General features: G+C 59.5%; 61 protein-coding genes and 1 pseudogene (2 of these 62 only partly in view). 45 read left to right on the forward strand and 17 right to left on the reverse strand.

Annotation, left to right across the window (positions count from 1 at the left end):
* Positions 1–716, reverse strand: the 5' portion of a protein-coding gene (locus GVK32_RS18050; protein WP_159871343.1) for a GNAT family N-acetyltransferase. 121 nt of this gene lie to the left of the window's left edge; the window shows 716 of its 837 coding nt (coding positions 1–716); its start codon is at positions 714–716; its stop codon lies off the left edge, out of view.
* Between the two features lie 32 nt (positions 717–748).
* On the opposite strand from GVK32_RS18050, the gene GVK32_RS18055 reads away from it, so the two are divergent.
* Together GVK32_RS18055 and GVK32_RS18060 are read left to right on the forward strand one after the other, a co-directional pair.
* The gene (locus tag GVK32_RS18055; RefSeq protein WP_159871495.1) at positions 749–1282 is read left to right on the forward strand and encodes a GNAT family N-acetyltransferase; all 534 of its coding nucleotides are present in this window, start codon (positions 749–751) and stop codon (positions 1280–1282) included.
* Between the two features lie 70 nt (positions 1283–1352).
* Entirely contained in the window at positions 1353–2216 is an 864-nt protein-coding gene (locus GVK32_RS18060; protein ID WP_159871346.1) for a MurR/RpiR family transcriptional regulator, read from the forward strand.
* Here GVK32_RS18060 and GVK32_RS18065 read toward each other — a convergent pair.
* The 5 genes from GVK32_RS18065 to GVK32_RS18085 form a co-directional block, all read right to left on the reverse strand.
* The gene (locus tag GVK32_RS18065; RefSeq protein WP_159871349.1) at positions 2213–2812 is read right to left on the reverse strand and encodes a 2-dehydro-3-deoxy-6-phosphogalactonate aldolase; all 600 of its coding nucleotides are present in this window, start codon (positions 2810–2812) and stop codon (positions 2213–2215) included. The genes GVK32_RS18060 and GVK32_RS18065 overlap by 4 nt on opposite strands.
* Positions 2799–3671, reverse strand: a complete 873-nt coding sequence (locus GVK32_RS18070) for a 2-dehydro-3-deoxygalactonokinase (RefSeq protein WP_159871352.1) — start codon at positions 3669–3671, stop codon at positions 2799–2801. The genes GVK32_RS18065 and GVK32_RS18070 overlap by 14 nt, the downstream gene beginning before the upstream one ends.
* Complete coding sequence (locus tag GVK32_RS18075; RefSeq protein WP_159871355.1) at positions 3668–5155, reverse strand: sodium:solute symporter family protein; 1488 nt, start codon at positions 5153–5155, stop codon at positions 3668–3670. The genes GVK32_RS18070 and GVK32_RS18075 overlap by 4 nt, the downstream gene beginning before the upstream one ends.
* Before the next feature lie 103 nt (positions 5156–5258).
* Positions 5259–5651 (reverse strand): RidA family protein, encoded by a 393-nt coding sequence (locus tag GVK32_RS18080; protein WP_112215111.1) that lies wholly within the window; start codon positions 5649–5651, stop codon positions 5259–5261.
* Between the two features lie 10 nt (positions 5652–5661).
* Positions 5662–7101 (reverse strand): amidohydrolase family protein, encoded by a 1440-nt coding sequence (locus GVK32_RS18085; RefSeq protein WP_159871358.1) that lies wholly within the window; start codon positions 7099–7101, stop codon positions 5662–5664.
* A gap of 201 nt (positions 7102–7302) precedes the next feature.
* Here GVK32_RS18085 and GVK32_RS18090 point away from each other — a divergent pair, with 201 nt between their 5' ends.
* Positions 7303–8517, forward strand: coding sequence for an amino acid deaminase (locus GVK32_RS18090; protein WP_159871360.1), 1215 nt, complete (start codon positions 7303–7305; stop codon positions 8515–8517).
* Between the two features lie 133 nt (positions 8518–8650).
* On the opposite strand, the gene hpaR is transcribed toward GVK32_RS18090, so the two are convergent.
* Positions 8651–9091, reverse strand: a complete 441-nt coding sequence (gene hpaR, locus GVK32_RS18095) for a homoprotocatechuate degradation operon regulator HpaR (protein WP_159871362.1) — start codon at positions 9089–9091, stop codon at positions 8651–8653.
* A gap of 289 nt (positions 9092–9380) precedes the next feature.
* Between hpaR and GVK32_RS18100 the strand changes: the two genes are divergently transcribed.
* The 15 genes from GVK32_RS18100 to GVK32_RS18170 all read left to right on the forward strand — a co-directional run bounded on the left by GVK32_RS18100 (position 9381) and on the right by GVK32_RS18170 (position 24716).
* A complete protein-coding gene (locus GVK32_RS18100) occupies positions 9381–10013 on the forward strand; it encodes a fumarylacetoacetate hydrolase family protein (RefSeq protein ID WP_159871364.1) in 633 nt (210 codons plus the stop codon).
* Positions 10010–10774: a fumarylacetoacetate hydrolase family protein gene (locus GVK32_RS18105; protein ID WP_159871366.1), complete on the forward strand. Its 765-nt coding sequence runs from the start codon at positions 10010–10012 to the stop codon at positions 10772–10774. The genes GVK32_RS18100 and GVK32_RS18105 overlap by 4 nt, the downstream gene beginning before the upstream one ends.
* Complete coding sequence (gene hpaE / locus GVK32_RS18110) at positions 10771–12237, forward strand: 5-carboxymethyl-2-hydroxymuconate semialdehyde dehydrogenase (RefSeq protein ID WP_045860158.1); 1467 nt, start codon at positions 10771–10773, stop codon at positions 12235–12237. Before GVK32_RS18105 ends, hpaE begins: the two co-directional genes overlap by 4 nt.
* Positions 12238–12247: 10 nt before the next feature.
* Positions 12248–13105 (forward strand): 3,4-dihydroxyphenylacetate 2,3-dioxygenase, encoded by an 858-nt coding sequence (gene hpaD, locus GVK32_RS18115; protein WP_041143912.1) that lies wholly within the window; start codon positions 12248–12250, stop codon positions 13103–13105.
* A 10-nt stretch (positions 13106–13115) separates the two neighbouring features.
* Complete coding sequence (locus GVK32_RS18120) at positions 13116–13496, forward strand: 5-carboxymethyl-2-hydroxymuconate Delta-isomerase (RefSeq protein ID WP_133600757.1); 381 nt, start codon at positions 13116–13118, stop codon at positions 13494–13496.
* Between the two features lie 92 nt (positions 13497–13588).
* Positions 13589–14392 carry a 2-oxo-hept-4-ene-1,7-dioate hydratase gene (gene hpaH / locus GVK32_RS18125; protein ID WP_159871368.1) on the forward strand — a complete coding sequence of 268 codons (804 nt, stop codon included), beginning with the start codon at positions 13589–13591 and terminating at the stop codon, positions 14390–14392.
* Between the two features lie 10 nt (positions 14393–14402).
* Positions 14403–15191 carry a 4-hydroxy-2-oxoheptanedioate aldolase gene (hpaI, locus tag GVK32_RS18130; RefSeq protein WP_159871370.1) on the forward strand — a complete coding sequence of 263 codons (789 nt, stop codon included), beginning with the start codon at positions 14403–14405 and terminating at the stop codon, positions 15189–15191.
* 47 nt (positions 15192–15238) lie between these two features.
* On the forward strand, positions 15239–16615 hold the full coding sequence (gene hpaX, locus GVK32_RS18135) for a 4-hydroxyphenylacetate permease (protein WP_159871372.1): 1377 nt from the start codon (positions 15239–15241) through the stop codon (positions 16613–16615).
* Positions 16616–16624: 9 nt separating this feature from the next.
* The gene (gene hpaA, locus GVK32_RS18140; RefSeq protein WP_045860170.1) at positions 16625–17515 is read left to right on the forward strand and encodes a 4-hydroxyphenylacetate catabolism regulatory protein HpaA; all 891 of its coding nucleotides are present in this window, start codon (positions 16625–16627) and stop codon (positions 17513–17515) included.
* Positions 17516–17837: 322 nt separating this feature from the next.
* Positions 17838–19400, forward strand: a complete 1563-nt coding sequence (gene hpaB / locus GVK32_RS18145) for a 4-hydroxyphenylacetate 3-monooxygenase, oxygenase component (protein WP_123552785.1) — start codon at positions 17838–17840, stop codon at positions 19398–19400.
* Between the two features lie 19 nt (positions 19401–19419).
* Positions 19420–19932 carry a 4-hydroxyphenylacetate 3-monooxygenase reductase subunit gene (locus GVK32_RS18150; RefSeq protein ID WP_041143905.1) on the forward strand — a complete coding sequence of 171 codons (513 nt, stop codon included), beginning with the start codon at positions 19420–19422 and terminating at the stop codon, positions 19930–19932.
* Positions 19933–20195: 263 nt separating this feature from the next.
* Positions 20196–22346, forward strand: a complete 2151-nt coding sequence (locus GVK32_RS18155) for a carbon starvation CstA family protein (protein ID WP_159871374.1) — start codon at positions 20196–20198, stop codon at positions 22344–22346.
* Positions 22347–22518: 172 nt separating this feature from the next.
* Entirely contained in the window at positions 22519–22722 is a 204-nt protein-coding gene (locus GVK32_RS18160) for a YbdD/YjiX family protein (RefSeq protein WP_076946472.1), read from the forward strand.
* Between the two features lie 11 nt (positions 22723–22733).
* On the forward strand, positions 22734–23690 hold the full coding sequence (gene yjiA / locus GVK32_RS18165; RefSeq protein WP_159871376.1) for a GTPase: 957 nt from the start codon (positions 22734–22736) through the stop codon (positions 23688–23690).
* Positions 23691–24170: 480 nt separating this feature from the next.
* Positions 24171–24716 carry a YfaZ family outer membrane protein gene (locus GVK32_RS18170; RefSeq protein ID WP_159871379.1) on the forward strand — a complete coding sequence of 182 codons (546 nt, stop codon included), beginning with the start codon at positions 24171–24173 and terminating at the stop codon, positions 24714–24716.
* Positions 24717–24778: 62 nt separating this feature from the next.
* Here the strand turns inward: GVK32_RS18170 and GVK32_RS18175 are convergent, their stop codons facing one another.
* Together GVK32_RS18175 and GVK32_RS18180 are read right to left on the reverse strand one after the other, a co-directional pair.
* Complete coding sequence (locus tag GVK32_RS18175) at positions 24779–26149, reverse strand: NAD-dependent succinate-semialdehyde dehydrogenase (RefSeq protein ID WP_159871382.1); 1371 nt, start codon at positions 26147–26149, stop codon at positions 24779–24781.
* A gap of 210 nt (positions 26150–26359) precedes the next feature.
* On the reverse strand, positions 26360–27289 hold the full coding sequence (locus GVK32_RS18180; RefSeq protein ID WP_159871385.1) for an Rpn family recombination-promoting nuclease/putative transposase: 930 nt from the start codon (positions 27287–27289) through the stop codon (positions 26360–26362).
* 217 nt (positions 27290–27506) lie between these two features.
* Here GVK32_RS18180 and GVK32_RS18185 point away from each other — a divergent pair, with 217 nt between their 5' ends.
* The 8 genes and pseudogenes from GVK32_RS18185 (at position 27507) to GVK32_RS18220 (ending at position 33085) form a co-directional block, all read left to right on the forward strand.
* Positions 27507–28322, forward strand: a complete 816-nt coding sequence (locus GVK32_RS18185) for a helix-turn-helix domain-containing protein (RefSeq protein ID WP_159871388.1) — start codon at positions 27507–27509, stop codon at positions 28320–28322.
* 46 nt (positions 28323–28368) lie between these two features.
* Positions 28369–29031, forward strand: a complete 663-nt coding sequence (locus tag GVK32_RS18190; RefSeq protein ID WP_159871391.1) for a LysE family translocator — start codon at positions 28369–28371, stop codon at positions 29029–29031.
* Complete coding sequence (locus GVK32_RS18195; protein ID WP_159871394.1) at positions 29024–30307, forward strand: DUF445 domain-containing protein; 1284 nt, start codon at positions 29024–29026, stop codon at positions 30305–30307. The genes GVK32_RS18190 and GVK32_RS18195 overlap by 8 nt, the downstream gene beginning before the upstream one ends.
* Positions 30308–30386: 79 nt before the next feature.
* Positions 30387–30524, forward strand: a pseudogene (locus GVK32_RS29230) (LysR family transcriptional regulator); the annotation flags it as partial.
* Between the two features lie 38 nt (positions 30525–30562).
* Complete coding sequence (locus tag GVK32_RS18205) at positions 30563–30802, forward strand: DUF2164 domain-containing protein (protein ID WP_159871398.1); 240 nt, start codon at positions 30563–30565, stop codon at positions 30800–30802.
* Between the two features lie 109 nt (positions 30803–30911).
* Positions 30912–32063, forward strand: a complete 1152-nt coding sequence (locus tag GVK32_RS18210) for a double-cubane-cluster-containing anaerobic reductase (RefSeq protein ID WP_159871401.1) — start codon at positions 30912–30914, stop codon at positions 32061–32063.
* Between the two features lie 9 nt (positions 32064–32072).
* Complete coding sequence (gene yjiL / locus GVK32_RS18215) at positions 32073–32840, forward strand: putative 2-hydroxyacyl-CoA dehydratase activator YjiL (protein ID WP_159871404.1); 768 nt, start codon at positions 32073–32075, stop codon at positions 32838–32840.
* Positions 32837–33085, forward strand: coding sequence for a DUF3343 domain-containing protein (locus GVK32_RS18220; RefSeq protein WP_045860207.1), 249 nt, complete (start codon positions 32837–32839; stop codon positions 33083–33085). The genes yjiL and GVK32_RS18220 overlap by 4 nt, the downstream gene beginning before the upstream one ends.
* Positions 33086–33087: 2 nt before the next feature.
* Here GVK32_RS18220 and GVK32_RS18225 read toward each other — a convergent pair whose 3' ends face one another.
* From GVK32_RS18225 to GVK32_RS18240, 4 genes are all read right to left on the reverse strand, one after another.
* Positions 33088–34152, reverse strand: a complete 1065-nt coding sequence (locus tag GVK32_RS18225) for a DUF2955 domain-containing protein (RefSeq protein WP_159871407.1) — start codon at positions 34150–34152, stop codon at positions 33088–33090.
* The gene (locus GVK32_RS18230) at positions 34142–35209 is read right to left on the reverse strand and encodes an HlyD family secretion protein (RefSeq protein WP_159871410.1); all 1068 of its coding nucleotides are present in this window, start codon (positions 35207–35209) and stop codon (positions 34142–34144) included. The genes GVK32_RS18225 and GVK32_RS18230 overlap by 11 nt, the downstream gene beginning before the upstream one ends.
* 6 nt (positions 35210–35215) lie before the next feature.
* The gene (locus GVK32_RS18235; RefSeq protein ID WP_159871412.1) at positions 35216–35680 is read right to left on the reverse strand and encodes a MarR family winged helix-turn-helix transcriptional regulator; all 465 of its coding nucleotides are present in this window, start codon (positions 35678–35680) and stop codon (positions 35216–35218) included.
* Between the two features lie 419 nt (positions 35681–36099).
* Complete coding sequence (locus tag GVK32_RS18240; protein WP_159871415.1) at positions 36100–36264, reverse strand: DUF1127 domain-containing protein; 165 nt, start codon at positions 36262–36264, stop codon at positions 36100–36102.
* Positions 36265–36441: 177 nt separating this feature from the next.
* Between GVK32_RS18240 and GVK32_RS18245 the strand changes: the two genes are divergently transcribed.
* Positions 36442–37854 carry a PLP-dependent aminotransferase family protein gene (locus GVK32_RS18245; RefSeq protein WP_159871418.1) on the forward strand — a complete coding sequence of 471 codons (1413 nt, stop codon included), beginning with the start codon at positions 36442–36444 and terminating at the stop codon, positions 37852–37854.
* A gap of 156 nt (positions 37855–38010) precedes the next feature.
* On the opposite strand, the gene GVK32_RS18250 is transcribed toward GVK32_RS18245, so the two are convergent.
* The 4 genes from GVK32_RS18250 to GVK32_RS18265 form a co-directional block, all read right to left on the reverse strand.
* Positions 38011–38316 (reverse strand): BrnA antitoxin family protein, encoded by a 306-nt coding sequence (locus GVK32_RS18250; protein ID WP_159871421.1) that lies wholly within the window; start codon positions 38314–38316, stop codon positions 38011–38013.
* Positions 38303–38590 carry a BrnT family toxin gene (locus tag GVK32_RS18255; protein WP_159871424.1) on the reverse strand — a complete coding sequence of 96 codons (288 nt, stop codon included), beginning with the start codon at positions 38588–38590 and terminating at the stop codon, positions 38303–38305. Before GVK32_RS18255 ends, GVK32_RS18250 begins: the two co-directional genes overlap by 14 nt.
* Before the next feature lie 117 nt (positions 38591–38707).
* Positions 38708–39127 (reverse strand): FosA family fosfomycin resistance glutathione transferase, encoded by a 420-nt coding sequence (locus GVK32_RS18260; RefSeq protein WP_159871427.1) that lies wholly within the window; start codon positions 39125–39127, stop codon positions 38708–38710.
* Positions 39128–39130: 3 nt separating this feature from the next.
* Positions 39131–40030, reverse strand: coding sequence for a LysR family transcriptional regulator (locus GVK32_RS18265; RefSeq protein WP_159871430.1), 900 nt, complete (start codon positions 40028–40030; stop codon positions 39131–39133).
* 87 nt (positions 40031–40117) lie between these two features.
* Between GVK32_RS18265 and GVK32_RS18270 the strand changes: the two genes are divergently transcribed.
* The 18 genes from GVK32_RS18270 to trpS all read left to right on the forward strand — a co-directional run.
* Positions 40118–40900, forward strand: a complete 783-nt coding sequence (locus GVK32_RS18270) for an NAD(P)H-dependent oxidoreductase (protein WP_159871433.1) — start codon at positions 40118–40120, stop codon at positions 40898–40900.
* Between the two features lie 146 nt (positions 40901–41046).
* Complete coding sequence (locus GVK32_RS18275; protein ID WP_123710246.1) at positions 41047–41631, forward strand: TetR/AcrR family transcriptional regulator; 585 nt, start codon at positions 41047–41049, stop codon at positions 41629–41631.
* Between the two features lie 44 nt (positions 41632–41675).
* A complete protein-coding gene (locus GVK32_RS18280; protein WP_159871436.1) occupies positions 41676–42470 on the forward strand; it encodes a winged helix-turn-helix domain-containing protein in 795 nt (264 codons plus the stop codon).
* The gene (locus GVK32_RS18285) at positions 42467–42985 is read left to right on the forward strand and encodes a FidL-like protein (RefSeq protein ID WP_159871439.1); all 519 of its coding nucleotides are present in this window, start codon (positions 42467–42469) and stop codon (positions 42983–42985) included. Before GVK32_RS18280 ends, GVK32_RS18285 begins: the two co-directional genes overlap by 4 nt.
* Before the next feature lie 424 nt (positions 42986–43409).
* Entirely contained in the window at positions 43410–43688 is a 279-nt protein-coding gene (locus GVK32_RS18290; protein WP_010634659.1) for a BMC domain-containing protein, read from the forward strand.
* A 16-nt stretch (positions 43689–43704) separates the two neighbouring features.
* Positions 43705–43989, forward strand: coding sequence for a BMC domain-containing protein (locus tag GVK32_RS18295; protein ID WP_041143877.1), 285 nt, complete (start codon positions 43705–43707; stop codon positions 43987–43989).
* 14 nt (positions 43990–44003) lie between these two features.
* Positions 44004–44282 carry a BMC domain-containing protein gene (locus GVK32_RS18300; protein WP_015585230.1) on the forward strand — a complete coding sequence of 93 codons (279 nt, stop codon included), beginning with the start codon at positions 44004–44006 and terminating at the stop codon, positions 44280–44282.
* 53 nt (positions 44283–44335) lie between these two features.
* A complete protein-coding gene (locus tag GVK32_RS18305) occupies positions 44336–45931 on the forward strand; it encodes an acetaldehyde dehydrogenase (acetylating) (protein ID WP_159871442.1) in 1596 nt (531 codons plus the stop codon).
* Positions 45932–45957: 26 nt separating this feature from the next.
* Complete coding sequence (locus GVK32_RS18310; protein WP_159871445.1) at positions 45958–46215, forward strand: EutN/CcmL family microcompartment protein; 258 nt, start codon at positions 45958–45960, stop codon at positions 46213–46215.
* A 15-nt stretch (positions 46216–46230) separates the two neighbouring features.
* Positions 46231–47385, forward strand: a complete 1155-nt coding sequence (locus GVK32_RS18315; protein WP_159871448.1) for a 1-propanol dehydrogenase PduQ — start codon at positions 46231–46233, stop codon at positions 47383–47385.
* 25 nt (positions 47386–47410) lie between these two features.
* The gene (gene cutC / locus GVK32_RS18320; protein ID WP_159871451.1) at positions 47411–50797 is read left to right on the forward strand and encodes a choline trimethylamine-lyase; all 3387 of its coding nucleotides are present in this window, start codon (positions 47411–47413) and stop codon (positions 50795–50797) included.
* A gap of 114 nt (positions 50798–50911) precedes the next feature.
* A complete protein-coding gene (gene cutD, locus GVK32_RS18325; RefSeq protein ID WP_159871454.1) occupies positions 50912–51859 on the forward strand; it encodes a choline TMA-lyase-activating enzyme in 948 nt (315 codons plus the stop codon).
* Positions 51860–51871: 12 nt separating this feature from the next.
* A complete protein-coding gene (locus GVK32_RS18330) occupies positions 51872–52303 on the forward strand; it encodes a BMC domain-containing protein (RefSeq protein ID WP_159871457.1) in 432 nt (143 codons plus the stop codon).
* Positions 52300–52926, forward strand: coding sequence for a phosphate propanoyltransferase (locus GVK32_RS18335; protein ID WP_159871460.1), 627 nt, complete (start codon positions 52300–52302; stop codon positions 52924–52926). The genes GVK32_RS18330 and GVK32_RS18335 overlap by 4 nt, the downstream gene beginning before the upstream one ends.
* 12 nt (positions 52927–52938) lie before the next feature.
* Complete coding sequence (locus tag GVK32_RS18340) at positions 52939–53625, forward strand: hypothetical protein (RefSeq protein ID WP_159871463.1); 687 nt, start codon at positions 52939–52941, stop codon at positions 53623–53625.
* 14 nt (positions 53626–53639) lie between these two features.
* Complete coding sequence (locus GVK32_RS18345) at positions 53640–54050, forward strand: multidrug efflux SMR transporter (RefSeq protein ID WP_159871466.1); 411 nt, start codon at positions 53640–53642, stop codon at positions 54048–54050.
* A 16-nt stretch (positions 54051–54066) separates the two neighbouring features.
* Entirely contained in the window at positions 54067–54396 is a 330-nt protein-coding gene (locus GVK32_RS18350) for a multidrug efflux SMR transporter (protein WP_041143869.1), read from the forward strand.
* Between the two features lie 206 nt (positions 54397–54602).
* Positions 54603–55122 carry the 5' portion of a tryptophan--tRNA ligase gene (trpS, locus tag GVK32_RS18355; protein WP_159871469.1) on the forward strand. It continues 488 nt past the right edge of the window, so only the first 520 of its 1008 coding nucleotides appear in the window; the start codon lies at positions 54603–54605; its stop codon lies beyond the right edge, outside the window.

The following is a 55122-nucleotide window of genomic DNA, read 5'->3' on the forward strand; positions in this document are numbered from 1 at the left end:
GTGCCGAGCCCCGGAAACTGGCGGGCAAGAGCAATCAGCATTTCCCGTCCTAGCCCGCGCCCACGGGCGGCGGGTTCAACCCACAAAAACTGGATCTGCGGCCTGCTGGTTAACGTCGCCAGCACGGCAAAGGCCTGCTGATTGAGGGTGAACGCCCGGCATGGCAGGGTGCTGAAGGTGAGCGGGTCCATCAGCCACGGCAGCCGACCGTTGATTTCCGCCCCCGCCCTGCGCGTCAGGGCCAGCACATCACAATCTTGCAATACGGGTGGATCATCACTTCCGACCAGTGAACTTAAATAGCCGCACAGTCCGTGCCGCACCTCGAAGCCCAAAGATTGATACAGCGCCATCGCAGCGTGATTTTCGCGGATCACCTCCAGCCACATCCGCCGCACGCCCCGGGCCTGTAATGAGGCCATCAGCGACGTCATCAGCGCGCGGCCGGCTCCTTTTCCCCGCCAGGCCGGCCGCACGGCAAAGGCCGCTAACCGGGCTTCATCGCCACGTCGGGCGACAACGGCCATCGCTGCGGGTACATCGCCATCCATCCAGACGCGGGAATCCAGCAAGCTCAGCCCTTCGGCACTGAAGCGCTGGACAAAAACCTCCACCGACAGCGTGACGGGAACCAGGTAATCCTCAAAACAGTCGCTAAGGATAGTCGCCAGCAGCTCAATGCTGAACTGGGTAGCCGGAACGGCGGTAAGCTCCATGTATTTCTCCCACAGGCTGCTATTCTGTGATGATGAAAAATAACACTATAACCGCCGCCGTCGCATTAAGCCTGACTCAGGAGAGCGATATCCCTCTCCTGCCCACTATTGAGCGCTCTGCCGCCCAGGCTTTTCGCCAAATCCCGGCGCTGGCCTGGCTGGCGCAAAGCGAGGTGATAAGCGCCGATCGCCACCGGCTGTTTCTTGAAACCGAACACAGCCTGTTGGCCGTTGCCGATGAACAACCGATAGGCTTTCTACTCACCGAACCACTGGATGATGCGCTGTTTATCGTCGAGATTGCCGTCCATCAGGCGTGGCAAGGGCGAGGCATTGGCCGCATGATGCTGGAGCAGGTGATTGAGAATGCCCGAAGAGCGGAATATCCAGCGGTCACGCTCACCACTTTTCGCGAAGTGCCGTGGAACGCGCCGTTTTATACGCGCCTGGGCTTTTCGATGCTGGACGAGCTGACGCTGCCGTCAGGACTGGCGGCAAAAAGAGAGCTGGAAACGGAACATGGACTGGCACCAGAAACGCGCTGCACCATGCGGCTGGCGCTGTGACCTCCGGCGCTGCTTTCATCGCCTGAATATGGTACAAAGTATCATTCAAAACTTACCCGCTGATACCCGTATGTCCTGGTCAATCGATATCATTTCCTGCATTACCGATCGCTTTGTTGAACTGACGGCGACCGAAAAGCGCATCGCGCAGTTTATTCTCGATGATGTCGCGGCGGCGGCGGAACTGCCCATCGCCGAGATGGCGCGGCTGACCAACACCAGCCAGGCCTCGGTCACCCGCTTCGCGCGGGCGCTAGGCTGCAAAGATGTTCGCGAGCTGAAGATGAAGCTGGCGCAATCTCTGGCGGTCGGGCAGCGCTTTATTCTTGATGTCCCGGACCTCGAAGGCGTGCAGGGGATCTATGAGTCAATCATCGGCGTACTGGAGACCAATCGTCGGGCGCTGGATATCGAGGCGCTGAAGCGCGCGGTCAGCTTGCTGAGCGATGCGCGACAGATTCTGGCGCTCGGGATGGGCGGCGGCTCGACCATCTGCGCGCAGGAGATCCAGTATCGCCTGTTTCGCCTCGGCCTGCCGGTCGTCAGCCAGAACGACGGCCTGCTGGTGCGCATGATGAGCTCGGCGGTGACGCCAAAGGATGTGGTTATCGTGCTGTCATTAGGCGGTTATACCAAGGAAATCATTGAAAGCGCGGCGATTGCCAGCCAGTACGGTGCGAAGGTGATCGCGATTACCCCCGCCGGGACGCCGCTGGCGGAGCAGGCCGATCTGGTGCTGCCGCTGCTGGTGCGCGAAAACGACTATATCTTCAAGCCCAGCACTTCGCGCTATGCGATGCTGGCGATGGTTGATGTGCTGGCCACCGAACTGGCGATGGCCAACAAAACCCAGGCCAAAGGCCGGCTGCGCCGTATTAAGCTGGCGCTAGACAGCCATCGCGGCGGCGTCGACCGCCAGCCGCTGGGTGACTAAACCGCGCTAGCGGCGATAAACCTCTCCGCCTGCTGGCGGGTGCGCTCCACCGCCTGCCCGGCGCGATAAAGATCGCTCCCCAACCCGGCTCCGGCACACCCGGCCTGCACCCAGGTCGTCAGATTCTCCGGCGTCACACCGCCTACCGCCAGCACCGGTACTTCCGGCGGCAGCACCGCTTTCAGCGCGCGAATATAGTCCGGGCCAAAAGCGGAAGAGGGAAAAATCTTCAGCCACTGCGCCCCGGCATCCAGCGCACTAAACGCCTCCGTCGCCGTTGCGCACCCGGCGCAGACCAGCATCCCGCGCGCCACCGCCTGGCGGATAACCGCAGGCTGGGTATTCGGCGTGACGATAAGCTTCGCCCCGGCATCGGCCAGAAAATCGACCTGCTCAACCTTCAGTACCGTCCCTGCGCCAATCACCGCCTGCTCGCCAAACTGAGCCACCATCTGCGCAATACTCTGCTGCCAGTCCGGTGAATTGAGCGGAATTTCAATATAGCGAAACCCTGCGCCAATCAGCATATCAATATGCTCTGCCGCTTCTGCGGGGCGAATGCCGCGCAAAATCGCCACCAGTTTAAGCTTGTTCATTCATTATCCTCGCCATGCCGCTCAGCAATGCCTCATCGCCGCTACAGCTGTTGACCGTCATCCCGCACGCCATCATCGCTCGACGATAGCGGGCATTCAGCGCCGGGTCCCCCACCAGGGTGACGGTTGATGTACGATAACGCTGACCCAGAGTTGCGACTTCAGCGCCAATCAGCAGCCCGGAGAGATAGTCGCTGACCGATGTCGCCGCCAGCGCTCCCAAAACCCGCGCCGCTCTGGCGACAAACAGTTCGCTAATTAACGATGGTTGCGCCAGCCCCTTGTCCAGCCCCAGTTCAAAAGCGGCGTCGTCCGGCAACTGGGCCGTAAGCCCCTTGCCGAGCAGCGATTGCGTCATCAGCAGATGATGCAGCTCGCCGGTCATCGCGGTAGCAAAGTGGCGCACCACGCCGCGCTCCACCTGCACCCATTTACAGTGGGTGCCCGGCATCACGTAGCACTCCGCCGGGGCCAGTTGCCACGCGCCCAGCAGCTGCGTCTCCTCCCCGCGCATCACGTTGTACTCCCCGGCCTGTTCAACCTTGAGGCCGGGAATAATCCACACGCCTTCGGCAACGGCAAACAGCTGTTGCCCAGGGGCATCAATCGCCGCCGGACAAGGCAAGTACGGCACCGATTGCCAGCCCGCGTCGCTGCCAATCATCCCGGCCATCAGCACCGGAAGCTTCTCCGCGCCGCGCCAGGGAGTCAGGTATTGCTGGAATACATCGGCGGGCGCTTGCCCGCTCAGGCGGGTGATGCCCAGCGGCAGCTGCTTCGTCTCGACGCACTGGCCGTTGCGAATCAACCAGCCGCGCAGCTGGGTGGAGCCCCAGTCGACGGCAATGTAGTCATTCATTGCACCTCTCCTGAAGTCTGAACCACAGCCGTCTTCGCCGGAATCGCCTGGCCTTCCCGCTCCTGGGTAATTATTTCCAGCGCTTGCTGACGGCTAATTTTGCTCGCTGGCGTCATTAAGGTCACAAATACCGAAGAGATAAGGCTACCGAGAACCGAGGGAATGCACGGATTTCCCCAATACGCCAGCCAGTCAGCCTTAACCAGAATGACTATCGAGACCAGCATGCCGCTGAGCAGCGCCGTTAGCGCCCCCTGCCAGTTAAACCGCAGCCAGAAGTGACCAAGAATCGAGCAGACGAATAGGCCGGACATCAGCATTGAGATCATTTTGGTGATATAGCTGATGATATCGTTGGACGTCAGGGCAAAGATCATCGCCAGGCCAATAACGAACGCCAGCATCCAGCGCGACAGCGTAATGGCTTTATCTGCTGGGGGCATTTTCCCGGTCACCAGGGTATACACATCGCGCATCATGATAGCGACGGCGGCTATCGCATCGGAACTCGCCGACGACATGGTGGCGGAAAGACCCGCAATCAGCACCACCAGCCCCAGAATCGCCGGTAAAAAACTGGTGGCGAACAGGAAGGCGTAGTTACTGTTTGCCAGATTCGGGTTCATCGTCCATGCTGCCATACCGATAATCGCCGGTAGAATCGAAAAAAACAGGTACAGGACGCCGGTATAAATAAAAGAACGGCGCACCGAAGAGACATCTTTACCCGAGTAGATTCGTTGACGATAAGATGGCGTCGCCAGCACGCCGACGCAAATCACCATCGCCAGCGATAGGGCCGGAACAGCGCCCAGTTTGTCAATCGCAAACAAGCTCATAGCCTTCGGATCCATGGCCTGGACGATCGCATCCCAACCGCCCACGTGTACCACGGCCAGAATCGCCATCAGGATAAAACCGAAAAACAGAATTAACGCCTGAATGGTATCCGTCCATACCACTGCGGAATAACCGCCGATGATCACATAAATCGCGAAAGCTAATGAAATAATCACTTTTGCCAGCGTCAGGTTTATCCCCGCGGCCCAAGCTAAATACATACTGCCGCCAAGAATATGTGCGCCAAGCCAACCAATGGAGGCAATAAATATCATTATCCCGACGACATTTTTAATTAAATGGCTGCCCCCGGTATAATAAGAAAGCTCCTCGCTCATAGTCATAAAGCGGAGTTTACGTACCGGCGCAAACAGCCAGGCTACCAGTAAAATACCGATTGCCCCACCTACGCCATACAGCATCCCGGCCCAGCCGTTGCTATAGCCGAAACCTACCGCGCCCATGCTCGACCCCGTCCCTACCATGGTCGCTACGGTCGATCCCAAGGTCAGAAACAGCGGTAAGGAACGACCGCCCAGTAAAAAATCATCGCCGCTTTTTTGATTACGCGAAACGTACCAGCCAAGCCAAATCATCGCCAACGCGTAAATAATAAAGCCGACTAAAAAGATATGACTATTCATCGTTCACATCCTGCCAGTTAGGGTTATAAAAGGTAAGAGGTTACGGAGCGCTGAATTATTTCAGCGCTCAAAAATCCTGTTTATATTTCTGATTAATACAAATTTATACGCGAGCCGCGTTATAACAGGTCACATCTACTTCGACTTTGCAATCCACCACCAGATCCGCCACACAGCAGATACGGGCTGGCGGGTTATCGCCAAAGAACTCGCGGAACACTTTGTTGAAGGACTGGAAATAGCGCGAATCGGTGAGGATCACTTTGACGTGTACGACGTCGGCGAGGGTATAGCCCGCTTCGGTCATGATATCCACACAGTTTTGAATCGCCAGGCGCGACTGGTCGACAATCCCCCCTTCCACCACTTCGCCATCTTTCATCGGCGTCTGACCGGAAACGTACAGCCAGCCGCCCGCCTCCACCGCGCGGGCGAACGGGAGATGCTGCCCGCCGGTGCCGGTTCCGCCTTCCACGCCATAACGTTTAATACTCATCTTTCGCTCCTTAGTTCATTCGGCGGCGCAGGAAACGTCCCGCGCGCCCGGTAATCTTTTTATCGCTGCCGTAGCTCATCACGCCGTTGACCATCACCGCCTCTATGCCGTCCGCCGGTTGTTTCGGGTCGGAGAAGCTGGCGACATCGCGCACCGTTTGCGGGTCAAACAGCACCAGATCGGCGAAGTAGCCCACTTTCACCAGCCCACGTTCCGCAAGCTGAAAGCGTACCGCCGAGAGGCCGGTCATTTTGTGAATGGCGGTAGTCAGCGGAAACAGCTGTTCATCGCGACTGTAGTGGCCCAGTACCCGAGGGAAAGCCCCCCACAGCCGTGGATGTGGCATCGGGTCGTTCGGCAGGCCATCGGAGCCGATCATGGTGACCGGATAACGCAGCACCCGCCGCACGTCCTGCTCGTCCATGTTGTAGTAGATTGCGCCCGCAGGCATCAGCCGCGCCGCCGCATCATGGAGGCTCACCTGCCAGCCATCGGCAATTTGCTTGAGGGTTTTACCGGCCTGCTCTGGCTGCGCTTCCGACCAGGTGATAACGATGTCGAACTCATCGGTGACCTGCTTCATATCCAGCGTCGACGAACTGGCGGAATAGGGGTAGCAGTCACAGGCAATCTCCTGCCGCTGGCGCATCTCATCGAAGAAAGCCAGCGTCTCCTTCGTGCGACCCCAGTTTTTCGCCCCGGCGCACTTGTGATGCGAGACCACCACCGGCACGTTGCCGTGGCGACCAATGCGAAACGCTTCGTCGAGCGCTTCCAGAATGGGTTCAAACTCCGAGCGCAGGTGGGTGGTGTAAATTCCCTTCTCCGCCGCCAGCTCTTCCGCCAGCGCCATCACCTCTTCAGTGGTGGACCGGAATGCGCTGGCGTAGGCCAGACCGGTACTCAGCCCCAGCGCCCCCTGACGCAGTGCATCGCGCAGTTGAACACGCATCCCGGCGATTTCGCTTTCCGTCGCCGGGCGGAACAAATCATCCATATGATTGTTGCGCAGCGCGGTATGGCCAATCAGCGTGCCGACGTTCAGTGACGGCTTCGCCGCCTCCACCGCGTGGGCGTAAGCCTCAACGGTGGGATAAATAAACTGCTCCTGCTCGCCCAGCAGGTTCATCGGGTCGGGCACGCCGTCGCGCATGGTTGCCGTCGCCGCGCTGATCCCGCAGTTGCCGACAATCACCGTCGTCACCCCCTGGCTCAGCTTGGGCAAATACTCCGGCATACGGATGACGTTGATATCGTCATGGGTATGCACATCGATAAACCCGGGGGCCAGCACGCGCCCCAGCCCCTCAACCACCTGCTCCGCCGCCAGATTCAACGCCGGGGCCATATCCACAATCCGATCGCCCTTCACCGCTACGTCACCACGAAACTGCGGCCCGCCGCTGCCGTCGATGACGGTGACGTTTTTGAAAAGCCAGTTAACTCTCATCGCAATTACTCCCTTTCAACTCTGCCGACAAGTTAACCATTTACAAGGCGGAAAAACAGTGGAAAACTACGCAAAAACCAGATCAATTTATGATACTTTTATTCATAAAACATAACGATCAAATATTAAATTTATATTTATCAATAAATTAAAATTGATACCCGACTTTTATCCGAGCATAAACCCTTAAAGGATAGTGTTATGAAATACCATTCCGATACGCTTGTCCCGCACAAAGCCGCCGTGATGTCCGCCCCGGCAAATCTGCTGGCAGAGGATATCTGCCTCCCCGCCGCGCTGCTGAAAAAAACGGCGCTGGAAAATAACATCGCCTGGATGCAGCGCTACGCCGATGCGCGCGGCGTCTCGCTGGCGCCGCACGGCAAAACGACGATGACGCCGTGGATTTTTCAGGCCCAACAGCGGGCCGGCGCCTGGGGTATCGGGGTCGGCAGCGCCTGGCAAGCCAGCGCGGCGATGGCCAGCGGCATCCAGCGCGTGTTGATGGTTAATCAGCTGGTCGGCAAGGCCAACATGCAGGCCGTTTCGCAGCTGAAAACCCACTACCGCAGCGTTGACTTCATCTGCTGCATCGATAGCCTCGCTAACGCCCGCACGCTGTCGTCCTTTTTTGCCGAACGCCGGCAAACCCTGGACGTGCTGATTGAGCTTGGGGTGCCCGGCGGACGCTGCGGCTGCCGCAGCGTAGAAGATGCGCTGGCGCTGGCGCAGGCCGCGGCGGAGCTACCGGGCCTGACGCTGCGCGGGCTGGAGCTGTATGAAGGGGTGCTGCACGGGGACGATCCGCAGCCGCAGGTGGAAGCGCTGCTGCGCCAGGCCGCCGACCTCGCCTGCCGAATGGCGCCTCTGGTTGAAGGCGAGTTTGTGCTGACCGGCGCCGGCACCGTTTGGTACGACGTGGTGTGTAACATCTGGCTGGCGGCGGAGAAACCGGCGAACTGCCGGATCGTTATCCGCCCCGGCTGCTATATCACCCACGACCGGGGGATCTACGATATCGCGCAGCAGGAGCTGGTGGCGCGGGATCCGATCGCCTGCGATCTGGCCGGCGATCTGACCTCAGCCCTCGAGCTGATGGCGATGGTGCAATCGGTTCCGGAATCGGATCGCGCGGTGGCTAACTTCGGCAAGCGCGACTGCGCTTTCGATGCCGGACTGCCGCAGCCCATCGCCCTCTATCGTCACGGTGCGCAGCTATCCGCCGAGGGGATCGCGAGCGTGGGGATCATGGATCAGCACTGCATGCTGCGCCTGACGCCGGGTAGCGACGTGCAGGTTGGCGATATCCTGGTCTTCGGCACCTCGCATCCGTGCCTGACCTTCGACAAATGGAAGGCGCTGCTGCTGGTCGACGACGACTACAACCTGCTGGAAGAGCTGGATACGCTGTTCTAAATAGTGCCTTTCCCGGAGGCGGCGCGCTGCGCCTGTCCGGGCTACCAGTCCGTAGACGGCTGTGAACGTAGCCCGGACAGGTGCGCCAGCACCGCCTCCGGGGATTTTCACGTTTTCACGGCTCCGGGCCATCTTACGACTCCTCTTCCTCTCCTCTTACCCCGTTACCCAGCGCAATAAACTCCTCCAGCAGCGCGGTCAGTTGCTGCATTTTCTCTGCGGTAAACTCAGATTCAATCAGGCGATAAGCCTCTTCTACCTGGGTCTGCGCGCTGTCATATAGCTTCAATCCCGCTGGCGTCAGCGAAACGTACAGCTTGCGCTGATCGCTGACCGGCTTTAAGCGCAGCACCAGGCCGTCGCGCTCCATGCGGGTCAAAATGCCGGTCAGGCTCGGGCGCAGAATGCAGGCGCGGAAGGCGAGGTCGTGGAAATCCATCGACGGGCTTTCGGCAAGGATGCGCACAATACGCCACTGCTGCTCGGTGAGATTATGCCGTTTGACGATTGGCCGGAAATGGCCCATCGCCGCTTCCCGCGCCTGCAACAGCGCAATGGTTAACGAATCATGCATCACATACCCTCTACATCACATTTCAGAATCTATTAACAAGTTAATAATTAGCGCTTATTTGCCGATGACGCAACCGGTTTCTGCTGCTGAAAAGTACCAGCCCTTTTATAATTTAAAACTAACAATATGATTATAAACAATTAAATTTAATTAGTGTAAATTTATTGTTAATCAGATCACAAAACATTCACTTCTGTTTGCCAAAGCCTTCAGCAAGGAATAAAAGATAATCATTAACATATTAATGAAATCCCTTAAGCTTCAGAAATCAGTACCAGAGGAGTGGTGAATGAAAGGTACCATCTTCGCCGTTGCGCTTAACCACGGCAGCCAGCTCGACGCCTGGCACGAAGCGTTCCAACAGGCCCCGTACAAAACGCCGCCGAAAACCGCGGTCTGGTTTATCAAACCGCGCAATACCGCGATCGGCAGCGGCGACGCAATCCCTCACCCGCAGGGGGAAACCGTGCAGAGCGGCGCCACCGTGGCGCTGATCGTCGGTAAAACCGCCCGCGGCGTCTCCGTCGAAGAGGCCGCCTCCTGCATCGCCGGCTACGCGCTGGCCAACGACGTCAGCCTGCCGGAAGAGAGCTTTTACCGCCCGGCGATCAAGGCTAAATGCCGCGACGGTTTCTGCCCGCTGGGCGCCCTCGTCCCGCTACAGAGCGTCGATAACCTGACCATCATCACCGAAATCAACGGTCGCGAAGCGGATAGCTGGAACACCGCCGACCTGCAGCGCGGCGCCGCCGAGCTGCTGAGCGCCCTGAGCGAGTTCGCCACCCTCAGCCCCGGCGACGCCATTCTGATCGGCACTCCGCACGCCCGCGTCACGCTGCGCCCCGGCGATCGCGTACGCATTCTCGCCGAGGGTTTCCCGGCGCTGGAAAACCCGGTCGTCGCAGAAGGAGAGCTGGTATGAAACAGGCACGTATTGAGTGGCAGGGTCAGGTACGCAGCGCGCAGGTCGACGATCGCGAGCAGGTTATTCTCGATGACGGCACCCGGCTGCAGGAGGGGGAGTTCCGCTGGCTACCGCCCGCCGACGGCACCCTGTTCGCGCTGGGGCTGAACTACGCCGACCACGCCAGCGAGCTGGAATTCAAGCCACCGGAAGAGCCGCTGGTGTTTATCAAAGCGCCGAACACCTTCCTCGGCCACCGCCAGGAGTCGGTGCGTCCGGATAACGTCGAATATATGCACTACGAAGCCGAGCTGGTGGTGGTGATTGGCAAAACCGCGCGCAGGGTCAGCGAGGCCGACGCCCTGGACTACGTCGCCGGCTATACCGTTTGCAACGACTACGCCATTCGCGACTATCTCGAGAACTACTACCGGCCGAATCTGCGGGTAAAAAGCCGCGACACCCTGACGCCGATCGGCCCATGGATCGTCGCGAAAGAGTCGATCCCGAATCCACATAACCTGGCGCTGCGCACCTGGGTCAACGGCGAGCTGCGCCAGCAGGGCACTACCGCCGATCTGATCTTCAGCATCCCGTTCCTGATCGCGTATTTGAGCGAGTTTATGACCCTGCAGCCCGGCGACATGATCGCCACCGGCACGCCTAAGGGGCTGTCTGACGTGGTGCCGGGTGACGAAGTGATCGTCGAAGTCGAGGGCGTGGGCCGCCTGGTCAACCACATCATCAGCCAGCAGGCGTATGAGGAGAAGCTGTCATGAAAAAAATTAACCACTGGATCAACGGCGAAAGCGTGGCAAGTGCGGAGTACTTCCACACCACCAATCCGGCCACCGGCGAAGTGCTGGCAGAAGTCGCCTCCGGCGGTGAAGCCGAGGTGAATCAGGCGGTTGCTGCGGCCAAAGCAGCGTTCCCGAAATGGGCCAACCTGCCGATGAAGGAGCGCGCGCGCCTGATGCGTCGGCTGGGGGATCTGATCGACCAGAACGTTCCGCAGATCGCAGCGATGGAGACCGCCGATACCGGCCTGCCGATCCACCAGACCAAAAACGTGCTGATCCCACGCGCCTCGCACAACTTCGAGTTTTTCGCCGAAGTGTGCCAGCAGATGAACGGCAAGACCTATCCGGTTGACGATAAGATGCTCAACTACACCCTCGTGCAGCCGGTCGGCGTCTGCGCGCTGGTGTCGCCGTGGAACGTGCCGTTTATGACCGCCACCTGGAAGGTGGCGCCGTGCCTGGCGCTGGGCAACACCGCGGTGCTGAAAATGTCCGAGCTGTCGCCACTCACCGCCGACCGCCTCGGCGAGCTGGCGCTGGAAGCCGGTATTCCGCCAGGGGTGCTGAACGTGGTGCAGGGCTACGGCGCGAACGCCGGCGACGCGCTGGTGCGCCATCATGACGTGCGCGCGGTGTCGTTTACCGGCGGCACCGCCACCGGGCGCAACATCATGAAAAATGCCGGACTGAAAAAGTACTCGATGGAGCTCGGCGGCAAATCGCCGGTGCTGATTTTTGAAGATGCCGATATCGAGCGCGCGCTGGATGCCGCCCTGTTCACCATCTTCTCAATCAACGGCGAACGCTGCACCGCCGGCTCGCGCATCTTCATTCAGCAGAGCATTTACCCGGAATTCGTCAAGCGCTTCGCCGAACGCGCCAGCCGCCTGCGCGTCGGCGACCCGACCGATCCTAACACCCAGGTCGGGGCGCTGATAAGCCAGCAGCACTGGGAAAAAGTCTCCGGCTATATCCGCCTCGGCATCGAGGAAGGCGCCACGCTGCTGGCTGGCGGCCCGGATAAGCCCGCCGACCTGCCCGCGCATCTTCGCGGCGGCAACTTCCTGCGCCCGACGGTGCTGGCGGATGTCGATAACCGCATGCGGGTTGCCCAGGAAGAGATTTTTGGCCCGGTGGCCTGCCTGCTGCCGTTTAAAGACGAAGCCGAAGGCCTGCGCCTCGCCAACGATATCGAATACGGCCTGGCCTCCTATATCTGGACCCAGGACGTCAGCAAGGTCCTGCGCCTCGCGCGCGGGATTGAAGCCGGGATGGTCTTCGTCAATACCCAGAACGTCCGCGACCTGCGCCAGCCGTTCGGCGGCGTGAAGGCCTCCGGCACCGGCCGCGAAGGCGGTGAGTACAGCTTCGAGGTGTTCGCCGAAATGAAAAACGTCTGTATTTCCATGGGTGACCATCCGATCCCGAAATGGGGCTTATAAGGAGCACAAAATGGGCAAATTAGCGTTAGCCGCCAAGATTACTCACGTACCTTCCATGTATCTCTCCGAGCTGCCGGGGAAAAATCACGGCTGCCGCCAGTCGGCGATCGACGGTCATAAGGAGATCGGTAAACGGTGCCGGGAGATGGGCGTCGATACGATTATCGTCTTTGATACCCACTGGCTGGTCAACAGCGCCTACCACATTAACTGCGCCGACCATTTTAAAGGGGTCTATACCAGCAACGAGCTGCCGCACTTTATTCGCGACATGACCTACGACTACGACGGGAATCCGGAGCTGGGTCACCTGATTGCCGACGAAGCGGTCAAGCTCGGCGTGCGCGCCAAGGCGCACAACATTCCGAGCCTCAAGCTGGAGTACGGCACCCTGGTGCCGATGCGCTATATGAACAGCGATAAGCATTTCAAAGTGGTGTCGATCTCCGCTTTTTGCACCGTTCACGACTTCGCCGACAGCCGCAGGCTGGGGGAAGCCATCGTCAAGGCCATTGAGAAATATGACGGTACCGTGGCGGTCTTCGCCAGCGGCTCCCTGTCGCACCGCTTTATCGACGACCAGCGCGCCGAAGAGGGGATGAACAGCTACACCCGCGAGTTTGACCATCAGATGGATGAGCGGGTGGTGAAGCTGTGGCGCGAAGGCAAATTCAAAGAGTTCTGCACCATGCTGCCGGAGTACGCCGACTACTGCTACGGCGAAGGCAATATGCACGACACGGTGATGCTGCTCGGGGTGCTCGGCTGGGATAAATACGACGGCAAGGTCGAGTTTATCACCGACCTGTTCGCCAGCTCCGGCACCGGCCAGGTTAACGCCGTCTTCCCGCTGCCGGCTCAGGCGTAAGGAGTCCGCGATGCCACATTTTATCGCCGAATGTACCAGCAACATCCGCGAGCAGGCCGACCTGCCGGGCCTGTTCGCCGAGGTGAATCAGGCGCTGGCCGCCACCGGTATTTTCCCGATCGGCGGCATCCGCAGCCGCGCCATCTGGCTGGATACCTGGCAGATGGCCGACGGCAGGCACGATTATGCCTTCGTGCATATGACGCTGAAAATCGGCAGCGGGCGCAGCCTCGAAAGCCGCCAGCAAACGGGAGAGATGCTCTTTGCCCTGATCAAAGCGCACTTCGCCGCGCTGATGGAGAGCCGCTACCTCGCGCTGTCGTTCGAGATTGAGGAGCTGCACCCGACTCTGAATTACAAACAGAACAACGTCCACGCGCTGTTTAAATAATTGACGTCATCCGGACGCGGGCTCCCCGACCTCGGCGCTCTCGTCCGGGCAACCCGATGGTACCAATTGCAGGCAATGTCACAGGAATCCCTATGCTCGATAAACAGACCCGCACCCTGATCGCCCGGCGGCTGAACCAGGCCGAAAAGCAGCGTGAACAGATCCGCGCCATCTCGCTCGATTATCCCTCGATCACCATTGAGGATGCCTACGCCGTCCAGCGCGAGTGGGTTGAGCTGAAAATTGCCGAAGGCCGGGTGCTGAAGGGCCATAAAATTGGCCTGACCTCAAAGGCGATGCAGGCCAGCTCGCAGATTAGCGAGCCGGACTACGGCGCGCTGCTCGACGATATGTTTTTCCACGACGGCAGCGATATTCCCACCGACCGCTTTATCGTTCCGCGCATCGAGGTCGAGCTGGCCTTCGTGCTGGCCAAACCGCTGCGCGGCCCGAACTGTACGCTGTTCGATGTCTATAACGCCACCGATTACGTGATCCCGGCGCTGGAGCTGATCGACGCCCGCTGCCACAACGTCGACCCTGAAACCCAGCGCCCGCGTAAGGTATTCGACACCATCTCCGATAACGCTGCCAACGCCGGGGTGATCCTCGGCGGCCGGCCGGTTAAGCCCGATGAGCTGGATCTGCGCTGGATCTCCGCGCTGATGTATCGCAACGGAGTCATCGAAGAGACCGGTGTTGCCGCCGGCGTGCTGAATCACCCGGCCAATGGCGTTGCCTGGCTGGCGAACAAGCTGGCGGCGCACGACGTGCAGCTGGAGGCCGGGCAAATTATCCTCGGCGGCTCGTTTACCCGTCCGGTACCGGCGCGCAAAGGCGATACCTTCCACGTCGATTACGGCAACATGGGCGCGATTAGCTGCCGCTTTGTGTAGGGGAAAGAAGATGAATAATGCGTTTAAAGATGCGCTGCAGGCCGGGCGCCCGCAAATCGGCCTGTGGCTGGGACTCTGCAGCAGCTACAGCGCCGAGCTGCTGGCCGGCGCCGGATTCGACTGGCTGCTGATTGACGGCGAACACGCGCCAAACAACGTGCAGACGGTGCTGACCCAGCTACAGGCGGTGGCACCCTACGCCAGCCAGCCGGTGGTTCGCCCTTCGTGGAATGACCCGGTGCAGATTAAGCAGCTGCTGGACGTCGGGGCGCAAACTCTGCTGGTACCGATGGTACAAAATGCCGACGAAGCGCGGCTGGCGGTGAAAGCCACGCGCTATCCGCCAGCCGGTATTCGCGGCGTGGGCAGCGCCCTGGCGCGGGCTTCCCGCTGGAACCGTGTCCCGAACTATCTTCATCAGGCCAACGATGCTATGTGCGTGCTGGTACAGATTGAGACCCGCGAGGCGTTGAAAAATCTGCCGCAGATCCTCGACGTCGAAGGGGTGGACGGCGTGTTTATCGGCCCGGCGGATCTCAGTGCCGATATGGGCTTCGGCGGCAACCCGCAGCACCCGGAAGTGCAGGCGGCCATTGAAAGCGCCATCGTTCAGATTCGCCAGGCAGGCAAAGCCCCGGGCATTCTGATGGCAAACGAGCAGCTGGCAAAACGCTATCTCGAACTCGGCGCGCTGTTTGTCGCCGTCGGCGTCGACACCACCTTGCTCGCCCGCGCCGCCGAAGCCTTAGCCGAGCGCTTCGGCGCCAGCGGAACGGCAGCCCAGTCCGGCGTCTATTAAGAACGCCACATCGCGACCCTACAAAAATTCCCATTAGAGGAAAGACCATGAGCGACACATCATCAGCCATTCCGGAGACGCGCGATCCCGCCAATCAGCACAAGCAGCTGACGGCGCAGCAGCAGTCGGTTATCAATAAGCTGTTTCGCCGCCTGATCGTATTTTTGTTCGTGCTGTTTATCTTTTCATTTCTCGACCGCATCAATATCGGCTTTGCCGGGCTGACGATGGGCCAGGATCTGGGGCTCAACGCCACCATGTTCGGCCTGGCCACCACGCTGTTCTACGCCACCTACGTCATCTTCGGTATTCCGAGCAATATCATGCTCAGCATCGTCGGCGCCCGCCGCTGGATAGCCACCATCATGGTGCTGTGGGGGATCGCCTCGACCGCCACGATGTTCGCCACCGGTCCCCATAGCCTGTACGTGCTGCGCATGCTGGTGGGGATCACCGAGGCCGGCTTTCTGCCCGGCATCCTGCTCTATTTAACCTACTGGTTTCCGGCATTTTTCCGCGCCCGCGCCAACGCCCTGTTTATGATTGCCATGCCGGTGACCACCGCCATCGGTTCGATTGTTTCCGGCTATATTCTGTCGCTGGACGGCCTGTTCAACCTGCACGGCTGGCAGTGGCTATTTTTGCTCGAAGGGTTCCCGTCGATGCTGCTGGGCATCATGGTCTGGTACTGGCTGGATGACTCCCCGGCAAAAGCCAAATGGCTGACCGCGGAGGACAAAAAGTGCCTGCAGGAGATGATGGATAACGACCGGCTGACGCTGGTACAGCCGGAAGGCGCCATCAGCCACCACGCGATGCAGCAGCGCAGCCTGTGGCGTGAAGTCTTAACACCGATCGTGCTGATGTACACCCTGGCCTATTTTTTCCTGACCAATACGCTCAGCGCGATCAGCATCTGGACGCCGCAGATCCTCAAAAGCTTTAACGAGGGAAGCAGCAATATCACTATCGGCCTGCTGGCGGCGATCCCGCAGATCTGTACCATTCTGGGGATGATTTACTGGAGCCGACACTCGGATAAATGCCAGGAGCGCAAGCACCATACCGCCCTGCCGTTCCTGTTTGCCGCCGCCGGCTGGCTGCTGGCCTCGGCGACCGATCACAACCTGATCCAGATGCTGGGGATCGTCATGGCCTCGACCGGATCGTTCAGCGCGATGGCCATTTTCTGGACCACACCGGACCAGTCGATCAGCCTGCGCGCGCGGGCCATCGGGATCGCCGTGATCAACGCCACCGGTAATATTGGATCGGCGCTCAGTCCGTTTATGATCGGCTGGCTGAAGGATCTAACCGGCAGCTTTAACAGCGGCCTGTGGTTCGTCGCCAGCCTGCTGGTGATGGGCGCCGTGATTATCTGGGCCATTCCGATGAAAGCCTCGCGCCCGCGCGCCACGCCTTAAGGAGCGGCTATGCCCCAGCGTTCGATCGCCAATATCGATATCAATAAAGAGTACGATGAAAGCCTGGGCACGGAAGACGTGCACTACCAGTCGTTTGCCCGCATGGCGGCCTTTTTTGGCCGCGACATGCAGGCCCATCGCCACGACCAGTATTTTCAGATGCACTTTCTCGATACCGGGCAGATTGAGCTGCAGCTCGACGACCACCGCTACTCGGTGCAGGCGCCGCTGTTCGTCCTGACGCCGCCGTCGGTGCCGCATGCGTTTATCACCGGCTCCGAGAGCGATGGTCACGTGCTAACCGTGCGGGAGGATCTGATCTGGCCGCTGCTGGAGGTGCTCTATCCCGGCACCCGGGAGGCCTTTGGCCTTCCGGGGATGTGCCTGTCGCTGGCCGATAAGCCGGACGAGCTCGCGGCGCTGGCCCACTACTGGCGGCTGATTGAGCGCGAATCGACCGCACAGCTGGCGGGGCGCGAGCATACGCTGGTGCTGCTGGCGCAGGCGGTGTTCACGCTGCTGTTGCGTAACGCCAGGCTCGACGACCACGCTGCCAGCGGCATCCGCGGCGAGCTCAAGCTGTTCCAGCGCTTCAACCAGACCATCGACGGCCACTACCACCAGCACTGGACGGTGCCGGATTACGCCAATGAGCTGCATATTACCGAATCAAGGCTGACCGACATCTGCCGGCGCTTTGCCAACCGGCCGCCGAAGCGCCTTATCTTCGACCGGCAGCTGCGCGAGGCCAAGCGGCTGCTGCTGTTTTCCGATAGCGCGGTCAATGAAATCGCCTGGCAGCTGGGGTTTAAAGACCCGGCCTATTTTGCCCGCTTTTTTCATCGCCTGGTCGGCTGCTCGCCCAGCGCCTTCAGAACGCAAAAAGTACCGGTCTCCTGAGCGTTCCCTGCCAGCGGCGCCCGGGCGATAAGCTCCAGGCCCCGGCAGGCGCGGCACGGCCGGAGAAGTCGGCTGCCGCCATCCCCGGCGCGCAGCGGCAAAACAGCGAAAAACCAACCCGGATCACAGAACGCCATCCCGCCTGAAAAGTACCTGCCGTTGACCTAAAAGTCTCTTCACGAAACCCACGTAAACCGCTTCAATTAAACAACAAAAAGAAAACATAAATTTAACCTTTGTACCCTGAATGCTTCGAGTCTCAGCCGAAAAGGCGCCGCCCGAAGCATGACGGGATATGCCGCTTAATACTGAAGAGGTCCCGATGAAACCTGAAGATTTCCGCGCAGACGCTAAACGCCCGTTAACCGGGGAAGAGTACCTGAAGAGCCTGCAGGACGGCCGCGAAATTTATATCTACGGTGAGCGCGTCAAGGACGTCACCACTCACCCGGCGTTCCGCAACGCCGCCGCCTCCGTCGGCCAGCTGTACGATGCGCTGCACAAACCGGCGCTGCAGGACTCCCTGTGCTGGAACACCGATACCGGCAGCGGCGGCTATACGCATAAGTTCTTCCGCGTGGCGAAGAGCGCCGACGATCTGCGCCAGCAGCGCGACGCCATCGCCGAGTGGTCGCGCCTGAGCTACGGCTGGATGGGCCGCACTCCGGACTACAAGGCCGCCTTCGGCTGCGCGCTGGGCGCCAACCCGGCGTTTTACGGCCAGTTCGAACAGAACGCCCGCAACTGGTACACCCGCATTCAGGAAACCGGCCTGTACTTTAACCACGCCATCGTCAACCCGCCGATCGACCGCCATAAGCCGGCCGATGAGGTGAAAGATGTCTACATCAAGCTGGAAAAAGAGACCGATGCCGGGATCGTGGTCAGCGGGGCGAAAGTCGTCGCCACCAACTCGGCGCTGACCCACTACAACATGATTGGCTTCGGCTCCGCGCAGGTGATGGGGGAAAACCCGGACTTCGCGCTGATGTTCGTCGCCCCGATGGATGCCGAAGGAGTGAAGCTTATCTCCCGCGCCTCCTACGAAATGGTCGCCGGCGTCACCGGATCGCCTTATGACTACCCGCTCTCCAGCCGCTTCGATGAGAACGACGCGATCCTGGTGATGGATAAGGTGCTGATCCCGTGGGAGAACGTGCTGATCTATCGCGATTTCGATCGCTGCCGCCGCTGGACGATGGAGGGCGGCTTCGCCCGCATGTACCCGCTGCAGGCCTGCGTACGCCTGGCGGTTAAGCTCGACTTTATCACCGCCCTTCTCAAGCGCTCGCTGGAGTGTACCGGCACCATGGAGTTCCGCGGCGTGCAGGCGGATCTCGGCGAAGTGGTGGCCTGGCGCAACATGTTCTGGGCGCTGAGCGATTCGATGTGCTCCGAGGCGACGCCGTGGGTTAACGGCGCGTACCTGCCGGACCACGCCGCGCTGCAAACCTACCGCGTGATGGCACCGATGGCCTACGCCAAGATCAAAAATATCATCGAGCGTAACGTCACCAGCGGCCTGATCTACCTGCCGTCCAGCGCGCGCGACCTCAATAATCCGCAGATCGACCAGTATCTGGCGAAATACGTGCGCGGATCCAACGGTATGGATCACGTCGAACGCATCAAGATCCTCAAGCTGATGTGGGACGCGATCGGCAGCGAGTTCGGCGGCCGCCACGAACTGTATGAGATCAACTACTCCGGTAGCCAGGATGAGATTCGCCTGCAGTGCCTGCGCCAGGCGCAGACCTCCGGCAACATGGACAAAATGATGGCGATGGTCGATCGCTGCCTTTCCGAGTATGACCAGCACGGCTGGACGGTGCCGCACCTGCACAATAACTCTGATATCAATATCCTGGATAAGCTGCTGAAGTAATTCACAGCGGGAGGTCACAATGCAATTAGATGAACAACGCCTGCGCTTTCGCGATGCCATGTCCAGCCTGTCGGCGGCGGTGAACGTGATCACCACCGAAGGCGATGCCGGCCGCTGCGGCATCACCGCCACCGCGGTGTGCTCGGTAACCGATACCCCGCCGTCGGTGATGGTGTGTATCAACGCCAACAGCGCAATGAACCCGGTATTCCAGGGCAACGGCAGGCTGTGCATTAACGTCCTGAACCATGAGCAGGAGGTGATGGCGCGCCACTTTGCCGGAATGACCGGGGTGACGATGGAGGAGCGCTTCAGCCTCTCGTGCTGGCAGAAGGGCGTGCTCGGGCAGCCGGTGCTGAAGGATTCGCTGGCCAGTCTCGAAGGCGATATCAGCCAGGTGCAGACCATCGGCAGCCACCTGGTGTATCTGGTCGAGATCAAGAACATCACCCTAAGCCAGGAAGGCCACGGGCTGATTTACTTCAAGCGTCGTTTCCATCCGGTGATGATGGAGATGGCGGCCGCCGTCTAGCCAGGCCCGCTCTCCCCCCTGCTGCCAGGGGGGAGAAATTCTTGTGATCTCAATCACATATTATCCCACTGTTCATTTCCTGCCCAACCGCTTACTCCCGCAAGTGACCGCTTAATCCGCCATACAACCACTCGTTGATTTACCCAACTTTACGCGCGCAAAGTTCTGGCAAGATCGTCCCCAGCATAGTGACTCAATACCTCCTCAAAATTACGTTCAGACGGCTTCGGCCAATTATTCAACTCATAACGCCAGGTTTTACTATGGATACTAAAAAACTATTCAAGCACATACCCTGGGTGATTCTTGGAATCATCGGGGCATTTTGCCTTTCGGTCGTCGCCCTGCGTCGCGGGGAGCACGTTAGCGCCCTGTGGATTGTCGTCGCATCGGTATCGGTCTATCTGGTGGCCTACCGCTACTACAGCCTGTACATCGCCCAAAAGGTGATGAAGCTCGACCCAACCCGCGCAACGCCGGCGGTTATTAACAACGATGGCCTGAACTACGTGCCGACCAACCGCTACGTGCTGTTCGGCCACCACTTTGCCGCTATTGCCGGCGCGGGCCCGCTGGTCGGCCCGGTACTGGCCGCGCAGATGGGCTACCTGCCCGGTACGCTGTGGCTGCTGGCCGGCGTGGTTCTGGCGGGGGCGGTGCAGGACTTTATGGTGCTGTTTATCTCCTCGCGCCGTAACGGTTCGTCGCTGGGTGAAATGATCAAAGAAGAGATGGGACCGATTCCGGGGTCGATTGCCCTGTTCGGCTGCTTCCTGATTATGATAATCATCCTTGCGGTGCTGGCGCTGATCGTCGTGAAGGCGCTGGCAGAAAGCCCGTGGGGCGTCTTTACCGTCTGCTCAACCGTACCGATCGCGCTGTTTATGGGGATCTACATGCGCTTCCTGCGCCCGGGACGCGTGGGCGAAATTTCGGTTATCGGTATCGTGCTGCTGGTGGCTTCTATTTACTTCGGCGGCGTGATTGCCCACGACCCGTACTGGGGCCCGGCGCTGACCTTTAAAGACACCACCATCACCTTCACCCTGATCGGCTACGCGTTTATCTCCGCGCTGCTGCCGGTATGGCTGATTCTGGCGCCGCGCGACTACCTGGCGACGTTCCTGAAAATCGGCGTTATCGTCGGCCTGGCGCTGGGCATCGTTATCCTTAACCCGGACCTGAAAATGCCGGCGGTCACCCAGTACATCGACGGTACCGGCCCGCTGTGGAAAGGTGCCCTGTTCCCGTTCCTGTTTATCACCATCGCCTGCGGCGCGGTCTCCGGCTTCCATGCGCTGATCGCTTCCGGTACCACGCCGAAGCTGCTGGCAAACGAAACCGACGCGCGCTTTATCGGCTATGGCGCAATGCTGATGGAGTCCTTCGTGGCGGTCATGGCGCTGGTTGCAGCGTCTATCATCGAACCGGGCCTCTATTTTGCGATGAACACCCCGCCGGCCGGCCTCGGTATCGTGATGCCGAACCTGCATGAGATGGGCGGCGAAAACGCCGCGATGATTGCCGCGCAGCTGAAAGAAGTCACCGTTCATGCGGCGGCTACCGTCAGCTCCTGGGGCTTTGTGATTTCGCCTGAGCAGATCCTGCAAACGGCGAAAGACATCGGTGAACCCTCGGTGCTGAACCGCGCGGGCGGCGCCCCGACCCTGGCCGTCGGTATCGCCCACGTGTTCCACAAAATCATCCCGATGGCGGATATGGGCTTCTGGTACCACTTCGGTATTCTGTTTGAAGCGCTGTTTATCCTTACCGCCCTCGATGCCGGTACCCGTGCAGGCCGCTTTATGCTCCAGGATCTGCTGGGCAACTTCGTGCCGTTCCTGAAAAAAACCGATTCGCTGGTTGCCGGTATCGTGGGGACCGCGGGCTGCGTAGGCCTGTGGGGTTATCTGCTGTATCAGGGCGTGGTCGACCCGCTGGGCGGCGTGAAGAGCCTGTGGCCGCTGTTCGGCATCTCTAACCAGATGCTGGCCGCCGTGGCGCTGGTTCTTGGCACCGTGGTGCTGGTCAAAATGCAGCGTACCAAATACATCTGGGTCACCGTCGTTCCGGCCGCATGGCTGCTGCTGTGCACCACCTGGGCACTGGGTCTGAAACTGTTCAGCACCAACCCGCAGATGGAAGGCTTCTTCTTTATGGCCCAGCAGTACAAAGAGAAGATTGCCGCCGGCGGCGAGCTTAGCGCGCAGCAGATTGCCAATATGAACCATATCGTGGTCAACAACTACACCAACGCCGGTTTAAGCATCCTGTTCCTGGTGGTGGTCTACAGCATCATCTTCTACGGCATCAAAACGTGGATCAACGTGCGTAACAATAAGGTACGTACCGACAAAGAGACCCCGTACGTGCCGGTGCCGGAAGGCGGCGTGAAGACCTCTTCACACCACTAATCCAGCCCCGTTCAGCCCCGCTTCGGCGGGGCTTTTCAGTGAGCAACGCGGGCATTGTTGGCACCCTTCGGAACGGACGCGCGGTACCTGAGGACGGCGGGCGCTGCCCGGATGCAAAATGGCAGGTCACATCGCCTGCATCAGCGAACTTTATGCCTGTAAGGATAATTTGATGTTTGGTAACTTAGGCGAAGCAAAGAAGTACCTCGGTCAGGCGGCGAAGATGCTGATTGGCATTCCGGACTACGACAACTACGTTGAGCATATGAAAGCCAACCATCCGGATAAGCCGTATATGACCTACAACGAATTCTTCCGCGAGCGCCAGGAAGCGCGCTACGGCGGGAGTGGCGAAGGCGGCGTACGCTGCTGTTAATGGAGGCACGCATGACACCGATTGCAGTCACCCTGCTGACCGGATTTCTTGGCGCAGGCAAAACCACCCTGCTGCGGCATATTCTCAATGCACAGCACGGCTTTAAAATCGCGGTGATCGAAAACGAATTTGGTGAAGTCTCCGTTGATGATCAGCTGATTGGCGATCGCGCCACACAAATCAAAACCCTGACCAACGGCTGCATCTGCTGCACCCGTTCCAACGAGCTGGAAGATGCCCTGCTCGACCTGCTCGACAGCCGCGATCGCGGTGAGATTGCCTTCGACCGGCTGGTGATTGAGTGCACCGGCATGGCCGATCCCGGTCCGATTATTCAGACCTTTTTCTCCCATGAGATCCTCTGTGAACGCTACCTGCTGGATGGGGTGATTGCGCTGGTTGATGCGGTCCACGCCGACCAGCAGATGAACCAGTTCACCATCGCCCAGTCGCAGGTGGGCTACGCCGACCGTATTCTGCTGACCAAAACCGACGTCGCGGGCAGCAGCGAGACGCTGCGCGAACGGCTGGCGCGCATCAACGCCCGGGCGCCGATTTATGCGGTAACCCACGGCGATATCGATCTGAGCCAGCTGTTTAATACCGGCGGCTTTATGCTGGAAGAGCGGGTAGTGAGCGCTAAGCCGCGCTTCCACTTTATTGCCGACCAGCAAAACGACGTGTCGTCGATCGTGGTGGAGCTGGACTACCCGGTGGATATCAGCGAGGTGTCGCGGGTCATGGAAAACCTGCTGCTCTCATTCGCCGAGCAGCTGATGCGCTATAAGGGGATGCTGTGGATTGACGGCGAGCCTAACCGCCTGCTGTTCCAGGGCGTCCAGCGCCTGTACAGCGCCGACTGGGACCGCCCGTGGGGCGAAGACCAGCCGCACAGCACGCTGGTGTTTATCGGCATTAACCTGCCGGAAGAGGAGATTCGGGCGGCGTTTGCCGGATTGCGGAAGTAGCGGTTCGCACGGGCCCTCTTCCCGTGGAAGAGGGCTAGCGTGAAGGCATCAGGAAGCGCAGAACTCATTCCAGGTAGCACGATAGATAACGTTTCCTTCGGTGTACTTGCAGGTTACGGCCTCATCGCGCAGCTCGAGCGTTTTGCTTAAGGTATTAGAGTCATTTTTAATCACGAAAATGTAAATTTAAGTGTTTAATTATTACTATAGAAACATTTTCGGAAATTATTAGAAAGCGAACTAGTTCAGCGCCAATCAATATCTCCCGCCTCGTTCAACGGATGTTTAGGAAAAAAATTAAACTGAATCTAAACGCCAAAACGTTAATCATTGACGCTGCGATAAATCAACTAATCAACAACATCAATAGAGGGTTTTAATAACAACCTCAGCATAAAACCTCGACAGCCATCACATTTGCAGTCGTAAACGTCGCTTGTTAGGGTGTCCTCAGATGAATTTAATGACGAGGCATAAACCATGAAAAAGCTCAATATCCTTATCCTTTCTGCTCTGACCGCCGTTTCCGGCTCAGCAATGGCGATGGGCTTTACCGTCGAACAGGGGAAAAATTTTACCAACCTCAATATGGAACTGGGTAAATCCTCCTCCGGCGTTTATGCCGAAAGCAACTGGCTCAAAAACACCGACGACGGCACCCAGACCGGCGGCGTTGGCGCGGGTTATAACCTGGAAGTTGGTCCGGTGATGTTCAATGCCGGCGCAAAAGCTATCTACCTTGGGCCGAAAAAAGGCGATAACGGCGTGGCGTTCCCAATCGGTGGCGGCGTTAACGTTGCGCTGACCGACAGTATCCACGTATTCGGTGAAGGTTATGCCGCGCCCGAAGGCCTGAACAATAGCGTGAAAAACTACGTTGAAGCCAACGGCGGCGTGAGCTGGACGCCGATTACTCCGGTCACGCTGAAAGTAGGTTACCGTCACGTGAGCGTCGACGGGAAAGACGGTCGTCCGAACCACACCCTGATTGACGGCGCCTATATTGGTGGTGGGGTCACCTTCTGACAACGTCGATAACAGTAAAAAAACCTGCCGGACGGCAGGTTTTTTCTTTTAGCGTTCTGAGCTTACCGGCGAATCACCACCAGCTTCTGGTTCACAAACTCTCGAATCCCCAGATCCGCCAGCTCGCGGCCAAAACCGGAGCGCTTGACGCCGCCAAACGGCAGCTCCGGCGCGGTATCGGTCAGCCAGTTGATATAGACCATCCCGGTCTCAATTCGTGACGCCATTCGTTTCGCCCTCTCGGTATCCAGGCTGAATATCGCGCCGCCGAGCCCGTAGTGCGAATCGTTCGCCAGGCGGATCGCCTCATCGTCATCCTTCACCACATAAATTTGCGCCACCGGGCCGAAGAACTCTTCAAAGTACGCCGGATTATCGCGGGTGATGCCGGTCAGAATGGTCGGTGAAAAATAGTTGCCCTCGCACTGCGCCGGCTTGCCGCCAAGATGCAGCCTGGCGCCATGCTTCACCGCCTCATCCACCTGTTTGGTCAGTGTCTCCAGGGCATCTTTGGAGGAGAGCGGCCCCAGCGTGGTGCTCTCATCCAGCGGATCGCCGATCTTCACCTGACGGAATGCCTCGGTAAACTGGCTCAGGAAGCGCTCGGCGATTTTTTCATGCAGGATAAAACGCTTCGCCGCGGTACAAACCTGACCGGCATTGTTGAGCCGCGCCTGTACGCCAGTCTTCACCGCCTTGTCGAGGCTGGCATCATCCAACACCACAAAGACATCGTTGCCGCCCAGCTCGAGGGTCGATTTCTTAATGTGCTTCGCCGCCTGCGCCGCCACGACGCCACCCGCTTTTTCCGAACCGGTTAACGCCGCTCCCCGCACGCGATCGTCGGCAATAATCTTCGCCACCTGATCCTGGGAGATAAACAGATTGGTCCACGCCCCCTCCGGCGCGCCGGCCTCTCGCACCAAATGAGCGAAGGTTTCCGCGCAGTGCGGAACGATGCTGGCGTGCTTGGCGAGAACCGGATTCCCCGCTGCCAGGTTTGGCGCCAGCACGCGCATCAGCTGGTAATAGGGGAAGTTCCACGGCTCCACCGCCATCAGCACGCCGATTGGATGGTGTTCAACCCACGCCTCGCCGAGCTCAGAGGGATACTTCACCGGAGCGAGAAAGCGCTCGGCATTATCGGCGTAATAGCGGGCGATCTGCGCGCAGAGCTTCACCTCACCGCGGCTTTGGCCGATGAGCTTGCCCATCTCCTGGCTGGCAATTTTCGCCAGCTCCTCCACCCGGCTATCGATGAGGTCCGCCAGCCTGTGCAGGATAGGTAAGCGCTGGGCAATATCGCCCTTCGACCATGCGGAGTGGTAGAGCGCATCCGCTTTCTGCAGAGCCGCCTCCACGTCGGCATCACTATGCGGGGCGTACTCTTTAATAAGCCGATTATTTGCAGGATTCACCGTCTGATAGGCCATGTCGTATGTCTCCTTAGTATCGTCATTAATGCAGTCATAAATACCACTCAGGACATTAATGTTAGTAGAGATAGCTGGCCATAAAGGTAAAGTTAGGTATTTACGGAGGATTCCGGCCGGAGATCGTCAGGTGATATCCGGCGCAGAGCGGGATTAAGAGAAATGAATCATCGCGGCCAGGCCAACTGATAAAGCCATGCCGCGACACAATCAATGCTTCGCGGCGGTAATCTCCTCTTCTGACAGACCGGTAATTCGCAGCACCGTCTCCAGAGCGATGCCGTCCGCCAGCATGGTACGGGCAATACGCAGCCCTTCAGCTCGCTGGCCCGCAATCTGGCCTTCGCGGCGCCCTTCAAGCTTACCTTTTCTACGCCCAACTTCCTGGAGTCTTTCCGCAATAGTCATCAGTTCCTCCTTATGATGTTGCGGTGCCCGCCTGGCAAGCTCACGAATAAACCTGCCAAAACGAGGGGCATCGCCGGAATATACCAGGTAATTAAACAGCGTTTTTAGCTGGCCGTCATTAGTATATTCCTTAACCGAAATGGCGATTATCTGTTCGACCAGCTTCATCAAATCGCGCTGGCGGACATGCTTTTGCATGAACTCCAGCAACGCTACGCGTCGGTGCTGGACGATTTCGTCATCCGGGATCACCGTAATATCCACCAGCGGAAAAGCGGTCGCATATAACCTGCGGGCATGCGCCGGATGGGTAAAGCCATCCAGCCAGCACAGCGAGTAAGGGTAAGGCGTGGCGATGCCGTGATAGAACAGCATGGGCACTACCAGCGGCAGGCACTTGTGGCCAGCATCCAGATGGTGCTGCATCGCCGCAATGGCATAGCGCATCAGCCTGAAGGCCATATGGGCATCCGGCGAACTTTGGTGCTCAATAACGACGTAAATATAGCCTTCACCGGCGGTGGTTTTCAGCGACCAAAGCACATCGAAGTAGCAGGCACGCAGGTCCTCCTCAATAAAACTTGCGGATTCTAGCCGCAGCGTCTCCAGATCGCAGAGCGGGCGTAGCGAGGACGGCAGGTGGATGTCCAGAAAATCCCGCGCGGTATCCGCATTCCGGAGAAACTTTTTGAAAACCGCATCATGCGGCGTCGACGTCGGGCTTTTTTCCATTGTAATCAGCCTGCGCGGAGGAGTACTAAAGCGACTCTACCTGCCGGTCACCCAGCCTGCACGCCGCCGTTTATCTCTTTGCGTGTCGGGACGGAGGATATTTTTATCCAGAGGTAATAACGACATTTTTTCCCCTGCCCGCTCGCAAAACGCCCGCCGGAGACAGCCGCCGCCGGGCGTGCTATAAATCCATAATCCTTTCGCTGCAGGAGCTTTTGTGAACCACACTCGCGATATCCCGCAAACTTTCTGGCGCGACGCCGCGCTTCCCTGGCTGGAGCTGCGCAGCACCTGGGGCAGCCGCCGGGCGTATAAACGCCACAGCCACCCGCAGCTTTCGCTGGGGGCCATTATTGAGGGTGAAACGCGCTGCATCTGCAACGGACGGGAGTACCTGCTGCGCCCCGGAGACCTGATAGCGATCTCACCCGACGCGCCGCACAGCTGTAATCCCCTTGCCGGACGGCCGCGCAGCTACCACATGCTCTATCTCGACGTTGACTGGTGTCTGGCGCAGCTTCCTGCCCTTTCCGGCGCCGTGCGGCTAGCCGCGCCGCAGCCGATACTGCGCAGCGCCGATCTTTTCCTTCAGTATCAGCATATCGTCCAGCTGACGCTGCGGCAGCGGATCGCCGAGCTACCCGCCGCCATCGCGCGGCTGCTGCGCGAGCTGCCGCTATGCCCGATGCCGCCGGAACGCCTTCACGACAGCAGCGAACGGCTGCTCGACAGGGTAACCGCGAGCCTGCCGGTACCGCTTTCGCTGGATGCGCTGGCCGACGAATTTGCGCTGCGCAAAGAGACCCTGATCCGCACCTTTAAGCAGGATACCGGCCTGACGCCGGCCAGCTTTATCAATATGGCGCGGATCGAGTACGCCAGACGCCGCCTGCGCGCCGGGGATGAGATAGCCGACGTCGGCTATCAGGCCGGATTTGCCGATCAGAGCCACTTCCATAAAACCTTCGTCAGCTACACCGCCGCCACGCCGCGCCAGTACGCGCTTGGCCGATCAATATCAGACAATAATTAGCGCTGAGCCTTACGTAGGGTGATCTCAGATTTATTCCGAGGTCACTATGGACATGCTTACTTCGCTTTTCCCGCCCGCGTTTCCGGCGCTGGCGCTCTCCCACTTCGTTGCCCTGCTGAGTCCCGGGCCAGATTTCTTTCTCCTGATGGGCTACGCCATCCGCTATCGCCTGCGCGGTAGTGCCGGCCTGTGCATCGGCATCGCGCTGGGTAACGGGCTGTATATTGCCGTCGCCATCGTCGGCTGGAGCATGGTGCGCCACGCCCCGCTGCTGTTTAGCGCAATCGCGCTGCTGGGGGCGGCCTGGCTGCTGTGGCTCGGCGGCCAGCTGTGGCGGAGCCGGCCCGGCGCATTCACCCTGGAAGCGGCGGCAGCCCGGCGCCCTTCACTTGCCAGACAGCTGCTGCTGGGGCTGGCCTCGGCGCTGCTTAACCCCAAAAATGCCCTGTTTTACCTCGCGCTGATGACCTCCCTGCTTGGCCCGCAGGTGACCCTCGCCCAGCAGATAACCAGCGGAGTCTGGATGACCAGCGTCGTGCTGCTGTGGGATTTACTACTGGTATCGCTGATCGCCCTGCCGCAGGTGCAGCGCCGCCTTGGCACCGTCATCTGGCGGGTTGAACGGGCGGCCGGCGCGGTACTGATGGGCTTTGGCGGCTGGATTATCTGGCAGTTTTTGCATGAGCTAGCCGTCAGGTTATATGCTTAAGGCTATGGAAAAACTTGCTGAACTAAAACGGGCCAAACTGCTGGCCCTGTCGCTGCTGCTGGTGGCGGCCGCGATTTTTGTCGCTACCCTACTGCTGCCGCCGACGCCGTGGGTCAGCGCGCTGAAGGCTATCTCCGAAGCGGCGATGGTCGGTGCGCTGGCGGACTGGTTTGCGGTGGTGGCGCTGTTTCGCCGCATTCCGCTGCCGTTCGTCTCCCGACATACGGCGATTATCCCGCGTAATAAGGACCGAATAGCCGACAATCTCGGCTATTTCGTGCAGGAAAAATTCCTCGATACCCCCTCGCTGGTGGCGCTGATCCGCCGCTACGAGCCGGCGCTGATGCTCGGCAACTGGTTTAGCCAGCCGGAGAACGCCCGGCGGGTGGGCCAGCATCTGCTGCAGGTGATGAGCGGCTTCCTCGAGCTCACCGACGATGCGCGCATTCAGCGCCTGCTGCGCCGTGCGGTGCACAAGGCCATCGATAAGGTCGACCTGACGCAAACCAGCGCCATGATGCTTGAAGGGCTAACCCGCGATAACCGACACCAGAAGCTGCTGGATTCCCTTATCAGCCAGCTTATCGCCCTGCTGCAGCGCGACAGCTCCCGCGCCTTTATTGCCCGCGGCATCATCCGCTGGCTGGAGACCGAGCATCCGCTCAAGGCCAAAATTCTCCCCACCGAATGGCTGGGCGAGCACAGCGCCGAAATGGTCACCGATGCGGTGAATACGCTTCTTGACGAGGTGAGCCAGGATCGCACTCATCAGATCCGCCAGGCCTTCGATCGCGCGGCGCAGAAGCTGATCGATAGCCTGAAAACCGATCCGCTGATGGCGCAGAAAGCGGACAACATGAAGGCTTATCTGAAAAACGACGAGACGTTTAACCGCTATCTTGGCGAGGTGTGGGCCGACCTGCGCGGATGGATTAAAAATGACGTTAATAGCGATGATTCGCGGATCAAGCAGCGGATCGCCGAGGCCGGGCAGTGGTTTGGCGAAACGCTGCTCCACGATGACGCCCTTCGCGAGTCGCTGAATGAGCATCTGGAGCAGGCGGCGCATCGGGTGGCGCCGGAGTTTGCCACCTTCCTGACTCGTCATATTAGCGATACGGTGAAGAGCTGGGACTCCCGCGATATGTCGCGGCAAATCGAGCTGAATATCGGTAAGGATCTGCAGTTTATCCGTATTAACGGTACCCTCGTCGGGGGTACTATCGGCCTGCTGCTGTGGCTACTCTCGCAGATCCCATCTCTGCTTTTACGCTAGGTGAGCCCCGCTCGTCCGGCGGAGCCCTGCGGTTAGCCGATGCGGGTAAAGCCGGCAGCGCGAATGCTGCCTGAGACGAATCGCCTGTGAAACGCATGCGCTATATGCCCTCTATTTTCCCGGCAAATACAGCAATCCTAAGGTAGGATCGTTTATCGACTTTCTGCTGGCAGAGCCAGGCCCGTTACCGGCGTGGTATAGCGGGATCCCCAGCTGAGTTTGCCGTCAATCCAGAGCACTTTTTAAGGAGTAAAAATGGCTGAAATCACCCTGACCCCCGGCGAACGCGAGCAGCTTCGAGAAAAGCTATGTACCTACTGCGAAAGAAATTTTGACCTTGAGCTGGAGCAGTTTGATGCCGAGTTCTTCGTGGATTTTATCGCCGAACAGCTGGGGCCCATGTTTTACAACGCCGGGATTGAGGAAGCCATTCGCACCCACGTGGCCTACAGCGAGCGGATCCAGGAAGAGATGGATGCGAAGAAAGTATTCTGATGACGCCCCGCAATAGGCCGACATCGGCGGGAGATCAATAAACACGCACTATTGACATGGTTATAATGCGGGCTCTTTCATTATCTCCCGTGTACGGGGAAGGAAAACCATGTCGCTAATTACCGATCTACCCGCCATTTTTGACCAGTTCTCCGAGGCCCGCCAGAAGGGCTTTCTCACGGTGATGGACCTGAAAGAGCAAAATATCCCCTTGGTCGGAACCTACTGCACCTTTATGCCCCAGGAGATCCCGATGGCGGCAGGCGCCGTCGTCGTCTCTCTGTGCTCAACCTCGGATGAAACCATCGAAGAGGCGGAAAAAGATCTGCCGCGTAATCTCTGCCCGCTGATTAAAAGCAGCTACGGGTTTGGCAAAACGGATAAATGCCCCTACTTCTACTTTTCCGACCTGGTGGTGGGTGAAACCACCTGCGACGGCAAAAAGAAAATGTATGAGTACATGGCCGAATTCAAGCCGGTTCACGTGATGCAGCTGCCGAACAGCGCCAGCGACGATGCTTCCCGCGCGCTGTGGAAAACCGAGATCCTGCGCCTGCAGCAGGTGGTCGAAGCCCGCTTTGGCCACAAAATCACCGAATCCGCGCTGCGCGACGCCGTTCGCCTCAAGAACCGCGAGCGGCGGGCGCTGGCGAACTTCTATCGCGTCGGGCAGCTCAATCCTCCCGCCCTCAGCGGCAGCGATATCCTGAAAGTGGTGTACGGCGCGACCTTTCGCTTTGATAAAGCCGCGCTAAGCGACGAGCTCAACGCTATGGCAGATCGCGTGCGCCAGCAGTGGCAGGATGGCCAGCGGCTGGCGGCTCGCCCGCGCATTCTGATCACCGGCTGCCCGATTGGCGGCGCGGCGGAAAAAGTCGTGCGTGCCATTGAAGAGAACGGCGGCTGGGTGGTGGGTTTTGAAAACTGCACCGGCGCCAAGGCGACCGAGCGCTGCGTGGAGGAGACGGGCGACGTCTACGATGCGCTGACCGATAAGTACCTCGCCATCGGCTGCTCGTGCATCTCGCCAAACGACCAGCGCTTAGCCCTGCTTAGCCAGATGGTTGACGAGTATCAGGCCGACGGCGTGGTGGATGTCATCCTGCAGGCCTGTCATACCTATGCGGTTGAATCAATGGTGATTAAGCGCCACGTTCGCCAGCGGCACAACCTCCCCTACATCGCGATTGAGACCGACTATTCGACGGCGGATATCGGCCAGCTCAGCACCCGCGTCGCGGCCTTTATTGAGATGCTGTAAGGAGCGCGCGTGACTTTTACGGTAGGTATTGATTCCGGCTCCACCGCCACGAAGGGCATCCTGATGAAAGAGGGCGTTATCCAGCGACGCTTTCTCTGCCCGACGCCCTTTCGCCCGGCCGACGCCATCAACGAGGCGTGGCAAACCCTTAGCGCCGGACTTAGCGAGCGGCCATTTTTAACCTTAACCGGCTACGGGCGTCAACTGGTCGATTTTGCCGATAAGCAGGTGACGGAAATCTCCTGCCACGGCCTCGGCGCGCGTCTTCTGGCGCCCGCCACCCGCATGGTTATCGATATTGGCGGCCAGGATAGCAAGGTCATCCAGCTAGACGAAGACGGCAATCTCACCGACTTCCTGATGAACGATAAATGCGCGGCGGGCACCGGGCGTTTTCTGGAGGTTATCTCGCGCACCCTCGGCGCCAGCGTCGGGCAGCTGGATAGCATCACCGAAGGCGTCGAACCGCATGCGATCACCAGCATGTGCACGGTATTTGCCGAATCCGAAGTGATTAGCCTGCGCTCGGCGGGCGTCGCGCCGGAAGCGATTCTGGCCGGCGTGATCAACGCCATGGCCCGCCGCAGCGCCAACTTTATCGCCCGGCTTTCAGCCCAGGGACCGCTGCTGTTTACCGGCGGCGTCAGCCGCTGCGCGGCCTTTGCGCGCATGCTCGAAGGCCACGCGGGGATCGCGGTGCACACCCATCCCGACGCCCAGTTTGCCGGCGCGGTTGGCGCGGCGCTGATTGGCCTGCGTCAGAGGCGCCGCGGATGACGGAGTATCTGTTTTTATTTCACTCGACGCCGGGGGTCGTGCGCACCCGCAAGGCCCTGCAGGCGGCGGGGATCGCCTTCCAGGTGAAGGATATCCCGCGCCAGCTGCGCGGCGGCTGCGGCCTGTGCATCTCTCTTCGCTGCCTGCCTGGAGAGGAGCTACGGTGGGTGATTCCCGGCGCCACGGAGGCGATTTATCGCTACGTCGCCGAAGAGTGGCGCTGCATCGCCACCTTCCCGGCCTGATCCTATTCGCTAATAATGAACCGCGTTGGCGCAAAGCAGTTCAGGATACGGTGGACGAGAAACACCAGCGTCAGGGTGACGACAAGCGAAATAGTGACCGAGCTAATCCGGTACAGATCGCTGAAGATCAGGTCCTGATCCGGGTGCAGGTTCTGACCAAACATGATGCCGATGGTGGTGATGCTGGCGAAGCCCACGCCGGCCCCGACTTTCTCCATCACGTGGAGGCGCGCGCTGAAGGCCAGGCCGAGCGCGATCAGCGGCATCATCAGCACCATATGGTTGCTGAAATCATAAATAAGCAGCTGCACCACCAGAATGTAGAGACAGGCCAGCACCACGCCCACCACGCGCCAGATGGAGCTGATCACCGCGCCGCGATAGTGCATCGGGAAGAGGATCAGGATCCCGGCCATCAGCGCTGACAGCGAATCGCTGAGATCGCAGATCTGGAAAACCACGAAAATTATTGTCGCAACGGTGCCGGAAAGCAGCGATTCATGGCGAATACGGGCGGCATCCTTCTCAATCCGCGGCGGCGGCCGGCGCGGCTCAACGTCCGGGATCAGATAGTTCAGCAGCGCGCTGAGGGCCACCGCCATCACGCAGGCTTCGATATTGGAAAACATCAGCGTATGCCAGTTGCTGGAGGGATAGCTCATAAAGTTGAGCATCGTGCTCTGACAGACCACGCCCATCGAGCCCAGCAGAAACAGCGGCCCCTGACTCATAAAGCGAAAGCGCATCACATAGAGGCCAAACACCACCAGGGTCATAATCACCGGCCACTGCGACAGATAGCCGACGATCAGCACCATTTCGACGCAGTTTACCGCTGCGCTAAACACAAACTGCCGCGCGACGTGGCGGTTAAACACCGGCACCAGCGACAGCAGCATCAGCGGATAAACCACGAAAAAGACGCCGTACTGCACGTCGTAGAAGGTCGAAATGCTCAGCGCGATAGTTCCGGCAACGGCGATGCGCAGCGTCTGGCGAAAATCATTGGCCGTGTAGACGATATTGCCATGTGGGGTGAAGACCCGCGCCAGGGTATTAATAGACATAGTGCAGCAGGCTCACCAGATGAATCTGCGCACCGGCAAAGGTGCGGGCAAACGGACCATCGCTATTGTAGAGCTGCACCGTGGCGCGCGCGCCGGTGGGCAGCGGCTTATCCAGCGGCTCATCCAGCGCCACGTGGATGCGCATGCGCTGCGCATCGCGCACCCAGCGGGTGGACTGCTCAGGCTGCGACAGCTGGCCGTTGACCTCTTCCTGCCCGGCCAGAATCCCGGCATCGCTGCTAGTGACGCGCGCTTTAAAGACTTTACCCGGCAGCGCATCAAACACCACCGCCGCATCGGTATTCACGCCAGTGTGGCGCAGGCTCTTCTCGCGGAAATCGGCAACGATATCGGTGTGATTGCTCACCAGCGCCAGCAGCGGCGTGGCGGCGGTAGCGTACAGTCCGGGGTTGAGCTGAAGGTTGCTGACCATGCCGTCAGTTTCGGCGCGAACCTGCGTCCAGCCGAGGTTAAGCTGCGCCTCTTCCAGGGCGTTGCGGTATTTTTGCAGCGTGACGTTGCGCGCATCGTCGCGTTCGCCGCGCTGGATCAGCAGATTCTGGATGCTGGCATTGAGCGCGCTGACCGATTGTTCACTGGTCTGCCAGGTGGTGCGCACCTTATCCAGGTCCGACTGCGAGACGTTCTGCATGGTGCTCAGCCGCTGATAACGGTCGAGGGTAACTTTGTCGTTGCGCGCGGTGTACTGGGCGGTGCGCAGGTTGGCGCGGGCAGAGGCGATCTGCGCGTCCAGTTGCTGGTTGCTCAGCTTCGCCTGCTCAAGGGCGATTTGCGCGGCTTCCACTTTGTTGGTAAACGGCGTCGGGTCCAGCTCATAGAGCAGGTCGCCCTTCTTCACCTGGCTGTTGTTATGTACATAGACATGGGAGACATAGCCGGAGACACGCGACGAGACCGGGGTCACCACGCGCATCACCGTGGAGTCCGGAGTGAGCGGGATCCAGATATCGGCAACGATAAACCAAGCGAATATCGCCAGGAACGCGGCAATACTCACCCTTACCCAACGGGCAAACTTCTGTTCAGGGGTCATCATAGTTTTTTAGATCTTATTATCTTCTTCGCGGATAGTCCGCAGATTGCAGGCGATGTGATTTAACGTGGCGCTAAAGGTGGCGAGTTCCGCCTCGGGAATGGTTCGGGTGACGCGGTTTTGATAAGTCTCAATCACGCGGTTCAGCTCTTCCAGCCTCGAGCGGCCTTCCGCCGTCAGCGTCAGCAGGCGTATGCGTTTGTCATAGGGCGATGTAGAACGCAGCAGATAGCCCTGCTTTTCCAGCTGTGTGAGGGTGCGCATCAGCGGCGGCAGTTCAATGCCCTGCACCTCCGCCAGCTCGCTGACCGAGACGTTGCACCCCAGCTGATGCAGCTGCATCAGCACCGTCCAGCTTGACTGGGTCAGGCCGGTATCGGTAATGGCAGAATCGATAATCGCGCGCCACTGGCGCACCACCATCGCCATGCGCATCCCCATCGGGCGGCGAGCAAACAGGTCGTCTTCGGTCATCTTCTTTTCCTCATTTAGAACCTATCTCATCAGGCGTTATTGGCGCAGGCAGTTTGAACACGGACAGCGCGGAGAAACCGGAACGTACACGGAGTACGTGAGGATTGACTCGCTACGCTCACCCTCCGGGCCGCTCTGAAGGGCGTTCAAAATACTTTCGTATTTTGTCGAGCACTGCCCAGGTTCAAAATGACAAGTAAAATAGCCTGATGGATATGGTTCGTCGCGGAAATGAAAATAATACTTATCAGGATAACTATCAAGAAACGAAGGATAGAGAAGCATGAAATGATAAATTCTGTGAATGCATTCCCCCGGTCGCGCTAACGCTTACCGGGGCTACAGCTCTGCGCAGTTTAGTAGCCCGGACAGGTGCGCAGCACCGCCTCCGGGGAAAGGCCTGGTAAAAATCGCACGTTTTAATTGATCTGATCCCGTCTTAATCCGACGTCTTTCAGCTGTTCGTCGCTCATTCGCTGTAAAACCCGGCGCGTTTGCCTGCGCAGCCACCATTTTTTGATCGCTCTACCCGCCAGGACAAACCCAATAAACGGCTGTCTTACCCGGTTCTCATGAAATTCCATACTCCACCTCCTCACCTTGCCAGAGGCTTTATCTTCGCGGATCTGAGGGTAAACAATACAGATTCAAAAAACTCTTTTCTTTAACATACAGATTGGCTAAAACAGTATCTGCGTGGGATTTTCACCGCCCATCTGTACTGGTTTATCAATCTGTATGGCGACAATAAGGGATACAGCATGACGCGTTACCAACATCTGGCCAGCCTGCTGGCGGAGCGTATTGAGCAAGGGCTGTATCGCCACGGAGAGAAGCTGCCTTCGGTTCGCAGCCTGAGTCAGGAGCACGGAGTGAGCATCAGTACCGTGCAGCAGGCCTATCAGACGCTTGAACAGCAGCAGATGATCGTCCCCCAGCCGCGTTCCGGCTACTTTGTCGCCCCGCGTAAAGCCCAGCCGCCGGTACCGCCGATGTCGCGCCCGGTCCAGCGCCCGGTGGAAATCACCCAGTGGGATCAGGTGCTGACCATGCTCGACGCGCGCAATGACAAAAGTATTATCCCTTTCGGCGGCGGCTCGCCTGACGTCACCCAGCCGAGCCTGAAGCCCATCTGGCGCGAGCTGAGCCGGGTTATCCAGCATAATCTCAGCGAGGTGCTGAACTACGACGAGCTGGCCGGACGCCGCGAGCTGCGCGAACAAATCGCCCGCCTGATGCTCGACGGCGGCTCGGTGGTCACCGCCGACGATCTGATCATCACCAGCGGCTGCCACAGCGCGCTATCGCTGGCGCTGCTCTCGGTGTGCCAGCCCGGCGATATCGTCGCCGTCGAATCCCCGTCCTATTACGGCACCATGCAGCTGCTGCGCGGTTTGGGGCTGAAGGCCATCGAGATCCCCACCGATCCGGACAGCGGGATCAGCGTCGAAGCCCTGGAGCTGGCGCTGGAGCAGTGGCCGATCAAGGGCGTTATCCTGGTGCCGAACTGCAACAATCCGCAGGGCTTTATCATGCCCGACGCCCGCAAACGCGCGGTGCTGACCCTCGCCCAGCGCCACGATATCATCATTTTTGAGGATGATATTTACGGCGAGCTGGCCACCGACTACCCGCGCCCGCGCACCATTCATTCGTGGGATATCGACGGCCGGGTGATGCTCTGCAGCTCGTTTACCAAAACGATCGCGCCGGGCCTGCGCATCGGCTGGATCGCGCCGGGCCGCTACTACGATCGCCTGCTGCAGATGAAATACGCCGCCAGCGGCACCAACGTGCCCTCAACCCAGCTGGCCGCCTGTAACTTTATCCGCGAAGGCCACTACCACCGCCACCTGCGGCGGATGAGGCAGATCTACCAGCGCAATATGGAAATTTACACCTGCTGGCTGCGGGAATACTTCCCCTGCGGCATCTGCGTTACCCGGCCGAAGGGCGGCTATATGCTGTGGGTTGAGCTCCCCGAGCACGTCGATATGGTCTGCGTCGCGAAGCAGCTGTGCCGCCTGAAAATCCAGGTCGCGCCGGGTTCGCTGTTTTCAGCCTCGGGGAAATACCGCAACTGCTTAAGGATCAACTGCGCCCTGCCGCCGATCGACAAGCACCGGGAGGTGATGGTGAAGCTGGGTGAGGCGGTGAAGGTGGCGATGGAGTGAGTTTTTCGCCGTAGCGAACTGGCTTGTCCCCCCGGTAGCCCTGCGCTGACCGGGGCTACGGGTTTTCCCGGTCGCCTGCGGACTCGTCGCCCCAACAAGACGCGGCAAGCGCCCCCAGGGGGGCAATCTCTATCGCGCGCCGAACGTCGGGAATAGTTACGATTTCTTATTCTGCTCGCGCAGCATGGCTTCCCGCAGAATCGCGTTCAGCCGGGTTTGATAGCCTTTTCCCGGGCGTTTAAGCCACTCCATCACATCAGCGTCGATGCGGACAGAGGCCTGGGTTTTCAACGGTCGGTAGAATTTACCGCGTACCGCGTCCGGCCACCGTTCATCACCTGAAGCGGGGATATCGCTGTAATCAATTTCGCCATCCGCTTTGTTCGCCAGCGCTCTGAGTTCGTCTTCACGCTGAGCGCTAAGCCCGGCTGGCTTGTCGCGCTGATATTTAACTATGCTCATAACGACTCCTCTCTTTGCCGTCCGCCTTCCGGGCGCTAATGATACGAATCACCTCAGCCCCGCTTTCAAAGCGGACCGAATGCGCCACAAGAATAACGATAATCCCATGAACGAGGCCGATGGTTTGCCATCGATACTCACCGTTTTCATAACGATCCTGGCGGGAAAGGTGCTGCGGATCGTCAAAAACCAGTACCGCCTCCTCGAAGCGAATCCCATGTTTTTTTAAATTGCTTGTTGCCTTGTTTGCATCCCATTCAAACTCCATTGGCATAGCATGCATCCCGATTGTATATACAAAAAAGTATAGACAATTATTGGGCAAGTATACTGTCAATGTTGGAAAAAACCTCACATTTTCAGGGGCTGATTTGTAAAGGTTATGCCCCATTCACTCGCCATAAAACACCATCCCCTTATACGGCTGCTCGCGGCACGCCGCCAGGCGCCGGGCGAGGCTGCCGACGTGCAGCTCCAGCTTGTGGCCGTCCGGGTCGAGGAAATAATACGACGCCCCTTCGCTGCGGTTCACCTTCCACACCGCCACGCCGGCCGTTTCCAGCCGCGCGCTGAGCCCGGCGAAATCGGCTTCGGCGACGCTAAAAGCGTAGTGGGTGTAGTCGCTCTCCTCCGGCGGGGTAATGCGCCGCTGCGGATCGAGGGACAGGCACAGCCACAGATCGCCGCAGGAGAGATAGGCGCCGTTATCCCAGCGCGCGTGCAGCGTCATTCCCAGCAGCTGCTGATAAAACGCCACGCTCGGCGCCAGGCTGCTGACCGCCAGGGTCAGGTGATTCAATCCGCTTAACATGGCTTAATCCTCCAGTGAACTCACAATTTGCTGGCGCAGCCAGCGGTGCGCCGGGTCGCGATGCCAGCGCTCGTGCCACAGCATCAGCATATCAAACCCGGCAATCGCCAACGGCGGCTCGATAACCGTCAGTCCGCTCATCCCGCGCAGCAGCTTCTCCGGCAGCATGGCGACCAGATCGCTGCTGCGCAGCGTTTCCAGCATAAACAGGAAATGTGGCACCGAGAGGACAACTCGCCGCGAGAGCCCAAGATTGGCCAGCGCAGTATCGGTCGCGGCGCTGAAACCGCCGCCGTCCGGGGAGACAATAACCTGATCCAGCTGGCAAAACTGCGCCAGACTCAACGACGCCTGCAGCGCCGGATGCCCCGCTCTGCCCGCCAGCACGTAGCGCTCGCTGAACAGCAGCCGCTGATGCAGCTCCGGCGGAGCGCCGTCGCGGGTATGAAAGAACAGATCGACCTCGTCTCGCTCCGCCTGCTGCACCAGGTGGGAAGGCTGGAGATCGAAGACCGCCAGCCGGCTCGACGGGGAAGCGCGCCGCAGGATATTCAGCGCCGGCAGCACAATAGCCGAGGCCATATAGTCCGTCGCCGCTATTCGCCAGGTCTGCGCCGCCGTCAGCGGGTCGAAACTGTCGGCGGGGGCGACCGCCAGCTCCAGCGCCAGCAGGGCATCACGCAACGGCCCGCGCAGCGCATCGGCGCGGGCAGTAGGCAGCATCCCGCGCGGCCCGGGCAGCAGCAGCGGGTCGGCAAAAATTTCCCGCAGGCGCGCCAGCTGGATGCTGACCGACGGCTGCGACAGATTGAGCCGCTGCGCCGCTCGGGTGACGTTATTCTCACTCAGCAGCACGTCGAGGGTGCGCAGCAGGTTGAGATCCAGACGATGTAAATTAATCACGGCTATACCTGAGATTTAAGTAATTAATTTCTACTATAGCGGCCAGCCGCCTACTCTGCAGCTCTCCATAACTCAGAGGTGATTTCCATGAAAGTACTGCTGATTTACGCCCATCCGGAACCGCGATCCCTGAACGGCACGCTAAAAGATTTTGCCGTCCGGCATCTGCAAAACACCGGCCACGAGGTGCAGGTTTCCGATCTCTACGCCATGCGCTGGAAAGCGGGCTTTGATGCTGACGACAGCAGCGCCCCGCCGGTCGGCGAGTTCTGGCGCTCGACCCTTGATTCAAAGCAGGCCTTTGAACAGGGAACCCAAAGCGCGGATATCGTTGCGGAACAGGAGAAGCTGCTGTGGGCGGATACGGTAATTTTTCAGTTTCCGCTGTGGTGGTTCTCCATGCCCGCCATTATGAAGGGCTGGATCGACCGGGTTTACGCCTATGGTTTTGCCTACGGCGTCGGGGAGCACAGCGACCGCCACTGGGGCGACCGCTACGGCGAAGGCACCCTGGCAGGCAAACGGGCGATGCTGGTTGTTACCACCGGCGGCTGGGAGGAGCACTACGCCCCGCGCGGCATTAACGGACCGATTAACGATATTCTGTTTCCGATCCAGCACGGGATGCTGTTTTATCCCGGCTTTGAGGTGCTGCCGCCGCTGGTGTTCTACCGCACCGAGAAAACGGACGAGCAGCGCTTTGCCCAGCACTGCCGCGAGCTGAGGCAGCGGCTGGATACGCTGGCAAGCACCGCGCCAATCCCCTTCCGCCGGCAAAATCACGGCGACTATCTGATCCCCTCCCTGACGCTGCGCCCGGAGCTGGCACCGGGACAGAGTGGCTTTGCGGTACACTGGCACGATGCATAATCTGCGGTGGCGATAGCTCTGGCAAAGGGTATATCGCCATCATTTATATGACGAATTGTGAGCCTCCGCGCAATAACGGCATTCCACCGCCGCCCACTCCCCCGCACATTGATAGCGATCAAGAATAATCATACCGTCTGGTCGGTATGATTCAGGCCATGAACATAGCAGCCCAACACCGAAAAAAAGACCCCGTCCGCCTGCATCGCCAGCTGCTGGAATCCGCGGCGATGATTGCCGGCAGAGACGGCATCGCCTCGCTGTCGCTGAACGCCGTGGCGCGCGAAGCCGGGGTGAGCAAAGGCGGTCTTTTGCACCACTTCCCCAACAAGCAGGCGCTGATTTTTGCCCTCTTCGCCCGGCTGCTGGCGATTATGGAAAAAGCGATCGCCGAGCTGATGGCCGCGGATAATGTCTCTTACGGCCGCTTTACCCGCGCCTATTTGCACTATCTGTCGGCCCCTGAGCTGACGGACACCCAGGAGAGCCGCCAGCTGATGGTGCTGTCGCTGGCGATGCCGGATGAGCCGGTGCTGCGAAAATGCTGGCGCGACTGGATGCTGGATCACCTCGCGCAGGGCGATGCGCTGGACAACGGCCACACCGGCACCCTGGTACGCTACGCGGCGGACGGTATCTGGCTTTCGGAGTTAACCGAGGGGCGCACCATGAGCGCCGAACACCGGCGATCGCTGGTCAGCGATCTGACGAGGATGACGCTTCCCGCGTGAAGCACGTTGAGCCTGACAGGTCAGGCGATTAGATTGAGGCCGCGATGCGCTACAACATCAATGGCCGTCTCATTTATGATGCAACGGACGGCACACTAATCCTACCGGGAAGCGATGAGGCGGACAGCCAGCTGTCGATCACCACCAGCGCGCTGCTGTGGTTTTTCCTGCGTAACCCGGAGATTGTCAGCCGCGATGAGGTACTCAAAAAGGTCTGGGACGACAACGGATTAACCTCCTCGAACAGCAACCTCAATCAGTACCTGAGCATGCTGCGCAAAACCTTCCGCCACTACGAGATCGACAATATTATCGTCACCGTCTCGCGCGGACTGCTGCAGCTGAACCCGGAAATCACCGTTCACCCGCTGGACACTCCCGTGCCGTCGGAGCCGCCGTCGCCCGAGGAGCCGGACACCGTGTCCCCGGCTACGCGGCAAAGCCCGAAACCAACCCGGCACGCGCGCGGCACCTGCTGGTATATCGCCGGCGTCTGCCTGCTGACCATCGCCCTGCTGCTGGTGCTTTTCAGCTTTTTCGGCAGCAGCGAATCACGCCCCATTACCCTGAAGCAGATGACCCACAGCCAGTGCGAACTGCTGGCCAGCGATGAGATGCTGCGCTCCGTGGCCGGCACCGCCTACGGCAAAAACTTTGACGCCGTGCGCCAGCGGCTGAAGCTGGAGTGCAAACCCGGCGAACGTTTTGTCTTCTTCTACGGCGATCGGCTGGAGACCAACGGCCTCGGCCGCGTCTTCCTCGCCCACTGCGCGATGCATGAAGACAACCCCTTCAGCTATTGCGATAACTATTTCTACTACTCCTGGAAACCGCAATGAGACTCGCACCCCGGCCTTTTTTCGCCCTCTCAGCCCTGGCGTTTATCACCGCCGCCGGGCTCAGCGCCTGGAAGCTGCTGCCGGCGGAAAACGACGGGGTGATGAGCTGCTCGACCAAAGCCATCATGCGCTTTGAAAACATGGATAAAGAGAACGTTAACGGCAACATTCACTTCAATTTTGCCGCCCACGGCAAAGGCTCGATGGTCGTTGAAGGCTATACCGACTCCGCCGCCGGCTGGCTCTACCTGCAGCGCTACGTTAAATTCAGCTATAGCAGTAAACGCATCTCCTCAACCGAGCGCCACTACCGCATCAGCCGGTGGGAATCCAGCGCCTCATCTATCGACGAATCCCCTGACGTCATCTTCGCCTACTTTATGCGCGAGATGTCCGACAGCCACGACGGGCTATTTCTCAACGCCCAGAAGCTCAACGAGAAGGCGATTCTGCTCAGCTCGATCAATTCGCCGCTCTACGTTTGCACCCTGAAGTCCGGCAGCAAGCTTGACTGACGGCCTGCCCCGCCCGCGCCAGCCACGTCCCATTTTTTCCCCCACCGCCTCATGCTGTAAAACCGCACTTTTTGCGTTTAGCTCCCGGCGAAAAACATGACCATAACCACACTTAAACGATGGGTATATTACCCGACCCCAGCATTAAATTAGCAACCCATTAACATTTACCGCCGCCCGTCAGGATGGCGAAAAACGCGCCGCATCCGCAGCCAATTCCATCGCCCCACTTCAGCACAAAGAGATAAATACAGGCCCTTAAAAGGCTAAATCACAGAGTAAAAAACTAAAAACACAACTCTCACGGATTTAAATTTCACTTCGCCCGTCATTCCTTATAGTGAACCCCGAACGCCGCTACCGCGTGTTGACGCCGTTACGCGGACGGTTTTCCCGAATCACAAACCTGTCTGGAGGAACAACCATGGGTGATGCATTGGGGCTTATTGAAACCAAAGGCCTGGTGGCCTGCATTGAAGCAGCGGATGCGATGTGCAAATCCGCCAACGTCGAGCTGATTAGCTATGAAAACATCGGCTCCGGGCTGGTCACCGTGATGGTGAAGGGCGACGTCGGCGCGGTGAAAGCGGCGGTGGATTCCGGCGTGGAATCGGCGCAGCGCATCGGCGAGGTGGTGACCTCGCTGGTTATCGCGCGTCCGCATAACGACATCAACAAAATTGTTATTAAACACAAGGCTTAAGGCCGGGAGAACGCAAATGGGTGATGCATTAGGTCTGATTGAAACCAAAGGTCTGGTGGCCTGTATCGAGGCGGCGGACGCGATGTGTAAAGCCGCCAACGTCGAGCTGATTGGCTATGAAAACGTCGGCTCCGGGCTGGTCACCGCGATGGTGAAAGGCGACGTCGGCGCGGTGAAAGCGGCGGTGGATTCCGGCGTGGAATCGGCGCAGCGCATCGGCGAAGTGGTGACCTCGCTGGTTATCGCACGTCCACATAACGACATCAACAAAATCGTCGCGCATTACAAAGTCGCGGAATAACGGGAGACAACATGATGAAAGAAGCGCTTGGTCTGATCGAAACCAAAGGTCTGGTGGCCTGTATTGAAGCCGCCGATGCGATGTGTAAAGCCGCCAACGTCGAGCTGATTGGCTATGAAAACGTCGGCTCCGGGCTGGTCACCGCGATGGTGAAAGGCGACGTCGGCGCGGTGAACGCAGCCGTGGACTCCGGCGTGGAAGCGGCGAAACGTATCGGCGAAGTCGTCACCTCCCGCGTCATTGCGCGACCGCATAACGATATCGAGAAAATCGCGTCGCAGCACAAAGCATGACCTGACAGGGCGCGCCCCGTCTCCACTCTTTTCGTCTGATGAAGGATAGACTCATGATTGAACTGGATAACGATTTGCAGTCCCGCCAGAACGCGCGGGAACTGGTGCGCAGCGCCAAAAAGGCCCAGGCGATTCTGGCCACCTTTTCGCAGCAGCAAATCGACGCCATCGTGAAAAACGTGGCCCAGGAAGCGGCGCACCACGCCGAAGCGCTGGCGAAAATGGCCTCGGAAGAGACCGGATTTGGCAACTGGCAGGACAAGGTGCTGAAGAACCGTTTTGCCTCGCTGCGCGTCTACGACGCCATCAAAGATATGAAGACCGTCGGCATCATTCATGACGATCCGCTAAAAAAAGTGATGGACGTGGGCGTGCCGCTGGGGGTGATTTGTGCGCTGGTGCCGTCAACCAACCCGACCTCAACCGTAATCTATAAAACGCTGATTGCCCTCAAAGCCGGCAACGCGATTATCTTTTCCCCGCATCCCGGCGCGCGTGAGTGCAGCTGGAAAGCGATAGAGATCGTTAAACGCGCCGCCGAAGCCGCAGGCGCCCCGGCAGGCAGCGTCAGCGCTATCACCCAGCTGACCCTCGAAGCCACCTCCGAACTGATGCACAGCAAAGAGGTCTCGCTGATCCTCGCCACCGGCGGCGAAGGCATGGTGCGCGCGGCCTATGCTTCCGGCACCCCGACCATCAGCGGCGGCCCGGGTAACGGCCCGGCGTTTATCGAACGCAGCGCCGATATCCACCACGCGGTGAAAGATATCATCACCAGCAAAACCTTCGATAATGGGGTGATCTGTGCGTCCGAGCAGTCGATCATCGTCGAACGCTGCATTTACGACGAAGTACGCCGGGAGCTGGACGCCCAGGGCGCGTACTTTATGAATGAGGGCGAAGCGGCGAAAATGGCGGCCCTGCTGCTGCGCGCCAACGGCACTATCAACCCGAAAGTGGTCGGCAAAACCGCGCTCTATCTGAGCCAAATGGCCGGCTTCAGCGTTCCGGCCAGCACCCGAGTGCTGATTGCCGAGCAGACCACCGTCTCGCACAAAAACCCCTATTCGCGCGAAAAGCTGTGTCCGGTACTCGGCCTGTACGTGGAAGAGGACTGGAAGGCGGCCTGCAATCGAGTGGTGGAGCTGCTGACCAACGAAGGACTCGGCCATACCCTGGTGATCCACACCCGTAACCAGGACGTCATCCGCCAGTTCTGCCTCGAAAAACCGGTGAACCGCATTCTGATCAACACCCCGGCGGCGCTGGGCGGCATCGGGGCGACCACCAATATCACCCCGGCATTAACCCTCGGCTGCGGCGCCGTTGGCGGCGGTTCCAGCTCCGATAACGTCGGGCCAATGAACCTGCTCAACATCCGCAGGGTCGGCTACGGCGTGCGCTCCATTGATGAACTGCGCGCCCCGGGCAGCCGCCCTGAACCGCAGCCCACCATCGTTGCCCCGGTCGATAACCCGCATCGCAGCATTGTTGACGACCAGCGCTTCACCGCGCCGGCCGCTGCGTCCCTCAGCGCAACGGCAGACGATCGTTTTGCGGTCCGCGCCGCCGTCGAGGCGGAAGGCGACATCAGCGAGCAAAACGTGGAGCGCGTTATCCGCCAGGTGCTGGAGCGCCTCGGTAAGTAATGCATTGAGATAAGGCGATAAAAACAATGATTCTCGCAAAGGTAGTCGGACATGTCGTCGCCACGCAGAAATGCGCTGAGCTACGCGGCAGCAACCTGCTGTTAATCGCCAGGTTAGACGATGAACAGCGGCCAATGAAGGACCAGACCTGGGTTGCCGTCGATAGCGTCGGCGCAGGCATGCACGACATCGTGCTGGCCGAAGAGTATTTAGCGCTCAACCGGGACCGCTACAAGGCCATGTCGGTGGTTGCCATTGTCGAGAACGTGTTTCGGGACGCTTAAGGAGTGAATAGTCCAATGAGTGAATTTTTGCTGAAACCCCGGATCCGCTTTGGTCAGGACGCGCTTGCGGTCCTGAGCGAGCTTCCCGCCCGCAGCGTCCTGCTGGTCACCGATAAGGCGATGGTGAAATTTGGCCTCGCCGAGCGCGTGACCCGGATCCTGCAGCAGCGCGGCATCACCTTCCAGGTATGGGACGACGTGGTGGCCGACCCGGATATCGCCACCGTCGTGCGCGGTATGAAGCTGATGGACAGCCGCTATCCAGATCTGGTTATCGCCCTCGGCGGCGGTTCGGTGATTGATGCCGCCAAAGCGGTTATCTTCGCCCTGGCGCAAACCCGTCCGGACGCCCGCCGCGAGCGCCCCTGCTTCGTGGCGATCCCCACCACCAGCGGTACCGGCTCGGAAGTGACCGCCTTTTCGGTGGTGAAAGCCGGCGCCGAAAAGCTGGTGCTGGTGGACCCGTCGCTGCTGCCGGACATCGCCATTCTCGACCCGGCGCTGGTGGCCTCGGTGCCGCCGGCCATCACCGCCGATACCGGGATGGACGTTCTGTGCCACGCGATGGAGGCCTACGTCTCTCTTAATGCCAGCGACTTTTCCGACGCGCTGGCGGAAAAAGTGGTGCAGCAGGTGTTTCGCTACCTGCCGACCTGCTGGCGCAGCGGTGACAACCTGCTGGCGCGGGAAAAGATGCACAACGCCTCCTGCATGGCGGGAATGGCCTTTACCAACGCCTCCCTCGGCGTGACCCACAGCCTCGCCCACGCGCTTGGCGGCGTCTTCCGCGTCCCGCACGGCCGCGCCAACGCGCTGCTGATGGCGGAAGTCGTAGCGTGGAATGCCGATTATCAGGGGCGGTGCGATACCGATGCCGCGCGCAAATACGCTCGCCTGGCTCATCTGCTGGATCTGCCGGCCGCCAGCCCCCGCGAGGGCGTTGCCAGCCTGCTGATCGCCATTCAGGCATTGAAAGATGAAATGACCATGCCGGCCGGCATCCGCGATACCGGCGTCGACGCCGCTGATTTTGACCGGCGGCTGGCGGAAATGGTCGGCCAGGCGCTGCGCGATGGCTGTACCCCAACCAACCCGCGCGTACCGGATGCTAACGCTTTAACCGAACTCTATCGCCGGGCGTGGACCGGCGGCGCCGTTCAGGGCCACTGATAACAAGAACTGGAGAACCTTACCCATGGCACACTACAGCTTAACGCCGCGCGTCAACGTGCTGGCAAAACGTTTACTTTCACAAAAAAGCACCCTGTGCACCGAACACGCCACGACGCTCAACGCCCTTGATGGCGATATCGCGGGCGTCCCCGCCGCCGTCAAACCGGCGCGCCGCTTCTACGAACTGATGCGCCAGCTGCCGGTGTGCATCAGCGCCGACGAGCTGATCGTCGGTAACCAGACCCGTAAACCGCACGGCGCCATCTTTCACGATGAAAGCGCGGCCCATCGCCCGTCGGCGTTTCAGTTTCTCAACCTGAACGGCGACCTCAACTCCCCGGACTATAAGCTGGTCATCGAGAAAGGCGTGCTGGCGATCAGGCACCAGCTCGAGGAGAAGACCCGCAGCCTGGGCAGCGCCGTCAGCCGCAGCGGCATGGATGAAGTCAACGGCTGCCGCGCGGCGATTTACGCCTGCGACGGGCTGCTGACCCTGGCGCAAAATCTCGCTAACAGCGCGGAAACCCTGGCCGCCGGCGAAAGCAACGCTTATCGCCAGAGCGAGCTGCGCGACAGCGCCGCCATCCTGCACCAGGTTCCGGCCCACCCGGCGCGCAATTTTAAAGAAGCCTGCCAGGCCTTTTATCTGTTCCAGCTCGCGTTGCAGCTCGATAACGGCAGCTATGCGGTGAACCCGGAGGGCGCCGATAAGGCCCTGCTGCCCTGGTACCAGCGCGATATCGACAGCGGCGCCCTGACGCCGCAGCAGGCCTATGAGATCGTCGAATGCCTGTGGTTCAAGCTGGCGGAGCTGAGCGAAGTCCGCGCCGCCTGCGCCATTGACGGCTACCCGATGTTTGACGCCCTGCTGCATGGCGCGAGCCTCGAGAACACCAATATCAACGCGCTCTCCGCGATGTTCCTCAGCGCCCAGCACAACCTCAGCGCGCTGAATCTGCCGGTGCGCCTGTTCCGCGGCGCGCAGCAGGTCTCCGCCGCCCCGTTCGCCGTCTGCGCCGATACCCCGGTGATGGAAGGCCTGACCCCGCGCATGCAGCGCCTGCGTAACCACTACCTGACCGTGCGCCCGAGCGTCTCCATCTACCGCGCGCTGGCCTTTACCGAAGTGGTCAAAGCTAATCCGGGCATGCCAACCATTCTGCTGCGCGCCAAAGCGTTCCGCCACGCCTGCGAAACCGCGCCGATCCTGATTCAGGATGACGAGCTGATCGTCGGCCATCCGTGCGGCAAGCCGCGCGCGGGCGCCTTCTCGCCGGATATCGCCTGGCGCTGGGTGCGCGACGAGCTCGACACCATGAGCACCCGCCCGCAGGATCCGTTTGAGATCAGCGAAGAAGATAAAAAAACCATCCGCGAGGAGATCGTCCCGTTCTGGGAAGGCCGTTCGCTGGATGAGATTTGCGAAGCGCAGTATCGCGAAGCCGGCGTCTGGGCGTTCAGCGGCGAGACCTTCGTCAGCGACCTCTCTTATCACCAGATCAACGGCGGGGGCGATACCTGTCCGGGCTACGACGTTTTGCTGTTCACCAAAGGGATGAACGGCATTAAGGCCGATGCCCAGGCCCGCCTCGAGCAGTTGAGCATGGAGAACCCGGAAGATATCGACCGCATTTACTACTACAAGGCGGCGATCGAAACCTGTGAAGGCGTCATTAACTACTCCCACCGCATCGCCGCCCACGCCCGGGAGCTGGCGGCCGGGGAGCAGAACGCCCAACGTCGCGCCGAGCTGCTGACCATCGCTGAGGTTAACCAGAACGTGCCGGCCAATCCGCCGAAAACCCTGCAGGAAGCGCTGCAGAGTATCTGGACCGTGGAGTCGCTGTTCGAAGTCGAAGAGAACCAGACCGGCCTCTCCCTCGGCCGCGTTGACCAGTACTGCTACCCGATGTTTGAGGCCGATATTCGCGAAGGGCGCCTGACCCACGACGCTGCGCTGGAGATGATGCAGGCCTTTATCATCAAGTGCGCCGAGCTGATGTGGATGTCCAGCGAGCTGGGGGCGAAATACTTCGCCGGCTATCAGCCGTTTATCAACCTGACCGTCGGCGGCCAGAAGCGTACCGGCGGCGACGCCTGCAACGATCTCACCTATCTGATTATGGACGCCGTGCGCTTCGTGAAGGTTTACCAGCCGTCGCTGGCCTGCCGCATTCACAACCAGTCTCCGCAGAAGTACATGGAAAAAATCGTCGACGTGGTGAAGGCGGGTATGGGCTTCCCGGCCTGCCACTTCGATGACTCCCATATCAAGATGATGCTGCGTAAAGGCTTCGATTTTGAAGACGCCCGCGACTACTGCCTGATGGGCTGCGTCGAGCCGCAGAAATCGGGCCGCATCTACCAGTGGACCTCCACCGGCTACACCCAGTGGCCCATCGCCATCGAGTTCGTGCTGAACCGCGGCCGGATGGTGCTGTTCGATAGCTATCAGGGGCTGGATACCGGCGACCTGCGGGACCTGCACACCTTCGACGCGTTTGACGCGGCGGTGAAAAAACAGATTGCCCATATCGTGCGGCTGTCGGCAATTGGCACGGTGATCAGCCAGCGCGTGCACCGCGACGTGGCGCCGAAGCCGCTGATGTCGCTGCTGGTGGAAGGCTGCATGGAGAGCGGTAAAGACGTAGCGGCCGGCGGCGCGATGGTCAACCACGGGCCGGGGCTGATCTTCTCGGGCCTGGCGACCTACGTCGACTCCCTCGCCGCGATCCGCAAGCTGGTATATGAAGATAAAAAATATACCCTCGAGCAGATCCGCGACGCGATGCTGGCGAACTTTGAAGGCTTCGAAGGGCTGCGCCGCGACTGCCTGAACGCGCCGAAATACGGCAACGACGATAACTACGTTGACCAGTACGCGCTGGATATCACCGAATGGACCGAGCGCGAGTGCCGTAAGTACCAGATGCTCTACTCCACCCTCAGCCACGGCACCCTGTCGATCTCCAACAACACGCCGATCGGCGAGCTGACCAACGCCACGCCGAACGGTCGCCTGGCGTGGATGCCGCTCTCGGACGGTATCAGCCCGACCCAGGGCGCCGATAAGCAGGGTCCGACCGCGATAATCAAGTCGGTCAGCAAGATGAACGTGGAGACCATGAACATCGGCATGGTGCACAACTTCAAGTTCCTCAAAGGGTTGCTGGATACCCCGGAAGGACGCCATGGCCTGATCACGCTGCTGCGTACCGCATCGATTCTCGGCAACGGCCAGATGCAGTTCAGCTACGTCGATAACGAAGTGCTGAAAAAAGCCCAACAGGAGCCGGAAAAATACCGCGACCTGATCGTCCGTGTGGCGGGCTACAGCGCCTACTTCGTCGAGCTGTGCAAAGAAGTTCAGGACGAAATCATCAGCCGTACGGTTATTGAGAAGTTCTAGTTCGTCACATGAGAACTATTTGAGTCTTATTTGAGAAATAGTAGAAATTCTTCGTCGATGGCGGGCCGCAGATAACGTAGCTGCGGTCTGTCGAACGACGGGGAGGAGGCAAACGTGATCGCAACACAAGAATTAACCGGCCGCATCTTCAATATTCAGAAGTATTCGATCTACGACGGGGATGGTATTCGCACGCTGGTTTTTTTCAAAGGCTGCAATATCCGCTGCCCGTGGTGCGCGAACCCGGAAGGGCTTACCAGCCAGTTTCAGGTGATGTTCTCGCAGGATAAGTGCGTGAACTGCGGCGACTGCGTCAGCGTCTGTCCGGCGGGGATCCACTACCGGGCGGAAGAAAATGGCGCCATGAAGCACTTCGTCGACCGCAATAAGGACTGCATCGGCTGCCGTAAATGCGAAGATATTTGCACCCAGAACGCGCTGGATATTATGGGTAAAGACGTCACCGTCAGCGAGCTGATGGAGATAATCATGCAGGATTACGATTTTTATATCGCCTCCGGCGGCGGCGTGACCATCGGCGGTGGCGAAATGAGCCTGCAGACCGATTTTGCCGTCGCCTTATTTAGCGAATGCAAAAAGATGATGCTCAATACCGCTGTCGAAACCCAGGGCACCACCCCGCTGGCTAATTATCAGAAGCTGGCGCCGGTTACCGACACCTTCTTATTCGATATTAAGCAGATCAATAGCGCGCACCATAAAGCGTTATTCGGCATCGGCAACGAAGGGATCCGCCGCAATCTGGAGTGGCTGGTGGACTCCGGCGCCAACGTGATTGTCAGGATGCCGCTGGTGCGCGGATATAACGACTCCTGGGAAGCCATTACCGGCGCCATTGATTACGTACAGAACTTAGCGAAGCGCGGAAATATCCGCCGCATCGATATGCTGCCGTACCACCAGCTGGGGCGTAAAAAATATGAACGCCTGGATATGCCGTACCCGATTACTCAGGACCCGTCTTATTCGCCCGAAGAGTTAGACCAGCTGGAAACGTTCTTCGCGCAGTTTGATTTTGATATTCGTTTAGTCCGCCATTAACAGGAGCTGACAATGAAAAGTTTAGGCGTAATTGAAACGCGAGGGCTGGTCGCCGCCATTCAGGCCGTCGACGCCGCCTGCAAATCCGCAGGCGTAAGCTGCATCGGCTACCGCAAAATCGGCTCGGGGCTGGTCAGCGTCTGCTTTGAAGGCGAAATCAGCGCCATCCATACCGCGATTGAGCGCGGCGTCGAAGTCGTCGCCGCGGGCCAGGTCGTCGGCTCGCTGGTCATCGCCCGTCCGGAACGCAGCGTGGTCGATGCGCTGGGTAAATTAAAAGGCCGCCCGTCGCGTCCTGCCGCTCAGGCCCAAGCGCCGGTGGCTAAAGCCGACGCCTCGCTCCCGCCACAAGAAAAAGAGTCGGCCGCGCCCTACGCCGCGCAGCCCGCAGCGGAGCAGGTGGAAGACAAAAACGCCGCGCAGAGGAGAGGGAAGAAGGCATGATCGACGCTCTGCTCCATGAAAAAATTGCCGCCCGCCTGAGCCGCGTCGCCCCGGAGATCCCGGTCGGCATCTCTAACCGCCACGTTCATCTGGCGCAGCAGGATGTCGAGGCGCTGTTCGGCAAGGGCTACGCGCTAACCCCGCTGAAGCCGCTGCGTCAGCCGGGGCAGTTCGCCGCCGAAGAGCGCGTCACCGTGGTCGGGCCGAAGGGCTCGCTGACCCAGGTGCGCGTCCTCGGCCCCACCCGGCCCAGCAGCCAGCTGGAAATTTCCCGCGCCGACTGCTTCACTCTCGGTATCAGGGCGCCGGTGCGCGAGTCCGGCCAGCTGGAGAACACCGGCAGCGCGCTGCTGATCGGCCCGGCGGGCCACGTTGAGCTTCGGTCGCAGGTGATCTGCGCCTGGCGGCATATTCATATGTCGCCGCAGGACGCCCGCCGGCTGAACGTCAGCAACGGGCAGAAGGTCAGCGTCCGCAGCAACGGTGAGCGCCGGCTGACGTTTGATGAGGTGGTGGTTCGGGTGCGCGATGATTTTGCGCTTGAGTTCCATATTGATACCGAAGAGGCCAACGCCGCCGGACTGAAAAACGGCGCCCAGGTCGTCATCACCCAGCCCGCTTAACGGAGGCCAGCCATGACCGACGAAGAGATCGAACACCTGGTAACGCGCATTATCCACCGGCTGCAGCCGCCGGTTCTGGTGATGGTCACCGCCGCCGACGGCTACCGGCAGGCGATCCGTCGCCGCCTGGCGGCCTGCGGGCTGCCGCTGCATATCGCGCTGGACGAAGGCACCCCGGACGCCGCATGCTGGCAGGAAACCGGCGCAATCATCCCGCCGTCAGCCTGGCAGGAGGCGCTGCCGGCAATGGCCTGGCGCGCGGCGATAGTGCCGTTTCTCGACTATCCGCTGGCGGCTGACCTGGCGAACGGCAGCCTGCGCAGCGCGTTCGCCAGACGCCTGCACGAGGCGCTGCTTAGCGGCCTGCCGGTGCTGGCGCTACGCTACCACTGCGATCCCGACAGCGAGCTCAATCAGCTGTGCGGCGCGGCGGCCCACTCGACCTATGCCGGGCAGATGCGCGCGACGCTGGCTCGCCTGACGGAGTGCGGCGTCACCCTGTGTGATATGAACGAGCTGCTGGAGCGGCTGACGTCGGGCAGCGCCGCGCCGACGCCGGTGAACGCGACGCGGCGTTATCTTACCGTCACGGATGTCGTGAATAATCCGGCGCTAGCCGCCGCGCCCGATGCCGAGCTGACCGATGCTGCCATCGATTTTTTGAAAAACAGAAAAAAAGAACCTTACCTTAATAAATAGACCCGGAGTTTATTATGTCTTCTAAAAAAAAATGTTGGCTATGGATGCTGCTAGTTATCCTCTCTGAAACCTCGGCTACTTCGACGCTTAAAATGTTCGGCAGCAGCGAAGGCTCAACCAAAATGATGCTGCTCGCGCTGCTGATTGTTCTCTATTGCACCTGCTACTACTCGCTCTCCCGCGCGGTGAAAGATATCCCCGTCGGCCTGGCGTACGCCACCTGGTCAGGCACCGGCATCCTCGTCGTTTCCACCCTGGGAATGGCCTTTTACGGCCAGCATCCGGATACCGCGGCCATTATCGGCATGGCGGTTATCGCCAGCGGCATCGTTATCATGAACCTGTTCTCGAAAATGGGTAGCGAGGAGAGCGCCGCTGCGCCCGCCGAGCCGGTTACGCCTCTCGACAAAAAAATCGCCAACTAACTGAAAGGAATAGCATATGTTTAATCTCGGATTTTTATGGCTGGCGCTGTCAATCGGCTCCGAAATCACCGGCACCTCGATGATCAAAAAGACCAACGGCTTTAGCAAACTGGCGCCGTCGGTGCTGGTGGTCTGCGCCTACGGGCTGTGCTATTTCGCCCTCACCCGCGCGATGAGCACCATCCCGGTAGGCGTGGCCTACTCGCTGTGGTGCGGCTTTGGTATCGTCGGCGTCACCATCTGCTCCATGATCCTCTACAAGCAGAAGCCGGATCTGCCGGCCATCTTCGCGATGGTGCTGATTATCTCCGGCGGCATCATCATGAACGTCTTCTCTACGATGTAAAGCTCGCGGGGCGCGGGTTTCCCCGACGCCCGTTTCGTGGCAGGATAGTCCGATGAACAGAAACGTTGTCGTTACCCGCTCCCTTCGCTGGTGGCTGCCTGCATAAAGGCGGCACGATTCACGTTTCCATTTCAAAGCCGCCGGAAGGCGGCTTTGTTATTTCTCAGCAGCGCCTTTCGGCTTAACCGCATCGTAAGGAGTTTCTGATGAACGCAAACCACACTATTCTTACCGGCGATCGCCCGACCGGCCAGCTGCACCTCGGCCATTACGTGGGGTCGCTGCGCCAGCGCGTGCAGCTGCAGCATGACCACCAGCAGTTTATTCTGGTCGCCGACCTGCAGGGATTAACGGACAACGGCAGCAACCCGCAAAAGATAAGCAACAATATCTTTGAAGTGATGGCCGACTATCTGGCCGTCGGCATCGATCCGCAGAAAACCACGATTTGCCTGCAGTCGGCCCTCCCGGCGCTGGCGGAGCTGAGCGCCCTGTACATGAATATCGTCACCGTTGCCCGCGTCGAGCGCAATCCCACCGTCAAGCATGAAATTGCGCAGAAAGGCTTCGCCCGCTCGCTGCCGGTGGGGTTTCTGGCCTACCCTATCAGCCAGGCCGCCGATATCACCGCCTTTAAGGCCGGGCTGGTGCCGGTCGGCGACGATCAGCTGCCGATGATCGAACAGACCAACGAAATCGTACATAAGATGAATAGCCTGACGACGG

Source organism: Klebsiella sp. 18074, from assembly GCF_902705905.1.
Taxonomy (GTDB): Bacteria; Pseudomonadota; Gammaproteobacteria; order Enterobacterales; family Enterobacteriaceae; genus Klebsiella; species Klebsiella terrigena.

What these genes read in the sequence shown, in the direction of transcription:
- GVK32_RS18055 (WP_159871495.1), top strand. Translation starts at nt 749, where the DNA reads ATGAAAAATAACACTATAACCGCCGCCGTCGCATTAAGCCTGACTCAG.
- GVK32_RS18060 (WP_159871346.1), top strand. Translation starts at nt 1,353, where the DNA reads ATGTCCTGGTCAATCGATATCATTTCCTGCATTACCGATCGCTTTGTT.
- GVK32_RS18065 (WP_159871349.1), bottom strand. Translation starts at nt 2,812, where the DNA reads ATGAACAAGCTTAAACTGGTGGCGATTTTGCGCGGCATTCGCCCCGCA.
- GVK32_RS18070 (WP_159871352.1), bottom strand. Translation starts at nt 3,671, where the DNA reads ATGAATGACTACATTGCCGTCGACTGGGGCTCCACCCAGCTGCGCGGC.
- GVK32_RS18075 (WP_159871355.1), bottom strand. Translation starts at nt 5,155, where the DNA reads ATGAATAGTCATATCTTTTTAGTCGGCTTTATTATTTACGCGTTGGCG.
- GVK32_RS18080 (WP_112215111.1), bottom strand. Translation starts at nt 5,651, where the DNA reads ATGAGTATTAAACGTTATGGCGTGGAAGGCGGAACCGGCACCGGCGGG.
- GVK32_RS18085 (WP_159871358.1), bottom strand. Translation starts at nt 7,101, where the DNA reads ATGAGAGTTAACTGGCTTTTCAAAAACGTCACCGTCATCGACGGCAGC.
- GVK32_RS18090 (WP_159871360.1), top strand. Translation starts at nt 7,303, where the DNA reads ATGAAATACCATTCCGATACGCTTGTCCCGCACAAAGCCGCCGTGATG.
- hpaR (WP_159871362.1), bottom strand. Translation starts at nt 9,091, where the DNA reads ATGCATGATTCGTTAACCATTGCGCTGTTGCAGGCGCGGGAAGCGGCG.
- GVK32_RS18100 (WP_159871364.1), top strand. Translation starts at nt 9,381, where the DNA reads ATGAAAGGTACCATCTTCGCCGTTGCGCTTAACCACGGCAGCCAGCTC.
- GVK32_RS18105 (WP_159871366.1), top strand. Translation starts at nt 10,010, where the DNA reads ATGAAACAGGCACGTATTGAGTGGCAGGGTCAGGTACGCAGCGCGCAG.
- hpaE (WP_045860158.1), top strand. Translation starts at nt 10,771, where the DNA reads ATGAAAAAAATTAACCACTGGATCAACGGCGAAAGCGTGGCAAGTGCG.
- hpaD (WP_041143912.1), top strand. Translation starts at nt 12,248, where the DNA reads ATGGGCAAATTAGCGTTAGCCGCCAAGATTACTCACGTACCTTCCATG.
- GVK32_RS18120 (WP_133600757.1), top strand. Translation starts at nt 13,116, where the DNA reads ATGCCACATTTTATCGCCGAATGTACCAGCAACATCCGCGAGCAGGCC.
- hpaH (WP_159871368.1), top strand. Translation starts at nt 13,589, where the DNA reads ATGCTCGATAAACAGACCCGCACCCTGATCGCCCGGCGGCTGAACCAG.
- hpaI (WP_159871370.1), top strand. Translation starts at nt 14,403, where the DNA reads ATGAATAATGCGTTTAAAGATGCGCTGCAGGCCGGGCGCCCGCAAATC.
- hpaX (WP_159871372.1), top strand. Translation starts at nt 15,239, where the DNA reads ATGAGCGACACATCATCAGCCATTCCGGAGACGCGCGATCCCGCCAAT.
- hpaA (WP_045860170.1), top strand. Translation starts at nt 16,625, where the DNA reads ATGCCCCAGCGTTCGATCGCCAATATCGATATCAATAAAGAGTACGAT.
- hpaB (WP_123552785.1), top strand. Translation starts at nt 17,838, where the DNA reads ATGAAACCTGAAGATTTCCGCGCAGACGCTAAACGCCCGTTAACCGGG.
- GVK32_RS18150 (WP_041143905.1), top strand. Translation starts at nt 19,420, where the DNA reads ATGCAATTAGATGAACAACGCCTGCGCTTTCGCGATGCCATGTCCAGC.
- GVK32_RS18155 (WP_159871374.1), top strand. Translation starts at nt 20,196, where the DNA reads ATGGATACTAAAAAACTATTCAAGCACATACCCTGGGTGATTCTTGGA.
- GVK32_RS18160 (WP_076946472.1), top strand. Translation starts at nt 22,519, where the DNA reads ATGTTTGGTAACTTAGGCGAAGCAAAGAAGTACCTCGGTCAGGCGGCG.
- yjiA (WP_159871376.1), top strand. Translation starts at nt 22,734, where the DNA reads ATGACACCGATTGCAGTCACCCTGCTGACCGGATTTCTTGGCGCAGGC.
- GVK32_RS18170 (WP_159871379.1), top strand. Translation starts at nt 24,171, where the DNA reads ATGAAAAAGCTCAATATCCTTATCCTTTCTGCTCTGACCGCCGTTTCC.
- GVK32_RS18175 (WP_159871382.1), bottom strand. Translation starts at nt 26,149, where the DNA reads ATGGCCTATCAGACGGTGAATCCTGCAAATAATCGGCTTATTAAAGAG.
- GVK32_RS18180 (WP_159871385.1), bottom strand. Translation starts at nt 27,289, where the DNA reads ATGGAAAAAAGCCCGACGTCGACGCCGCATGATGCGGTTTTCAAAAAG.
- GVK32_RS18190 (WP_159871391.1), top strand. Translation starts at nt 28,369, where the DNA reads ATGGACATGCTTACTTCGCTTTTCCCGCCCGCGTTTCCGGCGCTGGCG.
- GVK32_RS18195 (WP_159871394.1), top strand. Translation starts at nt 29,024, where the DNA reads ATGCTTAAGGCTATGGAAAAACTTGCTGAACTAAAACGGGCCAAACTG.
- GVK32_RS18205 (WP_159871398.1), top strand. Translation starts at nt 30,563, where the DNA reads ATGGCTGAAATCACCCTGACCCCCGGCGAACGCGAGCAGCTTCGAGAA.
- GVK32_RS18210 (WP_159871401.1), top strand. Translation starts at nt 30,912, where the DNA reads ATGTCGCTAATTACCGATCTACCCGCCATTTTTGACCAGTTCTCCGAG.
- GVK32_RS18220 (WP_045860207.1), top strand. Translation starts at nt 32,837, where the DNA reads ATGACGGAGTATCTGTTTTTATTTCACTCGACGCCGGGGGTCGTGCGC.
- GVK32_RS18225 (WP_159871407.1), bottom strand. Translation starts at nt 34,152, where the DNA reads ATGTCTATTAATACCCTGGCGCGGGTCTTCACCCCACATGGCAATATC.
- GVK32_RS18230 (WP_159871410.1), bottom strand. Translation starts at nt 35,209, where the DNA reads ATGATGACCCCTGAACAGAAGTTTGCCCGTTGGGTAAGGGTGAGTATT.
- GVK32_RS18235 (WP_159871412.1), bottom strand. Translation starts at nt 35,680, where the DNA reads ATGACCGAAGACGACCTGTTTGCTCGCCGCCCGATGGGGATGCGCATG.
- GVK32_RS18240 (WP_159871415.1), bottom strand. Translation starts at nt 36,264, where the DNA reads ATGGAATTTCATGAGAACCGGGTAAGACAGCCGTTTATTGGGTTTGTC.
- GVK32_RS18245 (WP_159871418.1), top strand. Translation starts at nt 36,442, where the DNA reads ATGACGCGTTACCAACATCTGGCCAGCCTGCTGGCGGAGCGTATTGAG.
- GVK32_RS18250 (WP_159871421.1), bottom strand. Translation starts at nt 38,316, where the DNA reads ATGAGCATAGTTAAATATCAGCGCGACAAGCCAGCCGGGCTTAGCGCT.
- GVK32_RS18255 (WP_159871424.1), bottom strand. Translation starts at nt 38,590, where the DNA reads ATGCCAATGGAGTTTGAATGGGATGCAAACAAGGCAACAAGCAATTTA.
- GVK32_RS18260 (WP_159871427.1), bottom strand. Translation starts at nt 39,127, where the DNA reads ATGTTAAGCGGATTGAATCACCTGACCCTGGCGGTCAGCAGCCTGGCG.
- GVK32_RS18270 (WP_159871433.1), top strand. Translation starts at nt 40,118, where the DNA reads ATGAAAGTACTGCTGATTTACGCCCATCCGGAACCGCGATCCCTGAAC.
- GVK32_RS18275 (WP_123710246.1), top strand. Translation starts at nt 41,047, where the DNA reads ATGATTCAGGCCATGAACATAGCAGCCCAACACCGAAAAAAAGACCCC.
- GVK32_RS18280 (WP_159871436.1), top strand. Translation starts at nt 41,676, where the DNA reads ATGCGCTACAACATCAATGGCCGTCTCATTTATGATGCAACGGACGGC.
- GVK32_RS18285 (WP_159871439.1), top strand. Translation starts at nt 42,467, where the DNA reads ATGAGACTCGCACCCCGGCCTTTTTTCGCCCTCTCAGCCCTGGCGTTT.
- GVK32_RS18290 (WP_010634659.1), top strand. Translation starts at nt 43,410, where the DNA reads ATGGGTGATGCATTGGGGCTTATTGAAACCAAAGGCCTGGTGGCCTGC.
- GVK32_RS18295 (WP_041143877.1), top strand. Translation starts at nt 43,705, where the DNA reads ATGGGTGATGCATTAGGTCTGATTGAAACCAAAGGTCTGGTGGCCTGT.
- GVK32_RS18300 (WP_015585230.1), top strand. Translation starts at nt 44,004, where the DNA reads ATGAAAGAAGCGCTTGGTCTGATCGAAACCAAAGGTCTGGTGGCCTGT.
- GVK32_RS18305 (WP_159871442.1), top strand. Translation starts at nt 44,336, where the DNA reads ATGATTGAACTGGATAACGATTTGCAGTCCCGCCAGAACGCGCGGGAA.
- GVK32_RS18310 (WP_159871445.1), top strand. Translation starts at nt 45,958, where the DNA reads ATGATTCTCGCAAAGGTAGTCGGACATGTCGTCGCCACGCAGAAATGC.
- GVK32_RS18315 (WP_159871448.1), top strand. Translation starts at nt 46,231, where the DNA reads ATGAGTGAATTTTTGCTGAAACCCCGGATCCGCTTTGGTCAGGACGCG.
- cutC (WP_159871451.1), top strand. Translation starts at nt 47,411, where the DNA reads ATGGCACACTACAGCTTAACGCCGCGCGTCAACGTGCTGGCAAAACGT.
- GVK32_RS18330 (WP_159871457.1), top strand. Translation starts at nt 51,872, where the DNA reads ATGAAAAGTTTAGGCGTAATTGAAACGCGAGGGCTGGTCGCCGCCATT.
- GVK32_RS18335 (WP_159871460.1), top strand. Translation starts at nt 52,300, where the DNA reads ATGATCGACGCTCTGCTCCATGAAAAAATTGCCGCCCGCCTGAGCCGC.
- GVK32_RS18340 (WP_159871463.1), top strand. Translation starts at nt 52,939, where the DNA reads ATGACCGACGAAGAGATCGAACACCTGGTAACGCGCATTATCCACCGG.
- GVK32_RS18345 (WP_159871466.1), top strand. Translation starts at nt 53,640, where the DNA reads ATGTCTTCTAAAAAAAAATGTTGGCTATGGATGCTGCTAGTTATCCTC.
- GVK32_RS18350 (WP_041143869.1), top strand. Translation starts at nt 54,067, where the DNA reads ATGTTTAATCTCGGATTTTTATGGCTGGCGCTGTCAATCGGCTCCGAA.